Source organism: Caulobacter sp. GW821-FHT10A06 (genome assembly GCF_059415805.1).
Genome location: NZ_JBWKNY010000004.1, coordinates 659367 through 716292 on the forward strand (window position 1 = coordinate 659367; position 56926 = coordinate 716292).

Sequence of the window (56926 nt, forward strand, 5' to 3'; positions counted from 1 at the left end):
TGTCCTTGCCGTGGAACGCCATGTCCCGCAGCAGCATCATGCCGGCGTCCTTGCCGTCGATCTCGCCGGGGTGGATGCCGCACTGGACCAGCAGCAGGGGCTTCTTCGGATCCAGCTTGTCGCCGTCCTTGGAGGCGATGACGGCGAAGATCTCGCGGCCCTGCGGCGAGACGCCGAAGTCCTCGACCCGGATCAGCTTGGACGCCTTGTCCAGCCGGTCGAACCAGGCGCGGGTGTCGACATAGGTCGGCGAGAAGTCGTGGTCGGCGTCGGCCTCGAACGGCGTCACCCACGGATCGGACTTGTCGCGGATCAGGGCCTGGCTGGCGCCCTGCCAGTGCGGGGCGGGCGGCAGGAAGGCTTGGTCCCAGGGAGCCTTGGACGACGGGGTCTGCGACATGGCGGGGGCTCCCAGGGCAAGCAGGGCGGAGGCGATGATCAGCGAGCGGCGCATGCCGCTGTCGTCGCCGTTCCGCGCGTCCCTGGCAAGGGGGCGCCTAGAAGGTCAGCATCACCACCAGGAAGATCGCGTTCAACACCGAGAGCATGACCAGATTGGCAATGCGGTTTCGGACGACCAACAGCGCGACCATCAGCAGGTAGAAGGCCAGGAACAGCGTGACATGCAGGCCCATCCAGCGGGTGTGCAGGGTCTCGGTGAAGCCCTTGACCAGCGCGGTGGTGACCTCGAACCCCAGCAGGCTGCCGGCCAGAAGGCCGCCGATCAGGATGCGCTTGTGCTGGTCGTAATAGGCGTTGAGATCGGGCCATTCGGCGAAATCGTCCGGCGCCGCCAGGGCCGCGATCATGTAGTAGAGCCCGGCGGCCGAGACGCTGACGGCCACCAACTTGAGGCTCAGGTCGGCCAGCCCCATCAGTCGCGAGGCGCTGTTGATGAGGCTGCACAGGTCCAGCAGGATCAGCTGCATCAACAGGGGCGTGAGCAGGCCCACGCGTACGTCCGACCGTTTCCGGACGATCCGCACCGCAGACGACATGAGCTTCGCGATCGCCAGCGCCAGCAGCGCGCCATAGGCGCCGAAGTAGATCTCGATCGCGTCCATCAGGCCCCCGGAACCGACGCTCCCCCGAGCGCCGACTCAGGCGACGCTACTTCCAGATCGGCGTTCCGTCGCCCGGCAAACCCAGCCGCGCCCACTTTTCGGTGACGGCTTCCACCACCGATTGATCCATGCGGATCTCCTCGCCCCATTCGCGCTTGGTCTCGGGCGGCCACTTGTCGGTGGCGTCGAGGCCGATCTTGGAGCCGAGGCCGCTCTCGGGGCTGGCGAAGTCCAGATAGTCGATGGGGGTATGCTCGATCACCGTGATGTCCCGGGCGGGATCCATCTTGGTGCTGATCGCCCACATCACGTCCTTCCAGTCGCGGGCGTTGATGTCGTGGTCCACGACGATCACCCACTTGGTGTACATGAACTGGCGCAGATAGCTCCAGACGCCCAGCATCACGCGCTTGGCGTGGCCGGGATAGGCCTTCTTCATCGACACCACGGCGATGCGGTAGCTGCAGCCCTCGGGCGGCAGCCAGAAGTCGACGATCTCGGGGAACTGCTGACGGATCAGCGGAATGAACACCTCGTTCAGCGCCTCGCCCAGCACCGAGGGCTCGTCCGGCGGCCGGCCGGTGAAGGTGGTGAGATAGATCGGGTCCTTGCGCATGGTGATCGCCGTCACCTGGAAGACCGGGAACTTCTCGACGCTGTTGTAGTAGCCGGTGTGGTCGCCGTACGGACCCTCGTCCTCGAACTCGTCGAGCAGGACGTGGCCCTCGATGACGATCTCGGCATGGGCCGGGACCATCAGCGGCACGGTCTTGGCGGGCACCAGGTCGACCTTGGCCCCGCGCAGCAGGCCGGCGAACTGGTATTCCGACAGGGTGTCGGGCACTGGCGTCACGGCCGCCAGGATGGTGCCGGGATCGGCCCCCAGCACGGCGCAGGCGGGCAGGGGATCCTTGTTGCCGGCCTTCTTGTGGCGGGCGTAGTGCTGGGCCCCGCCGCGGTGGGCCAGCCAGCGCATGATGCACTTGTCCTTACCGAGGACCTGCATGCGGTAGATGCCGAGGTTGAAGTCGTCTTCGCGGTCCTTGCCGGGACCCTTGGTGACGACCAGCGGCCAGGTGATCAGCGGCGCGGGCTCGCCCGGCCAGCAGGTCTGGACCGGCAGCTTGGTGAGGTCGATGTCGTCGCCTGTGAGCACGACTTCTTGCACCGGCGCCTTCTTCACCGTTCCGGGGCGCATGCTCATGACCGTCTTGGCCAGGGGCAGCATGTCGAGGGCGTCTTTCAGGCCCTTGGGCGGCTGGGGTTGGCGCAGGAAGGCCAGCAGCTCGCCGACCTCGCGCAGCTCGCCCGCCGTCTCGCGCGGTTCGCCACCGAGCGTCACGCCCATGGCCACGCGCTTGACCGTGCCGAACAGGTTGGCCAGGGCCGGCATTGACGAGCGCGAGCCGTCGGGCAGCAGCACATGCTCGAACAACACGGCCGGGCCGCCGGTGGCCAGCAGGCGGGTCTGGATCTCGGTCATTTCCAGCACGCTGGAGACCGGCTCGGTGACGCGCACCAGCTCGCCCTTGGCTTCCAGGACGTCGATGAATTCGCGCAAGGAACGGTAGGCCATGGATACTCTCGAACTAGGTCGCGACGGCCAGGTCGTCGGCGTGGATCATCGGGCCTTCGGTGAAGCCCAGCTCGGCCTCGATGGCGTCGGAGCGCAGGCCGGCGATGCGGTGGGCGTCGCCGCTGTCGTAGCGGACGAGGCCTCGAGCGACTTCGCGGCCGGTCTCGTCGCGGACGCGGACGGCGTCGCCCTTCTCGAACGGCCCCTCGATGGCGCGCACACCGGCCGACAGCAGGCTTTTGCCGGACGCGAGCGCCTTGGCGGCGCCGGCGTCGACCGTCACCCAGCCCTGCGGGGCCAGCGAGCCGGCGATCCAGGCCTTGTAGGCGGCGGCGGGCGAGGCGTTGGCCTCGATCAGCGTGGCCTTCTCGCCGTCGGCGATGGCGGCCAGCGGACGCGGGCGCGAGCCCAGGGTGATCAGGGTGGCGCAGCCGGCGGCGCGGGCGATGCGGGCGGCGGCGATCTTGGTGGCCATGCCGCCGGTGCCGACCCCGGCCGCGGCATTGGCGCCTTCGGCCATGCCGGCGATCTCGGCGGTGATTTCGCTGACCAGCGGGATGTGCTGGGCGTTGGGGTTCTTGCGCGGATCGGCGGTATAGAGGCCGTCGATGTCCGATAGCAGCACCAGCAAGTCGGCGCCGGCCATCTGGGCCACGCGGGCGGCCAGGCGGTCGTTGTCGCCGTAGCGGATCTCTTCGGTGACGACCGTGTCGTTCTCGTTGACGACCGGCACCACGCCCAGACCCATCAGGGTCTCGGTGGTGGCGCGGGCGTTCAGCCAGCGGCGGCGCATCTCGGTGTCGTCGCGGGTCAGCAGGATCTGGGCGACGCCGACGCCGTGCGGCTCAAACGCCTCTTCCCAGGCATGCATCAAGAGGCTCTGACCGGCGGCCGCGGCGGCCTGCTTTTCCGGCAGGGTGGTCTTGCGGCCGACCAGGCCCAGGCGACGGCGGCCCAGGGCGACGGCGCCCGACGAGACCACCAGCACCTGCTTGCCGGCGTCACGCAGGGCTGCGGCGTCGGCGCAGAAGGCCTCCAGCCAGGCGCGATTGGCGCGGCCCGTCTCGGCGTCGACCAGCAAGGCCGAACCGACCTTGAAGACGATACGGCGGGCGTTACCAAACGCCCCGGCGGCCTGGCTCACGGCGTCCAGCCCCCGGGGGTCTCGTCGATGTGGTCCTCGTCCTCGGCGATCTCTTCCTCGAGGTCGCCGCGACGGATGCGCACCTGGCGATAGGCCGCGCGCAGCAGTTCGGTGACGCCCTGGCCCGAGACGCCCGACACCAGGCGCGGCTTGACGCCGGCCACGGCTTCCAGCTCGGCGATCTTTTCGGCGAGGGTCTCTTCGTCCAGGGCGTCGATCTTGTTCAGCGCCAGGATCTCGGACTTGTCGGCCAGCTCGTCGCCATAGGCTTCCAGCTCGCCCCGGATCGTGGTCCAGGCGCCGGCGATGTCGTCCTGCGTGGCGTCGACCAGGTGGATCAGCACCGCCGAGCGCTCGACGTGGCCCAGGAAGCGGGTGCCGAGGCCCGCGCCTTCCGACGCGCCCTCGATCAAGCCGGGGATGTCGGCCAGCACGAAACGCTCGCTGCTGGACAGGTCCACGACGCCCAGGTTCGGGGTCAGGGTGGTGAAGGGATAGTCGGCGATCTTGGGCTTGGCGGCGCTGGCGGCGGCCAGGAAGGTCGACTTGCCCGCATTGGGCAGGCCGACCAGGCCGACGTCGGCGATCAGCTTCAGCCGCATCCAGATCCAGCGTTCTTCGCCTTCCTGGCCGGGATTGGCGTATTTCGGCGCCTGGTTCACGGGGCCCTTGAAGTGCAGGTTGCCCCAGCCGCCGTTGCCGCCCTTGGCCAGCAGCAGGCGCGCGCCCGCGTGGTCCAGGTCGGCGATCAGGGTTTCCTTGTCCTCTTCGAGGATCTCGGTGCCCACCGGAACCTTCAGCAGCACGTCGTCGCCGGCGGCGCCGTGACGCGCGCGGCCCATGCCGTGCACGCCCGTGCCGGCCTTGAAGTGCTGCTGGTAGCGGTAGTCGATCAGAGTGTTAAGGCCTTCGACGGCCTCGATCCACACGTCGCCGCCGCGACCGCCGTCGCCGCCGTCCGGGCCGCCGTACTCGATGTACTTCTCGCGGCGGAACGACACCGACCCGCCGCCGCCGTTACCCGAGCGGATGTAGATCTTGCATTGGTCCAAGAATTTCATGGCGCTCTTTAGTCCCAAGGCGTCCCGCGCGTCGAGCCAAAACGGCCTCACATCCTTACGTTACGGCAAGCACACCGATCTTTCGAACTGTGACGCTTGGCCGCGAATAAAAGCGTGACCGCTGTTCGTCGTCGTGACGAAATGTTAAAACACAGAGTGCGACAAAGTGTCTTGGCAGCGTAACCGTCGTTTCTCTCGACGGAGTGGGAGGCTGACCTTGGCTACGGCAGAAGACAGCAAGGCGATACTGGCGGGGGATCTGCGCGATTTGTCGACGCAGGAGCTTCACCGTAAGTATAGCGCCGAGGCCTCGGTCCACCGCAACATGTTGATCGCGCGGGGAACGGGCATCGCGCCGCAGTGGCGCGACTTCAAGACGTTCGTCGCCGAGGTCGGGGTCAAGCCGTCCAGCGAGCACACCCTGGTCCTGCTGAATCGCTACGAGCGCACCTACGGTCCGGGCCGAGCCCGCTGGATGACCGCCGAGGAACAGGCCGCTCACGAGATCGAATTCGACCGCCTGCGCGCGGAAAAGCAGCGTGAAGAACAGCTGCTGATGCACCAGGCCGCCGCCACCAAGCGCGCCAGCGCCCCGAACGCGCCGTCGTTTGGCCAGTTCACGCCGATGGCCGGCAAGCACGTGGCCTTCACCGACGTCGCCAAGAAGCTGGCCATTCCGGTCGCGGCCTTGTCCAAGACCATGCCGGCCGGCACCAGCGCCGATGAACTGGTCAAGCGTTCGGCCGTCGTCAACGAGCTGATCAATGACCAGGCCACCTGGCTGCCGCCGGATCCGGCCCGCAAGGCCGGCTTCTTCGAGGCCTATCGCATCTGGCACCTGCAGGTGCAGCCGCAGTTTGGCCGCGCCGCCACCCCGACCTTCCTGTTCCTCTACATCGCCCTGCCGGTCATGAAGCAGTGCCGCGACGAGCTGATGGACCTGGACCTGTGGAACCCGCTGGGCCAGCGGGCCATGGCCGCCCGTGACGGCCACGTGTCCTGGAAGAAGTACACCGAGTTCATGCCGCGAGCGCAGGTCGCGCTGATGGAGATCCCCATCTACGCCACGTACTCGCTGCTGAGCGATCTGGACGCCCTGTGCGAGCGGATCGTCGTCGCCGAAAAGCGCTTCCGCGAAGGTCCGCAGAAGGTGATCCACACGCACCGGGCGGCTTAAGCCCGGTTCAGGCCAACCACACCATCATTCGCGTCGCCGCCGGTTCGCCGCGGGCGATCGACGGCTTGTGCTCGACGACGCCGGTGTACAGGAAGCCGGCCTTGACCAGCACGCGGCCGGAAGCGTCGTTGTCGGCGAAGTGGCCGGCGGTGACGTAGCGCTTCTTCCAGCGTTCGCGCGCCCAGCTCAGCGCGCCTCGGGTCGCCTCGGTCGCATAGCCTTGGCCCCAGTAGGGCCGGCCGATCCAGTAGCCCAGCTCGACCTGGCCCTCGGCGGTCGTGAACAGCCCGACCACCCCGATCAGGCCTTCGCCCTCCAGCGCGATGGCGAAGGTGTTGTCGCGCGAGCGATCCTGCGTGCCGCAGCGGGCCACGAAATCCTCGGCGTGATCGCGGGTATAGGGCGAGGGCATGCGCGTGGTCATGCGCGCGACGTCACGATCGACGCAGAAGGCCGCCACGCGCTCGACGTCGGCCTTGGCCGGCACGCGCAGCGTCAGCCGCTGGGTGTCGATGACGGGTCTTTCTTCGATGACGCACATCGGCGCCTCCCAGAGTTTCCGGCTCCTCTTGCTCGGGAACCGTGACGCCGCCATGGCAAAGCTCGTTCAGGATGGCGGCGAGACAAAACAAAAGCGGGGAGCCCGGCGTTCCGGACTCCCCGCTAGAGATCGTCTGTCCGGATCGTCTTCTGAGTAAGAAGCACGACCCGAATGAACTCTGGTTCGTGCTTACTCGGCCGGTTGAGCGGCCGGAGTCACCGTCACGTACGTGCGGTCATGCTTCTTGGTCACGAAGCCCACAGCGCCTTGCACGAGGGCAAAGAGGGTGTGGTCCTTGCCGATGCCGACGTTGGCGCCCGGATAGAACTTCGTACCGCGTTGACGCACGAGGATGTTGCCAGCGAGAACCTTCTCGCCGCCGAACTTCTTCACGCCAAGGCGCTTCGACTCTGAGTCGCGACCGTTGCTGGACGAGCCGCCTGATTTCTTGTGAGCCATCTTGCTCTCCTACCTTTAGAAGGCGTCGCCCTTAGGCTTCGCCTTCCTCCGTGGTGGCGGCGGCCTTCTTAGGGGCGGCCTTCTTCTTCGGGGCGGCTTCGGCGGCCGGCTCGACGGCGGCGTCAGCAGCCTTCGGAGCCTTGGCGGCCTTCTTCGGAGCGGCCGGAGCAGCTTCCGAAGCGGTCGGGATCGTCGCCGGAACGGCGGCGTCGCCGAGGCCACGAGCGCGAGCGTTCAGGATCACCTTCGGGGTCAGGTCGATAGCGCCTTCCCACTTGGCTTCCAGGCCAGCGCCGACGACCGACGTGACGCGCACGACGGATTCGAATTGGCGGTGACCGCGGGTGCGGCGATAGCCCTGGCGACGGATCTTCTTGAAGATCTTCACCTTCTCACCCTTGCGGGTTTCGAGCAGGGTCCCGGAGACGACAGCGCCGTCCACGGTAGGGGCGCCGACCGTCACGGCCTCGCCTTCGCCAAGCATCAGGACTTCACCGAAGGCCACGGCAGCGCCGGGTTCACCTTCGAGCTTTTCGACAACCAGCAGGTCGCCGGCTTGAACCCGGTACTGCTTGCCGCCGGTTTTGATCACCGCGTACATAGGTTAGCGCCTTAAAAACGTGCGTTCGCAAAATAGGGATCGCCCGCTCGGAAACCCGGCGGGCGAAGAGGGCGCGACTTATACAGCCGCAGGGCGGAGAGTCAACGCCGTCCCCGAGGATTCACCGGCCGTTGCGAAGGAAACACGACAAGATCGTCGGAACCCCCTGGGTTGTTACTTTATAACGCGCTATATGCCGTGACGTGAACTCGACCTTCTTCACTTCCATCGCCGTCACCGGCTTCGCGGTGGCCTTCCTGCACGCGGCCCTGCCGACGCACTGGCTGCCGTTCGTGCTGGTCGGTCGCGCCCAGAAATGGTCCACGGGCCGCACCCTGGGCGTCACCCTGCTGGCGGGCCTGGGCCATGTGGGCCTGACCATCGCCCTGGGCCTGGCCCTGGTCGTCGCCGGCCTGGCGCTGGAGCCCAAGCTGGGCGGCCTGTTCCACTGGGTGGTCGGCGGTCTGATGGTCGCCGTGGGTCTCTTCTATATAGCGCGAGGGCGCCACAACCACGCGCTGCCGGAAGCCAGCCGACGGACTTATGGTTCGGACCGTGCGGCGATCATCGCCCTGGTCACCCTGCTGACCCTGTCGCCCTGCGAGGCCTTCTTGCCCTACTACCTGGCCGGCATGCAGCACGGCTGGCAGGCCTTCCTGGTGCTGAGCGCGGTGCTGATGGCCGCCACCTCGGCCGGCATGCTGATCTTCACCAGCCTGTCGCTGGCCGGCTTCAAGCGCCTGGGCCTGCAGTGGGTCGAGCGTTACGAGGAGACCATCCTGGGCGGGGCCCTGGTCGTGGTCGGGCTGGCGGTGGCATTCTTCAAGACGTAAGCAGCTTTCACTCTGCGCCCTGGCCTCCTAAATAGCGGCCATGACCCAAGCCTCCTCGAAAATCCCCGTCACCGTGCTGACCGGCTATCTCGGCGCCGGCAAGACCACGCTGCTCAACCGCATCCTCACCGAGGAGCACGGCAAGAAGTACGCCGTGATCGTCAACGAGTTCGGCGAGGTCGGCATCGACAATGACCTGGTGGTCGGCGCGGACGAGGAAGTGTTCGAGATGAACAACGGCTGCGTCTGCTGCACGGTGCGCGGCGACCTGATCCGCGTCCTGCAGGGCCTGATGAAGCGCCATTCTAGCAAGGGGGGGCGCGGCTTCGACGCCATCATCGTCGAGACGACCGGCCTGGCCGACCCGGGCCCGGTGGCCCAGACCTTCTTCGTCGACGATGACGTGAAAGCCCGCACGGCGCTGGATTCGGTCACCGCCGTGGTCGACGCCAAGCACATCATGCTGCGCCTCTCCGACAGCAAGGAAGCCGTCGAGCAGATCGCCTTCGCCGACCAGATCGTGCTGAACAAGACCGACCTGGTCTCGGAAGACGACCTGCGCCACGTCGAGGCCCGTATCCGCCGCATCAATCCGCTGGCCCCGATCCACCGCGCCCAGCGCTCGAACGTTCCGCTGGACGCCATCCTGGGCAAGCACAGCTTCGACCTGGAGCGGATCACCGAGCTGGAGCCGTCGTTCCTGAACCCGGCCCACGGCGAGGCCGGCCATGTGCACGACGAGCACTGTGGCCATGACCACCATCATCACGACCATGACCACGACCACGTGCATGACGAGCACTGCGGTCATGACCATCACCACCATGATCACGGGCATGACCACGGCCACGCCAGCGCGATCCACGACGACGGCGTGAAGGGCATCTCCCTGACCCTGGACAAGCCGGTCGACGGCCAGAAGATCACCGCCTGGCTCAACGAACTGCTGGCCAAGCGCGGCCCCGACATCCTGCGCGCCAAGGGCATCATCGACGTGAAGGGCGAGAACAAGCGTCTCGTCTTCCAGGCCGTGCACATGATCCTGGAAGGCGATTTCCAGCGCGAGTGGACCGACAAGGACAAGCGCTACAGCCGCATGGTCTTCATCGGCCGAGACCTGGACGAAGCCGAACTGAAGGCCGGCTTCGAGGCGACGGCGGCTTAGGGAGGCGTCCATCTCCCTCTCCCCTTGTGGGAGAGGGTGGCCTCCGAAGGAGGTCGGGTGAGGGGTTGAAAACAGAAACCGCCGCGACCGGCCTTTCGGCTAGTCGCGGCGGTTTTCGTTTGTGCGACCCCTCATCCGTCGGCTGCGCCGACACCTTCTCCCGCAAGGGGAGAAGGAAAACTCCGGACAAACAAAAAGCCCCGGAACTTGCGTTCCGGGGCTTTCGTGTTTTTGGCTGTCGCCGAAGCTGCTTAGTGCAGGTCTTCGTTGATCAGGCCGACCTTGAACCAGCCCGCGGTCTGCAGTTGGTTGAGCACGCCCATGAAGTCGGCGTACAGCACGTCGGCGTCGGCGCGGATCATGACGCGTTGATCGTCCTTCGGGCCGGCTTGGCCGGTCGCGGCGAACTTGGCGTTCAGATCGGCTTCCAGGCCGTCGAGGCTGGTCTGCTTGTCGGCGATGAAGATCGCGCCCGACTTTTGGATCGAGATGAAGACCGGTTCCTTCGGCTTCTCGTTCGTCAGGTTCGGAACTGCCGGCGGCAGGTCGATCTTGATCGAAGTCACGGCCATCGGCACGGCGACCATGAAGATGATCAGCAGCACCAGCAGGATGTCCACGAAGGGCGTGACGTTGATTTCGGAATTCTGGCCCAGCGAATAACGGCCACCGCCGCCGCCAGCAAGTTTAGCCGCCATAGCCTGACTGTCTCCCAGAAGGTCGCGCCGCTCGGGGCGCGCCTGAAATGTCGTTACCTAGCCACGTCTGGCGCAGACGGGCGCGGAAGTAAAGCCCGACGACGCGCCGCAATGGCAACCCCTTTTCGAGTCTTTTTTGTCGAACGCCGTTCGAACAGGCGCCTTGCGGGGTTTGGCTTCGCGTGAGGCGCGAAACGCACCGGCAGGGCGGGCTTTCTGAAAGAGTCTGGTCGTCGGGGCCTGCGTGTCTTATCTCGCGCGCATGATCTTTTCTTTCGACGCCTTCGTCACCGACGCCCTGTTCGACCGCTCGGGCCGCGCCATGTTCGCCCTGGGCGACGGCACCGTCCGCCTCCAGACCGAGGACGGATTCGTCACGGTCGAGGCTCACGGCGGCGCTGTTCTGGCCGCCGCTGTGCACCCTAGCGGCGTCGGCATCGTCACCGGCGGCGACGACGGCAAGGTCGTCTGGAGCCGAATCGAAGGTGGCGAGGTCGTCGCCTCGCTGATCGCCGAGGTGAAGAACCGCTGGATCGAGCACGTGGCGACCAGCGCCGCCTCGGGCCTGATCGCTTTCACGGCCGGCAAGGAGGTCCATGTCCGCGACGCCGCCGACCCGGCCTTCACGCGGACCTTCGCGCACGAGAAGACGGTGTCGGGCCTGGCCTTCGAGCCCAAGGGCCGCCGCTTGGCCTCTGCCTCCTATGGCGGGGCCTATCTCTGGTACGCCCGCATCGCCGACCAGAAGCCGACTCTCTTGAAGTGGGCCGGCAGCCACATCGCTGCGACCTTCAGCCCGGACGGCAAGTTCCTGATCTCGTCGATGCAGGAGAACCAGCTGCACGGCTGGCGCCTGTCGGACGGCAAGGACATGCGGATGGGCGGCTACCCGTCCAAGATCAAGAGCGTGGCCTTCTTCGACAAGGGCAACCTCTTGACCACGGCCGGCGCCTCGGGCGCGGTCATCTGGCCGTTCGCCGGCGCCAACGGCCCGATGGGCAAGGAAGCCGCCGAGATCGGCTTCTCGCGCGATTCGATGGTCGTCCGCGTGGCGGGCATCGACCAGCATCCGGTGTGCTTCGCCGCCCAGGACAACGGCAAGATCTGGGCCGCGCACATGCGCAACGGCCGCATCGAGACCGTGAAGGCCGAGAAGGGCGCCTCGATCAGCGCCCTGTCGACCAGCGCCGACGGCAAGCGGCTGGCCTGGGGCGACGAAGACGGCGAGGCCGGCGTCATCGCGATCCCGGACATCAGCGGTCCCCGCGAGTTCGCCGGCTAGCTAGAGCCCCTTTCAGCTCGCCCCACTCCTCGAACGGGGCGCGCTGGGAGCGGAAATTGTTCACCGGCGCGGCCTCGTCGCGATAGCCCAGGGCCATGCCGGAGAACAGCATGTGGCCCTCGGGCAGGCCGACGTGGTCGTCGACGATCTTGTTGTAGTGCGACCAGAACTCCTGCGGGCAGGTGTCCAGGCCGCGCTCTATGGCCAGCAGCATGAAGGTCTGCATCAGCATGCCGACGTCGCTCCACTGCGGCGGGCCGCATCGGCGATCGATCGAGAAGAACAGCTGCACCGGCGCGCCGAAGCCCTGGCCGTTAGTCGAGAACCACTGCAGCCGCTGCAGCTTGTCCTCGCGCGGGATGCCCAGGGCGCCGTACATGTCCTCGCCGACCTGGAAGCGGCGGCTGCGCAGCGGCTCCCACAGGTTGGCCGGATAGACATCGTACTCGGTGGGGTCGGGCGCGGCGACGCGGGCCAGCATGGTGGCCTTCAGCTTTTCCAGCGGCTCGCCGGCCACCACCTGCACCCGCCAGGGCTGGAGATTGCCGCCGGACGGGGCGCGGGCGGCGGCTTCCAGGAGCTCGCGGACCAGCGCGCCGTCGACCGGATCGGGCTTGAAGGCGCGCACCGACATGCGGCGGTTGACGGCGTCGATCACGTCCATCGAAGGCTCCCTTAAACCCGTGTATCTATGCATCGCGACAGCGGCGCTGCGTCTGGTTAGCATCCGTCCGTCGCGTAAAGACAAGTAGGACTCTCGAGGGGCGTTTCGTGCGGCGGCTTCTGCGAAATATCGCGCTGGCTCTGTTCATCGTGCTGGTGGCCGGACCGGTGGTGACGGTGATTCTCTATCGTTTCGTCCCGCCGCCGGTGACGCCGCTGATGGTGATCCGGGCGGTCGAGGGCCGGGGCCTGGACCATCGCTGGCGCGGGATCGACAAGGTCGCCCCGGCCTTGCCGCGCGCCCTGATCGCGGCCGAGGATTCGCGCTTCTGCGAACACCACGGCTTCGACTTCAACGCCTTGCAGAAGGCCTATGCCAACAACGAGGCCGGCAAGAAGATCCGCGGCGGCTCGACCATCAGCCAGCAGACGGCCAAGAACGTCTTCCTCTGGCCGGGGCGCAGCTACATCCGCAAAGGCCTGGAGGCTTGGTTCACGGTGCTGATCGAGGTGCTGTGGGGCAAGGAGCGGATCATGGAGGTCTATCTGAACTCCATCGAGTTCGGCTCGGGCATCTATGGCGCCCAGGCCGCCGCCCAGCGCTATTTCGGCGTCGACGCCGACCAGCTCACCCAGGCCCAGGCCTCGCGCCTGGCGGCCATCCTGCCCAGCCCGCTGAAGTGGAAAGTGATCAAGCCCGGCAAGTACGTGGCCCGGCGGACCCAGAAGATCGGCAAGGCCTCGGGCGCGGTGCGTCGCACGGGCCTGGCCGAGTGCGTGGGCTAGCCGCGCATGCCCAGAAAGGCGAAGTAGCCGCCCTGCGGGTCCTTGGCGTTGACCACGAAAGCGCCGCCGGGGACTTCCATGGGGCCCATCAGGATCTCGCCGCCGTTGGCCTTCACCCGCTCGATTGCCGAGTCCACGCCATCGACGCCGAAGTAATAGAGCCAGTAGGGACCGTTCGGCAGGTCGGGATTGTTGAACAGGCCGGCGAACGCCTGGTCCAGGCCGACGGTCTGGTAGGTCCCCATCTCGCCCATGTCGACGGCGTCGTGCTTCTTCCAGCCGAACAGGCCGGCATAGACGTCGAAGGCCTTCTCCCAGTCGGTCGCGTGCAGCTCGGACCAGGCTAGCGAGCCCGGCGACATCGGCGCTGGGCGCGGCGGCGGCATGGCCGAGGTGTCCTTGAACAGCACGAACATCGCGCCCTGCGGGTCGGCGACCACCGCGAAGCGGCCGACATCGGGAATGTCCTGCGGGGCCTTGTGGACCTGGCCGCCGGCGGCCTCGACCTTCTTGGCGAAGGCGTCGACATCGTCGACGGCGATGTAGCCCAGCCAGCCGGGCGGCACGCCCTGCATCTCCAGCATGCCGCCGACGTGGATGTCGCCCGGGGCCTTGAAGATCGTGTACGGACCGGCCGGCCCAGACGACATCTCGGACGTCCAGCCGATGACCTTTTGATAGAAGTCGCCGGCCGCCTTGGTGTCGGTCGTGACCAGCTCGAACCAGCAGAAGTCGTTGGCCATCGGGAATTCCTTCAGCGTGGGGGAGGGCAGCGCCTCGACGAAGGCGCTCCAGGATCGGATCATCAGGCGGCGCCGCAGCAGCTGGACTTCGGGGCGGTCTCGTACTCGTCGTGGCGACGGATGAAGTCCATGTCGCCCTCCTCGTTGCGGCCCAGCGGCGCGCGATCGAGGATCATCATCGTGCCCAGCAGGTCCTCGGCCCCTCGGGCATAGGTCGAATAGGTGTGGAACACCTGGCCGGCCGCGTCGCGATAGAAGGCCGACAGGCCTGGCAGCTCATCGTTGGCCTGGGCGACGGGGATATCGACATAGCCGTAGTTCACCGTCTCACCGGCCAGTTCGTCCGGCGTGAACGAGACGCGGAAGTCGTGGTTGAAGTCGCTGCCGGCCGCCGACACCCACGGAAAACGCCAGCCCATCCGGCGCTTGTAGGCCGTGATCTTGTCCAGCGGCGCGCGCGAGGCGGCAATTAGGGTGACGTCGTGATTGTTGAGGTGCGGCAAGGTCCCATCCAGGTGATCGGCCAGGAACGAGCAGCCGGGACAGCCCGCTTCCCAGTCCGGCCCGAACATGAAGTGGTAGACCATCAACTGGCTGCGGCCGTCGAACAGCTGGGCCAGGGTCTTCTGCCCAGCGTCGGTGTCGAAGACGTAGTTCTTGGTCAGCTTGACCCAGGGCAGGGCCAGGCGCTCGCGGTTCAGGGCGTCCAGCGCGCGGGTGTGGGCCTTTTCCTTGGCCAGCAGGGCGCGGCGCGCTTGCAGCCACTCTTCCTGAGACACCACGGTGTGCGGCATCGCGTCCTCCGTAAGCTGAACGGTTTTGGCTTGACTGATAACGTTGATATCAACATAAATTTCACATGTCAAAGCCGGCCGTGATTCCCGTCGAAGCCAGCGTCCCGTACGCGACCACGATCCACGTCCGCGACACCTGCCTGTGTTTGCACGTGCAGCGCGCCGCTCGCGCCCTGGCCCGCCGCTTCGACGACGCCCTGCGGCCGGTGGGGCTGACCAATGGCCAGTTCTCGCTCTTGATGTCGCTGAACCGGCCCGAGCCGGCGGGCATGGGCGGGGTCGCCAGCTTGCTGGCCATGGACCGCACCACCCTGACGGCGGCGTTGAAACCGTTGCTACGGCGTGGGCTGCTGATCGTCGAGCCGGATCCAAAGGACCGCCGGGGCCGCGTGCTCAGCCTGACCAACGCCGGGCGGGCGGTGCTGGCCCAGGCCGTGCCGATCTGGACGCGCGAGCACGGCCAGCTCGATGAGGCGCTGACCGGGGGCAGTGACGCCCTGCGCGATGGTCTGAGGAAGCTGGCCTAGAGCCCGACGGTTTTGAAATAGGCCTCGACCTTGACCTCGTCGCCGGCCTGGCCGACCGTCGCGATGTAACCGTCGGGACGCACCAGCACGAAGCCGCCGGGCGGCAGGCCGTAGGCGTCAGCGAGCCAGCCGTCCGTATCCGTCAGATCCGCGAAGACGAGGCCGGGGCGCGGGGCGATCGGGCTTTCGCCCAGCACGGTCCAGTGCGGACCGGCCAGAACCTCGAACACCCGCTGATCGCCGCACGGCGCATCTGGCGCGCGGTCGCCCGGCGCGACCTTGGCCTCGACGCCCAGGTCCAGCGACAGGGTCGAGCCCTCGTAACCGAGATCCAGCTGCCGGGCCTCGCGGCCGCGCTTCATCCCTTGCTTGGTCATCGCCTTGGCCAGGAGCTCCGTGGACAGGCCCAGCACTCCGGCGGCGATCGGGCGGCGCTCGGCTTCGTAGGTGTCGATCAGGGCCTCGGGCGCGCCGGCCATTACGGCGGCCAGCTTCCAACCGAGGTTGTAGGCGTCCTGGATGCTGGTGTTCAGGCCTTGCCCGCCGGTTGGCGGATGGATGTGGGCCGCATCGCCGGCCAGCAGCACGCGGCCTATCCGATAGCGGTCAGCGAGGCGGGCGTTGAGGCCGTAGACCGAGGCCCAGAAGACCTCGTGGACGACGATGTCGTCGTGACCCGTCCGCTCACGGATCAAGGTGTTGAGGCATTCGACGGTCAGGCCCGCCTCGCCCTCGGTGGGAGCATGGCCCTGGATCTGGAAGAGGTCGGTCCCGGCCAGCGGGCAGAACGACACCTGGGCCGTCTCGCGCGTCCCGAACACGTGCCAGGCCTCGCGCGTCAGGCCGGTCAGCTTGGTGTCGGCGACCATGGCGAGGCCCGGCATGGTCTTGCCGGGGAAGCCGATGTCCAGGGCGTGGCGCACGAAGCTGCGGCCGCCATCGGCCCCGACCAACCAGCGGGCGCGGATAGTCCGGCCGTCGGCCAGGGTCGCGGTGACGCCCTCGGCGTCCTGGTCGATGCCGGTCAGCTCGGCGCCGTACTCCGGCGTATGGCCAAGGTCGGCCAGGCGCTGGCGCAGGATGGTCTCGGTCAAGAACTGCGGCAGCATCAGCGGCGCGGCGTAGGGTTCGGCCGGGGTGGGCGTCGCGCCCTCGCCGATGGCCGTCTCCTCGAAGCCGCCATCGGGGGCGTAGTTGCGCACCGGCGGATAGGGGCCGCCCGTCGCCAGCATCGGCGCCAGGACGCCCAGGTCCTCGAACACCTCCAGGCTGCGGGGCTGGAGGCCCTTGCCGCGCGAGCCCTGGAACGCTTGCGGGGCCTTGTCGATCAGGCGGAAGGCGACGCCCCGGCGCGCCAGGTCGATGGCCAGGGTCAGGCCGGCCGGACCGGCGCCGGCGATCAGCACGCCGGTCGTCTCTTGGGGCGTGAAAGCTTGGGTCATCCGGATCTCCTTCGTGTGCGTTATGCACATAAATCGCGTGCAAAAGGCACATAAATCCGAGGCTGGACGACGTCAAGAAAGAATGTGCAAAATGCACGGATGAAATCCGAACTTCGCGACATCCACGCGGCGATGATGGACCTCGCCGGCTTCCTCAATCGGCCCCAGGCCGACGATCTGCTGCTGCGCGAGGCCGGCGTGTCGCTGGACCGGGCGCTGTTTCCCTTGCTGGGGCGGATCGGGAAGAAGGGGCCGATCGGCGTGGTCGAGCTGGCGGATTTGGCCGGCCGCGACCACTCGGTCGTCAGTCGTCAGGTCGCCAAGCTGGAGAGCCTGGGCTTGGTCGAACGCCGCCCCGGCGCGGCCGACAAGCGGGTGCGCGAAGCGGTGGTGACGGAGAAGGGCGCCGAGCTGGTCGACAGGCTGGACGCCGCGCGTCAGCGGCTGGTCGGCCCGATGATGGCCGAGTGGAGCGACCAGGAGCTCAAGGACCTGGCGCGGCTGCTGCGCAAGTTCGTCGACGGCGCGAACGAGGCGTTGAAGGCCTAGTCGACCGCCAGGATCACGTCGGAGGCGGCGATGCGCGCTTCGACCTTCGCGCCGACGGGCAGCGCCCAGGCCGCATCATCCGGCTTCAGGGTCGCTACCAAGCTCTTGCCGGCGGCCAGGGCGATGGTGACCTCAGCCGAAGTCTCGCCGGCCTCGCGATCGACGATCTCGCCGGCCAGGCGGTTGTCGCCGTCGCCCTCGTTGATCCGCACGAAGCTGGACTTGATCAGGGCGATGGCCGGACGGCCGGGCGCGAGGTCCAGGTCCTCGACGCTGCGGCGGGTGATTGAGGAGCGCAGGGATAGGCCTTCGCCCAGCGACAGGGTCACGACCGCCGTGACACCGTCGCCCTCGACCGCCGTGACCACACCGCGCAGAGCGTTGCGGGCGCTGGTGCGCAGGCCCAGGCTCCAGAGCAGCTCGGCGTCGCCCGAGAGATCGGCCTCCAACCGCGCGAAGGCGGCGCCCACCTCGCGCTCAGCTGCGCGGAAGGCGCGGATCACCGCCTGGCCACGCGGGGTGACCTCGGCCATCCCGCCGCTCTTGCCGCCCGGCGCGGCGGCGACCAGTGGCGCGTCGAACAGGTTGTTCAGGGCCTGCACGCCGTCCCAGGCGCCCTTGTACGAAAGGTCGACCTGCTTGGCGGCGGCGCTGATCGAGCCCAGGGCCGCGACGGCCTCCAGCAGGGCGATGCGGTCGAAGCCCACGCGGGCTAGGCCGCCGCGCTTGAGGATCAGGGAGGCGCTGAAATCGTCTTCGCGAGCCACTGTTTCACCGTTATGCATGGGAGCTACATAACCGCAGCGCCCCAATAGGATTACCAGATGATCGCCCGCCGTCCGATGCTGATCGCCGCGCTTCTGTCCCTGACGCTGGGCGGGACCGCCTTCGCGGGCGAGACCAAGGTCGCCGTGGCAGCCAACTTCACCGAAGCGGCCAAGGAGATCGCCGCCAAGTTCAAGGCCAAGACCGGCCATGACGCGACCCTGAGCTTTGGCTCATCGGGCCAGTTCTACACCCAGATCGCCAACGGCGCGCCGTACGAGGTCTTCCTGTCGGCCGACGTCGAGCGCCCGCAGAAGGCCGAGGCCGAGGGGTTGGCGGTTCCGGGGTCGCGCTTCACCTACGCCACCGGCCGCCTGGTGCTCTACAGCAAGACGCCGGGTCTCGTTGACGGCAAGGGCAAGGTGCTGACCACCGGCAAGTTCGAGAAGCTGTCGATCGCCGACCCCAAGGCCGCGCCCTATGGCCAGGCGGCGATCGAGACCCTGACCAAGCTGAAGCTGTACGACACGCTGAAGCCGAAGATCGTGCAGGGCTCGTCGATCACCCAGGCCTTCCAGTACGTCCAGACCGGCGCGGCCGAGCTGGGCTTCGTGGCCCTGTCGCAGGTGATCACCGAGCAGGGCGGTTCGCGCTGGGTCGTGCCGGCGGCCAACCACACCCCGATCGAGCAACAGGCCGTGCTGCTGAAGACCGGCGCCAATAGCGAAGCGGCCAAGGCCTTCGTAGCCTTCCTGAAGAGCAGCGACGCCAAGGCGATCATCAAGCGCTACGGCTACGAGGTCCGCTAAGGATGACGGAGGTCCTGTGGCTGACGGGCAAGCTGGCGGGGATCACCACGATCCTGCTGCTGGTCCTGGCCACGCCGCTGTCCTGGTGGCTGGCGCGAGGCCGCTCGGCCTTGCGGACGCCGGTAACGGCCCTGGTCGCCCTGCCGATCGTGCTGCCGCCGACGGTGCTGGGTTTCTACCTGCTGATCGCCCTGGGACCGAAGAGCCCGCTGATGGTGTTGTTCCAGCCGCTCGGCATCCGGACCCTGGCCTTCACCTTCGAGGGCCTCGTCATCGGCTCGCTGATCTACTCCCTGCCGTTCGCCGTGCAGCCCCTGCGCAACGCCTTCCTGGCCATCGGCGACGAGCCGCTGGAGGCCGCAGCCTGCCTGGGCGCTTCGCCGTGGCAGCGTTTCTGGCGGGTGGTCCTGCCGCTGGCCATTCCCGGCTATGTCGCCGCCGCCATCCTGGTCTTCGCCCATACGGTCGGCGAGTTTGGGGTGGTGATGATGCTGGGCGGCAATATCCCTGGCGAGACCACGGTGCTGTCGACCGAGATCTACCGCCTGGTCGAGGGGCTGGAGTGGGGCGAGGCGCACCGCCTGTCGCTGCTGCTGCTGGCCTTCGCCTTCGTGGTGCTGTTCACCCTGCTGGGGCTTGAGGCTCGGTCGAAGATCCTGCTGCGGACCCGGACCTAAAAGAGCGAGCGCGCGCCAAAAAAGAGGAGCGCGGGAAACCGCGCTCCAGGTAACCGAGATTAGGAAGGTGCTCAGAACTTCCAGGTGAGCGACGCGCCATAGGTCGTGGGCTTGCCGGGGAAGCGGACCACCACGTTGGCGTTGCTGCTGACGGCGCTCCAATAATATTCGTTGGTGATGTTGCGGCCCCAGATGGACAGGTCCCAGCCCTTGTCCGGCGCGCCGATGCCGATGCTGGCGTTCAGCATGCCGTAGCTGTCGATCACGAACAGCGGATTGCCCTCCAGGTCGGCGTAGGACTTGTCCTGCCAGCGGCCGTTCAGGGCCGCGTTCAGCTCCAGCCCGTCGCCGACCGGCTGCTTGAACAGCGCCGTCAGGCCGCCCTGGAACTTGGGGCTGTACAGGAACGGCCGGCCGTCGAAGCTTTGGCTCTGCCCGGCGGCGTTGATGCCGGTGTAGCCCTTGACCTCGGTGTGCAGGAGGGTGGCCGAGGCGATCAGGGTCAGGGCCCGGCTGGCGCGCCAGGTGATGTCGCCGTCGAAGCCGTAGGCCTCGCCATTGGGCACGTTGGCCAGGCGCGACAGGGCCGTATAGATCGGGTCGGCGAAGTACACGGAGAGCTGCTTGTCGGTGTAGTCGTAATAGAAGGCCGACAGGTTGGCCTGCACCCGGCGGTCCAGCAGCCCGGCCTTCACCCCCACCTCATAGGCGGTCAGCAGTTCCTGCGTCGCCGGGGCGTTCTGGGTCGAGATGTTGGCGGCGTTGATCGGCGTCGCGCCGGCCTTGGCCCCGCGTGAGATCGAGCCGTAGACCAGCACGTCTTCGGCGGCCTGCCAGTCCAGCGCTGCGCGCCAGGCTATGTTGTCCTCGTCCAGCTTGGACTTCACGAAGCCGAAGCTCTTGGTCGCGGGATCGAAGGTGTTGCAGCCGCCTTGGGTGATCGGCGCGACCAGGCCGTAGGCGGCGGCGAACAGCGCCCGGTTGACGACATTGACGTTCACCAGCATCGAGCCGCCGACGTCGCGCGAGCAGCCGACATAGTCCTGCTTGTCCTGGCTGTAGCGGATGCCCAGGGTCAGCTTCAGATTATCCGCCAGGCGGTGGTCGGCGTTGGCGAACAGGCTCCAAGTCTTGGTCTCGATATTGCCGACGTCCTCATAGGTACGGAACGCCTGGCTCATCTGCAGGGCGGTGTAGCCGAAGCTGTTGAACGGCGTGGCCAGCAGGGTCGAGCCGACATAGCGGATCGTGCCGACATTGGCGTTCTGGCCTAGCAGGGTGCGGTTGCTGTCATAGATCTTGTCGCGGGCGATGTAGCCGCCGACCAGCCACGAGCCCTTGTCGGTGACGCCCTCCAGGTGCAGCTCCTCGGCGAACGACTTGATGTCGCCGTGGGCCTGCTGGATCAGCACCTCGTAGGGCGCGCCGCTCCAGTCGAAGACGGCCTTGCGCTCCAGGCGGTTGAAGCTGGTCAGCGAAACGAGGCGCGCCTTGTCGGCCACGTCCCACGAGACCTTGAGCTTGCCGGCGTGAAACTGGTCGTTCTCGCGCAAGGGGTCCTTGATGCCCAGGCCGACGCCGATGTCGGCGCCGCGCACGGCCAGCGGCGCCCAGTCGGCCTGGCTGGCCTTGGTCGGTTTGTTGGCGGCGATATAGCTGACGATGCCCGGCGCGTTGAACGGGCTGGCGGCGGTGGCGGGGGTGAAGCCGATGCCCTGGGCGGCGACGGTGTCGGACTTGTTGCGCCAGCCGGAGTAGCTGGCCTCGACCTCGACCTTGTCGGTCGGCTGCATGGCCAGGGACAGGCGCCAGCCGTCGCGGTTGACCTTGCCCAGGCGCTCGCCGCGGCTGTTGCTGACCTGCCAGCCCTTGTCGCTGCGCTCGGACCGGAACGCCGCCCGGCCCTGGACGCGGTCGCCCAGGCCGCCGCTGATATAGCCTTCGAGGTTGTAGGTCTTGTAGTTGCCGGCCTCGGCGGTCAGCGAGCCTTCGAACGCTTCGGTCGGCTTGGCGGTCACGAAGTCGATCAGGCCGGCGGTGGTGTTGCGGCCGTAGAGGGTGCCCTGCGGGCCCTTCAGCACCTCGACCCGCTCCAGGTCGAAGACCGGGCCGGTGTTCATGAACGGATAGGCGTAGGCGACCTCGTCCCAGTAGGTGCCGACGGTCGAGGTGGCCGACAGGTTGATGGTGTTGAAGCCGATGCCGCGCAGCGTATAGGTCGGCACGCCCTGATAGCTCTGGCTGACCGTGAAGCTGGGGGCGACGGTGGTCAGGTCCTTCGGGTCCGTGACCCGCAGCTGCTGCAGGGCCTGCCCGCTGAACGCCTGGATCGGCATGCCGACGCTGTTGGCGGTTTCCTCGCGGCGCTGGGCGGTGACGACCAAGGTGTCGATCGTCAGGCTTTCTTCCTGCTTGGGTGCTTGGGTCTGGGCCATGGCGGGGACCGCCATCAGCAGGGCGAGCGCCGACACGCTCATGGTCAGGCGCGTAGGTCCTGGCATCCGTCTTACCTCCCTCTGGCCATGCCTGCATCGGGCCTGGCTTTGAAAGGAGCGTGCGGTTCGCCAACTCGCGTAACAAGCTATCGGAATCGATAGGTGAGGCGCCGTTACAACCCCAGAACTAGCTTGGCGATAATATCCCGCTGGATCTCGTTAGAGCCGCCATAGATCGAGGCGGCGCGGTTGTTGAGGTAGCGGGCCATGGTCGTCAGGCCGTGCTCGGGGCCGACGGGCGTCTCGTTGGAGCCGGCCTCGCGAGCCTTGGGCTGGTGGGGGGCGGTGTATGCGCCGAGGGCGTCGACGCCCAGTTCGTCCAGGCGCTGAAGCTGCTCGGAGCCCTGGAGCTTCAGGATCGACGAGGCGGGACCGGGTTTGCCGCCGGTGGCCAGGGCGCTGAGCACCCGGCGCTCGGTCATGTCGATGGCCAGGGCGTCGATTTCGGCCACGGCCAAGCGGCGGCGATAGTGGGGATCGTCGAGGACGTCCTCGGCGTCGGCCATGTTCCGCAGTCGCTCGAGGCCGGCGTGCAGCCCGGCCGCGTAGCCGCCGCCGCGTTCGAATTCCAGCAGGTGCTTGGCGACGGTCCAGCCCTGGTTCTCGGCGCCCAGACGGTCTGCCTGGGGCGTACGGACGTCGTCGAAGAACACCTGGTTGACCTCATGCTCGCCGGCCAGGGTGACGATCGGGGCGACGCGGATGCCCGGCCGGTCCATCTCGATCAGCAGGAAGGTGATGCCGGCCTGAGGTTTGCCTTCGGTCGAGGTGCGGACCAGGCAGAACATGTGGCTCGCCCAGTGGGCGTGGGTGGTCCAGATCTTCGAGCCGTTCAGGACGTAGTCGTCGCCGTTCGGAACCGCGCTCATCCGCAGGGACGCCAGATCCGAGCCCGAGCCCGGTTCGGAATAGCCCTGGCACCAGTAGTCCTCGCCCGACAGGATGCGCGGCAGGTAGCGGGCCTTCTGCTCGGGACTGCCGAACGCCATGATCGCCGGAGCCACCATGCGCAGGCCCATCGGCGCCAGGTTAGGGGCGCCGGCGCGGGCGCATTCGGCCTGGAAGACGTGGCGCTGGATCTCGCTCCAGCCGGGACCGCCGTATTCGACGGGCCAGCTGGGCGCGACCCAGCCCTTGGCGTGCAGGATCTTCTGCCAGGCCAGGCTGTGGGCCTTGTCGCAGAAGACGCTGGTCATCCGCCGGCCGGCTTCCCGGAGTTCGGGCGTCAGGTTGGTGTCGAGAAAGGCGCGGACCTCGTCGCGAAAGGCCAGGTCGTCAGGCGACAGCTCCAGATCCACCCGATTTTCCTTCCGCCGACATCGTCGGGGAAACTTGCGAATTAGCGGGGGCGGCGCGCAAGCTATCGGAACCGATAGGGAAGGCGGCTCCATGTTGACCAAGGTCGATGACGGCGAGCGCCTGGCGCGTGTCACGGTCCTGGCCGCGCGCGTGTCGGCCCTGGGTCGCGAGATCGGCCTGCCCTATGTCGCGGCCAGCGCCGACATCTCCAGTCCCGAACCGATGCTGGGCCAGGACGGCAAGCCGCTGGCCGAGACGACCTTCGAATGGCTGGACAACGCCGTGCGCTACTGGCGCGACCGGGCCTTCGCCCTGCGGGCGCCGTTCATCCTGGCGGCGCGCTATTCGGCCGAGCCGTTCTTCTATCACCAGGGCCGGTTTTCCAACTGGCGACCCTTGCCGCGGCTGGAGGCGATCGAGGTGCGCGAGGCGGCTCAGGCCTTCGGCATCGAAGCGGCGATCATCGCGCCGACCTATCTGACCGGCGGGGTGATCGGGGCGGTGGTCTGGGCCTCGTCCGAGCCGGTCGTGGATTTGCCGGCGCTCTACGCGGCGCGGGCGGACGACCTGCACGGCGCGGCCCTGCGCCTGGTCTGCGCCTATCGCGACGGCCAGGACGACGACGCCCCGCCGGTGCGGCTGACCAAGCGCGAGGTCCAGTGCCTGAAGTGGGCCGCGGCCGGCAAGACTGACGCCGACATCGCCCAGATCATCGGCATCTCAGGCCCGACCGTGCGCTTCCACGTCCAGAACGCGGCGCTGAAGCTACGGGTGGCCGGCCGCGCCCAGGCCATCCACCGCGCGGCGGGCCTGGGCTATATAGGGGCTGCGCCTTAGTTACAGCCGTCCAGATGGAACCTGATCAGCGCCTTGGCTGAGCGCGCCACGGCCTTCACCGGACCGCCGGCGCCGAGCGTCACGCGGGCCCCCGAGGCGCCTTCCATCAGCAGCATCAGGGAGTCGGCCAGGTCGTCGTCCTTGGCGCCGGCGGCGCGGGTCAGGGCGTTGATCCGGCGGTACAGCTCTTTCTTGTAGTTGACCGAGACCACCTGGGCCGGGTGGGTCTCCTCGTGCAGCTCGATGGCGGCGTTCGACAGCGGGCAGCCCAGGACGTCGGCGTTGCAGGCCTTGGTCTCGAAGGCGTCGAAGATCGCTTCCAGCTGGGCGCGGGGTTCGGCGCAGCAGCAGGCCGTCACGCTTTCCCACCAGGCCCAGTACTCGCGCTCCTGCTCGCGCAGAACCTCGGCGACCAGCTCGTCCTTGGACGGGAAGTTCCGATACAGCGTCATCTTGGTGGCTTCGGCCTCGGACGCGATGGTCTCGACGCCGACGGCGCGGATGCCGTGCTGATAGAACAGCTCACGGGCGGTCTCGAAGATCCGGTCCCGCGCGGGGCGCTTGGATACGGGCGCTCCAGGGGTCACCCCCTCGGCCGTTTCCGTGTCGCCCCCGACAGCGTCCCCAGAATTTCTTGTCGCCATTTTGGCAGTGCTCTCCTTGACGTGGGAGTTACCGGTCAGTATCTCTCCGCCATGGAGATGATACCGAACGGTCTCGTCACATCCTAAATCGTCCTTCCGGTCGCTCGGGTCAAGTAACAGCCGCTGCGACATTTCCTCTCTTAAACCCCAAAAAAGGAGCGCGCGCCAATGCCACCGCAAACAAACGTTTACGACGACGCTCCCAAGGCCAAGCAGGCCAAGGGTTTCCTGAGCTTTTTCAAGTCCCAGGCCGAGCCCGCCAAGGGCTGGTCCACGGTTCGGACCCTCGGCCACAGCACCCGACGCGCCGCTCGGCGGCCCGTCTGGGAATGACAAGAACCACCGACACCACCTCCCCGCTTCACCGTCCGACAGGGCTTTTCCCCATGCGTATTCAACCCGTCATCACGTCCTTCGCCGGCCTGGCCGCCGTGGCCGTGCTGGCCGCTTGCTCGGCCCAGGCCAAGCAGGAGGCCGCCGCCCCGCCGCCGGTGCAGGTCACCGTCGCCGACGTCGCCTTCAAGTCCCTGCGCCAGTGGGACGACTTCACCGGCCGCCTCGAGCCGGTCGACACCGTCGAGATCCGTCCGCGCGTCAGCGGCTACATCGACGGCGCCCAGTTCGCTGAAGGCGCCCGCGTTTCGAAGGGCCAGGTGCTCTTCCAGATCGACCCGCGCCCGTACCAGGCCGAGGCCAACCGCGCCCAGGCCGAGGTGGCCCGCGCCAAGGCTCAGCTGGACCTGGCCGTCGTCAACCGCGAACGCGGCCGTCGCCTGATCGAGCAGAACGCCCTGGCCCAGAGCGAATTCGATCGTCTCTCGGCCGAGGAGAAGGCCGCTCAAGCCAATCTGGCGGCGTCGCAAGCCGCCTACCAGACCGCCCGCCTGAACCTGGAATGGACCCGCGTGACCTCGCCGATCGACGGCCGGGTCTCCAAGACCATCATCACTCGCGGCAACCTGGTCACCCAGACGAGCCTGCTGACGACCGTGGTGTCCGACACCCCGATCTACGCCGAGTTCAACGCCGACGAGCAGACCTTCCTGAAGTACGCCTCGGCCGAACGCGGCAAGAACGGCCCGGTCTATATGGGCCTGATGACCGAGGACGGTTATCCGCACGTCGGCAAGCTGTCCTTCATCGACAACGCCCTGGACGCCAAGAGCGGCACGATCAACGGCCGGGCGATCTTCGCCAACGCCGACGGTCGTTTCACGCCCGGCCTGTTCGCCCGCATCCGCCTGGTCAGCGCCGAGACGCAAGAGGTCGCTCTTGCGCCTGACCGCGCCATCGCGACGGACCTTGGCAAGCGCTACGTCGTCGTCGTCAACGGCAGCAACAAGGCCGAGTACCGCACGGTCGAGATCGGTCCGCTGGCCGGCGGCCTGCGCATCATCCGCACCGGCCTGAAGCCGGGCGACCGGGTGGTCGTCGGCGGCCTGCAGAAGGTCAAGCCGGGCGACACCGTCGCGCCGGTCAAGGTCAAGACCGACCTGGCCGACCTGGCCGACCTGTCGCAGCTGGAGGTCGGCGGTCGTCCGGTCGTCCAACCGACCCGGTCCGCAGGCCAGAACTAACTGAAGCGTGCGCCCGGCTCGCGTGTCTGAGCCGGGCGTCTTTTTCGGGTTTCGAGAGGTGTCTGTCGCCCGCCGTCTGGTGGGGGAGAGGCCTCTTGCGCCCGAGCGTACGCGTATCCGCTCCTCCCCAAGTTCGCCCGCTGAAGGCGCTCCGCCATGAATTTCTCGAAGTTCTTCGTCAGCCGACCGCGCTTCGCGGCCGTGCTCTCGATCATCATCTTTATCGCCGGCCTGGTTTCGCTCCCGAACCTGCCGATCAGCGAATATCCCGAGGTCGTGCCGCCCACCGTGGTGGTGCGCGCGGCCTATCCGGGCGCCAACCCGTCCGTCATCGGCGAGACGGTGGCTGCTCCCCTGGAACAGGCCATCAACGGCGTCGAGGGGATGATCTACCAGTCGTCCCAGTCGGCCTCCGACGGGGCCATGATCCTGACCGTCACCTTCGCGCTCGGCACCGACCTGGATAAGGCCCAGGTGCAGGTGCAGAACCGGGTGGCCCAGGCCCTGCCCAAGCTGCCGCAGGAGGTCCAGCGCATCGGCGTGACGACCAACAAGGCCTCGCCCGACCTGACCCTGGTCGTGCACATGATCTCGCCCAACAACCGCTACGACATGCTCTATCTGAGCAACTACGCGCAGCTGAACGTCCGTGATCGCCTCAAGCGGATCGACGGCGTCGGCGACGTGCAGATCTTCGGCGCGGGCGCATACTCGATGCGCGTGTGGCTGGATCCTGAAAAGCTGGCCGCCCTGTCGATGACGGCGGGCGATGTGGTCGGGGCCCTGCGCGAGCAGAACGTCCAGGTCGCCGCCGGCCAGCTGGGCGCGCCGCCCAACGCCGGTTCGGGCGCTGAATTCCAGCTGTCGGTCAACGCTCCCGGGCGTCTGACGGACGAAGAGCAGTTCCGCAATGTCATCGTCCGCTCGGGCGCCGACGGCCAGATCACCCGCCTGGGCGACGTGGCCCGCGTGGAGCTGGGCGCCGACAACTACGCCCTGCGCAGCTTGCTCGACAATAAGTCGGCCGTCGCCGTGCCGGTGTTCCAGCGTCCGGGCTCTAACGCCCTGGAGATGGCCGCCAACGTCAAGAAGACCATGCAGGAGCTCAAGAAGGAGTTCCCCGAAGGCGTCGACTACGAGATCATCTACGACACCACGGCCTTCGTGCAGGAAAGCATCGACTCGGTGATCCACACCCTGATCGAGGCCATCATCCTGGTCGTGCTGGTGGTGGTGATCTTCCTGCAGGGCTGGCGCGCCTCGATCATTCCGCTGATCGCCGTGCCCGTCTCGCTGGTGGGCACCTTCGCGCTGCTCCTGATGCTGGGCTTTGGCCTCAACGCCCTGACGCTGTTCGGCCTCGTCCTGGCCATCGGCATCGTCGTCGACGACGCCATCGTCGTGGTCGAGAACGTCGAGCGCAACATCACCGACGGTCTCGAGCCCGCCGCGGCGACGCGCAAGGCCATGACCGAGGTCACGGGTCCGATCATCTCCACGGCCCTGGTGCTGTGCGCGGTGTTCATCCCGACCGCCTTCATCAGCGGCCTGTCGGGCCAGTTCTATCGTCAGTTCGCCCTGACCATCGCCATCTCGACGGTGATCTCGGCCATCAACTCCCTGACCCTGTCGCCGGCCCTGGCCGCGGTGCTCCTGAAGTCGCATGACGCGCCCAAGGACCGCTTCCAGAAGCTGATCGACGCCTCGCTGAGCTGGCTGTTCAACCCGTTCAACCGCTTCTTCGCCAAGGCTTCGAACGGCTATGTCGCCGGCGTCGCCAAGACCCTGGGCCGCTCCTCGGCCGCCCTGGCCCTGTACGGCGGTCTGCTGATCCTGACGATCTTCGCCTTCTCCAAGACCCCCGGCGGTTTCGTGCCTCAGCAGGACAAGGCTTATGTCGTGGCCGTGGTCCAGCTGCCCGACGCGGCCTCGCTGGATCGTACGGAGGCGGTCATCCGCCAGATGGGTGACATCGCCATGAAGACCCCGGGCATCAAGCACTCGGTGGCCTTCCCCGGTCTGTCGGCCAACGGCTTCATCAACAGCCCCAACTCCGGCGCGGTGTTCTTCCCGCTGGACGACTTCAAGAACCGTCGCAGCCACGAGCTCTCGGCCAACGCCATCGTGGGTGAGCTGAACCAGAAGTTCGCCGGTATTCCCGACGCCCAGATCGCGGTGTTCCCGCCGCCGTCCGTACAGGGCCTGGGCACCATCGGCGGCTTCCGGATGCAGATCGTCGACAAGGCGGGCCTGGGCTCGCAGGAGCTGTACAACGCCACCCAGAACATCATCGCCAAGGCCCAGAAGGACCCGGCCCTGGCGGGGATCTTCTCCAGCTACCAGGTCAGCGTGCCCAAGGTGCAGGCCGACATCGATCGTGAAAAGGCCCGGGCTCAGGGCGTGTCCCTGACCGACCTGTTCGAGACGATGCAGATCTATCTGGGCTCGCTGTACGTCAACGACTTCAACCGCTTCGGCCACACCTACCAGGTCAACGTCCAGGCCGATCAGAGCTTCCGCCTGCAACCCGAGCAGATGCTGCGCCTGCAGACCCGCAACGGCCAAGGCCAGATGATCCCGCTGGGCGCCTTCGTCTCCTTCAAGGAAACGACCGGTCCCGACCGCGAGAGCCACTACAACGGCTACCTGACCGCCGAGATCAACGGCGGCCCGGCGCCCGGCTACTCGACCGGCCAGGCCCAGAAGGCCCTGGAGGACATCATCAAGTCCGAGCTGCCCAACGGCATGGGCTCGGAGTGGACCGAGCTGACCTACCAGCAGATCCTGGCGGGCAACACGGCGATCTTCATCTTCCCGCTGTGCGTGCTGCTGGCCTTCCTGGTGCTGGTCGCCCAGTACGAAAGCTGGAGCCTGCCGCTGGTCGTGATCCTGATCGTTCCGATGACCCTGCTGTCGGCCCTGGCCGGCGTGTGGATCAGCAAGGGCGACAACAACATCTTCACCCAGATCGGCCTGATCGTGCTGGTGGGGCTGGCGTGTAAGAACGCCATCCTGATCGTGGAGTTCGCCAAGGAACGCGAGGAGCACGGCGACAGCCCGCTCCAGGCGGTCCTGGAGGCCTGCCGCCTGCGCCTGCGTCCGATCCTGATGACCTCGATCGCCTTCATCATGGGGGTCTACCCCCTGGTGGTGTCGCACGGGGCCGGGGCCGAGATGCGCCGCGCCATGGGCGTGGCGGTGTTCTCGGGGATGCTGGGCGTGACCCTGTTCGGTCTGATCCTGACGCCTGTCTTCTACTACGTCATCCGTCGCTCCACGGCCCGCAAGGCCGCGAAGAAGGCGGCCCTGACCTCGCCCGTGGAGGCGCACTGATGTCCTTCGTTAAACTCACCCTGCGCGCCGCGCTGATCGCCGGCGTCTCCCTGACGGCCGCCGCCTGCGCGGTGGGGCCGAACTACAAGGCGCCGGCGACCCCGCCGGCGGCCTTCCAGAACGCCGACCCGGCCGTCTTCACCGCCGCCAATCCGGAAGCCGACTGGTGGAAGGCCTTTGGCGACCCGGTGCTGGACCAGCTGGTCGGCCAGGCCCTGGGCGCCAACCTCGACCTGAAGATCGCCGTCGCCCGCGTCGGCGAGGCCCGGGCCCTGTTCACCGAACAGAAGCTGGACCTGCTGCCCCACGTCACGGCCGACGGGACCTATACCAAGAGCAAGCAGCAGCAGCCGGGCTTCACGACCGACCGCGTCGAGAACCAGAGCTACCAGGCCGGCTTCGACGCCGGCTGGGAGATCGACCTCTTCGGCCGCGTCCGTCGCGGCGTCGAGGCGGCTGGCGCTGAAGCCGGCGCGGCCCAGGCCGAGCTGCGCGACGCCCAGGTCACGGTCGCGGCCGAGGTGGCCCGCAACTATCTCGAACTGCGCGGCGCCCAGGCCCGTCTGAAGGTGGCCAACCGTAACCTTCAGACCCAGCGCGAGACCGTCCGTCTGACCAAGGTGCGGTTCGACGCCGGGGCCGGCAGCCCGATCGACGTCGCCAGCGCTCAGGCTCGCCTGAACGCTACCGAGGCGGCGATCCCGGGCCTGATCACGGCCGAGAAGCGCGCCAACCATCGCCTGGCCGTGCTGACCGGCCAGCGCCCCGGCGCGCTGGACGCCTTGCTGGTTCCGCAGGCGGAGGACACCCGTCCGCTGGTCGCGGCCCTGCCGATCGGCCAGGCCGGCGACCTGCTGCGTCGTCGTCCGGACGTGCAAGCGGCCGAGCGTCGCCTGGCGGCCTCGACCGCTCGGGTGGGGGTGGCCACGGCCGACCTCTTCCCGCGCGTGTCGGTGACCGGCTTCGTCGGCTTCCTGTCGGGGACCTCGCCGGGCTTTGGCAACAGCGCCAGCCAGGCCTGGTCGGTGGCCCCCAGCGTCAGCTGGCCGGCGCTCGACCTGGGCAGCGCCCATGCTCGCCTGCGGGCGGCCAAGTTCCGCGACGAGGCGGCCCTGGCCAACTACGACCAGACGGTGCTGCGCGCGCTGGAGGACCTGGAGAACGCGCTCGTCTCCTACAGCCAGCAGCAGGCCCAGCTGAAGAGCCTGACCGACCAGGCGGCCGCCTCGCGCCGCGCGGCCGAGCTGGCCCGGATCCAGTACAAGGAAGGCGGCATCGACTTCCTGGTGCTGCTGGACGCCGAGCGGACCCTGCTGGCCGCGGAGGACGCCCTCAGCGTCGCCGAGACCGGGGTGAATACCGACGTCGTGGCGATCTACAAGGCCCTGGGCGGCGGCTGGAAGGCCTAGACCCGAACCACGACCTCCTTCGGGCGTTGATGAAACCCGGCCGTTTTCGCGGCCGGGTTTTATTTTTTCCGCGGCTACGCTTGCGTGTGTACAGCAAATCCAATACCCATGCCGTCGAACATTGCCGGAGGTTGAGTGATGGCCACGCTTCAAGTTTTGGAAACCGCCTATAGCGACGTCGCACGGATCAAGTTCTCGAGTATCTCGACGGCGGATGTGGCCAAGCTTCAGACCCTGGCCTCGCAGGTCGACGCCTCGACGATCACCCTGACCCAGGCGCGCGCTGAGATCGGCAAGATGGTGATCGCATCGACCTCGGTCGCGAACCTGGCCTACGCCTTCTTCACCGGCGCGACGCCCGTGATGGCCGGCCTCGACTATCTGGTCTCGCCGACCGGCGGCAACGCCAACAACCTCAACTCGGCCTACTACACCGCGTTCACGGCCGAGAACCGCTACATCAACTTCGCGGTCAACCTGGGCAAGACGGGCGAGGGCGCGACCAAGTTCACGACCGCCTATGGCGCGCTGGACCTGACCGCGGCGACCACCAAGGCCTATACCGAGATCTTCGGCTTCGCGCCGCCGGACGGCCGGATCTCCGACATCCTCAATGGCCAGGTGCCCAACGGCCAGGGCGGCACCTACAGCCGCGCCGACTACTTCGCCGCCTATGGCCGCGACGGTCTGAACGGGCAGGGGACCAAGGCGGCCATGGTCGGCTGGCTGCTGAGCGAGGCGGCCAAGGCCGACCTCGGCGCCTACGCCAAGGCCAATGACGCCTTCCTGGCCGACCTGGCCAATGATGGCCAGGCGGTGTTCTTCACCGACCTCCTGGGCACGTACGGTCAGCAGCCGACCTATGCCGCCGGCGCGACGATCACGGCGGGGGCCAACCAGGTCGTCGCCCCGGACTCGGCCACGCCGGCCCTGCAGTCGACGGCCAATAACGACACGGTCACGGGGACCGACGGCAACGTCTCGGTCGCCACCGCCGGCGGCCATGACACCGTGACCTTCTCCGGAACGGTCGGCGGCTATATCGACGGCGGCGACGGCAATGACACCATCTCGGTCGGCCAGCTGAACGCGGCGGTCGAGGTCCTGGGCGGCGCGCCGAACGGCAAGATCAGCGGCGGCGCCGGCAACGACCGGATCACCGTGACCAAGATGATCAACGGCGCGATCGTCGATGGCGGCGCGGGCGACGACACCCTGGTGGTGGGCGCCGACGCCGAGGCCTTCGACAAGGCCAAGATCACCAATGTCGAGCATCTGGTGCTCGAGAACTTCAAGCTGTCGTTCACGCTGCCGTCCACCGGCGTCACCACGATCGTGCCCTTCAACGTCAATGGCTATACCGGTCTGCAGGACATCACCCTGCGCTCGGCGATCTCGACGAAGATCGACGACATCGCCGAAGGCGTGGCGTTGAAGCTGGACGGGGTCAGCGGCGGTACGCTGAACGCCAACTACTATGCGCGGCTGGTGTTCACGGGCCCGTCCTCGGTCCGAGACGGCGCCGACGGCGTGCACGCCTACCTGAGCGGCGTCACCAGCAGTAACGCCAACCCGACCAACCTGTACGTCACGGGCAATGACCGCGCCCTGACCCTGCATGTGCAGAGCGACAGCGTGCTGGGGACCATCACCTCGCTGACCGCTGAAGGGGGCTCCAGCCCGATCGTCGTCACCGGGACCGGCCGCCTGACCGCCGGCTTCAACAGCCACGTCGTCGGCGCCATGAGCCAGACGACCAATCTGGACGCTTCGGCCTCGGCCGGGATCGACATCACCGAGATCGGCCACGCCGGCAACTCGGGCTCGGTGACCACCGTCGTGCTGTCGGGCTTCAACGACAGCGTGGCCGCCTATCTGCGCGGTCAGTCGACGTCGACCTATACCCTCGGCGCTGGCTCGGACACCTTCAAGATCTATCAGGACGGCTTCGCGTCGCCGGGCTTCTCGAACCTGGGCGTCGAGAACGGCAAGGTGACGACCTACGCCACCATCACCGACTTCGCCAAGGGCGTGGACCATATCGACCTGGGTGTCGCGATCCCTGCGGTGGTCACGGGTGTCAGCGTCGGTTCGGCCACGACCCTGGAGCAGGCGCTGATCAATGCCTCGACCCTGACGCCGGTCAACGCCACGTCGGTGTTCGAGTACAATGGCGACACCTACATCTATCACCAGGACGGCACGGTCGGGGTCAATGCCGGCGACGGCCTGATCCGGCTGGTGGCCGTGACGAGCCTGACGGTCGGAACCGGCTCGGCCAGCGTCGACATCCACTTTGGCTAAGCCGCGACGTTCTGCCGCATGGTGGGGAGATATCGCCGTTAGGCGGTGATATTTTCCCCGCCAGTGGCGACTGGTCGACAATTCATCACCCGGTCGGCCACGGTCGCGGCCGGTTCATTCCTTAACCCTGCTCAAACTTCAGGCGCCGGCGAAACACGCCCAAAACGCGCAGCCTACGCCCGGTTGCGGCGAAGGTTTTGGTTAACGATCGGAGGCTTTCTTCGCGTCAAAGCGGGGACCTGCGATGACCTGGACCATCAAGACGAGACTGCTGGGCTGCCTGGCCGCGCTGGGCGTGGGCATGGCGGCGATGGGCCTTTCGGGCTTCGTCGCCAACGGCGTCGCCAACCAGCGCATGCAGTCGGTGATCACCGACCGCGTCGAGCCGATGCAGCAGCTCAAGGCCGTCAGCGACATGTACGCGGTCAACATCGTCGACAGCGCCCACAAGGCGCGGTCGGGCGAGCTGTCGATGGCCAAGGCCGCCGAGAACGTCGCCGCCGCCAAGTCGACGATCAGCCAGAACTGGCAGGCCTACGCCGCCACCCAGATGACCGACGAGGAAAAGGCGCTGGCCGACAAGGTCACCGCCGCCCTGCCGGCCGCCGACAGCACGGTCGAGACCCTGCAAGGCCTGCTGAAGTCGGGCGACACTGCCGGCCTCCAGGCCTTCGTCGATGGCAAGCTCTATCCCGCCATCGATCCAGTGACTGCCAATGTCGGCGCCTTGGTCGATCTGCAGACTCGCGTCGCCCATGACGATGGCGCGGCCGCCAAGACGGCGGGCAATATCGCCACCGGCATCATGGCCGTCATCGCCCTGGTCGCGGCGGGCCTGATGGCCTTCGCCACCCATGTCGTGATCGGCAAGGTCAGCAATCCGCTGCAAGCCATGACCGCCGCCATGCGCCGCCTGGCCGACGGCGACCACGGGATCGTGGTGCCGGCCGTGGGCCAGAAGGACGAGCTGGGCCAGATGGCCGGGGCGGTCCAGGTGTTCAAGGAGAACGCCATCGCCAAGCTGCGCGCCGACGCCGAGATCGCGGCCGCCAAGGAACGCTCGGAAGCCGAGCGCCAGGCCGCAGCCGCCAAGGCCATCGCCGAGCAGCAGCAGCTGGTCGTCGAGTCGTTCGGGGTCGGCCTGTCGCACCTGGCCAAGGGCGACCTGACCTATCGTGTCAACGACGCCCTGCCGGTCGAATACGAGAAGCTGCGCGCCGACTTCAACGGCGCGGCGGGCAAGCTGCAGGACGCCATGACGGTGATCGTCGGCAATGCCGACGGCATCCGCGCCGGCAGCCGCGAGATCACCAACGCTTCGGACGACATGGCCCGCCGCACCGAGCAGCAGGCCGCCAGCCTGGAAGAGACCGCCGCGGCGCTGGAAGAGATCACCTCGACCGTCAAGCGCACGGCCGAGGGCGCCAAGGAGGCCCGCCGCGTGGTCGGGGCCGCCAAGTCCGACGCCGAGACCGGCGGTCAGGTCGTGTCCGACGCCGTCGACGCCATGGGCGAGATCGAGAAGTCCTCGGCCCAGATCGGCAACATCATCGGGGTGATCGACGAGATCGCCTTCCAGACCAACCTGCTGGCGCTGAACGCCGGCGTCGAAGCCGCGCGCGCGGGCGAAGCCGGTCGCGGCTTCGCGGTCGTCGCCCAGGAAGTGCGGGCCCTGGCCCAGCGCTCGGCCGATGCGGCCAAGGAGATCAAGGCGCTGATCAACGCCTCGACCGAACAGGTCGACGCCGGCGTCCAGCTGGTCGGCAAGACCGGCGAGGCCCTGCAACGGATCGTCGCCCAGGTGGCCCAGATCAACGGCGTGGTCGCCGAGATCGCCGCCTCGGCCCAGGAGCAGGCCACCGGCCTGGAACAGGTCAACAGCGCCGTCAGCCAGATGGACCAGGCCACCCAGCAGAACGCCGCCATGGTCGAGGAAAGCACCGCCGCCAGCCACGCCCTCTCGCGCGAGGCCGACAACCTGACCCAGTTGATGGGCCAGTTCAGTGTTGGTCAGCAGAGCATGGGCCGCAGCCGTCCGGGTGCGCGAGCCGCCTAGTACCAGCCCGCTTCGCGCAGGGCTTTCGAATAGGCGCGGCTGACGGGGGCAAGGGCGCCGCCCTTCAGCTGCAGGGTCGCCCGGCCGTCGCCGCGCTGGGCGTCCTCGACGGCGGCCTTGGCCACCCACCATGAGCGGTGGGTCTGGGCGCCTTCGATGCCCTCCAGTTCGGCCACGGCATCCGACAGCCGCATCAGGATCAGGTCCTGGCCGCGCGAGGTGTGCAGGCGCAGATAGTGGTCCTGGGCCTCGACGGCCCACAGCTCGCCGCCGCGCAGCTTGGGCGGCAGGCGGTCCAGGAACCGGGCCGGCGGCGCGCCGGCGGGCGCGGCGTGGGTCTCGGGCGGTGTGCGCTGGACCAGGAAGTTCAGGCCCGTCATCGCCACCGTGACGATGAACACCGGCAGCAGGTAGTTCAGGAAACCGCCCGCCTTCAGCTGGCCGTAGAAGGTCAGGTCGCTGACCAGCCAGACCACCAGGGTGAAGGGCAGGGTGACGCCGATCACGGTCAGCGTCGCGTAGAGCCAGGGCTTCTCATCCGCCCGGCCGCCACCGCCGATCAGGTGGCTGACCGTGGTGCCGACGATCGCGCCGGAAAAGCACAGGCCGGACCAGTAGGTCACCCGGATCCCGAACGGGACCTCGTCAGTGCCGAACGCGCCCAGCAGCGCCAGGAACACGCCCGCCGCCGCTGACACCCCGAAACCGCGCAGGCTTTCCTTGGCGGTGATCGCCGTTCGCGAAGCGTGAACGGCGCCGGCCAGCCATTGGCGAAACGAAGCCGGCGACTGGCGCAACGTCGATTGAGACACGGACCCGCCCACTCCACTCAGGTTCCCAACGGCGAGGCGCTTCGGCCCCGCCACGATCCGGAGTGAAGGCAGATGGCGGCGTACGGCAAGTCAATTTCGCAAGCAGCGATGGGCGTGGGCGCGGCTGTCGCCATCGCCGCCGTGGTTTCGCTGAAGCCGCATGCGCCGAACGTATCCCTCATCGTCGCAGCCCCGACGGTCATCCAGGTTCACCTGACCGCCGCCCTGACGGCCCTGGCCATCGGCATCGTGCTGATGATGCGGGTGAAGGGCACGGGGCTGCACAAGATCCTGGGCTGGACCTGGGTGATCGCCATGGGGATCACGGCGGTCAGCTCGCTGTTCATCCGCGGCATGAACCACGGCCACTTCAGCTTCATCCACCTCTTGTCAGGCTGGACGATCGTGGCGCTGCCCGGCGCGGTCTACGCCATCCGGCGCGGCAAGGTCTCGGCTCACCGCCGCGCCATGACCGCCATGTTCGTCGGCGGACTGTTGCTGGCGGGCCTCTTCACCTTCATCCCGGGCCGCCTGATGTGGTCGGTCTTTCTGGGCTGATAGAACGCCGGTCTTGCCAGCGCGGCCGCGTTGCGCCTATCCGAGGACGGAGCGCAATTCAGGGCGGACCCCACTTCATGACCGCAGCCAAGCCCTCATCCAAGGCCGGCGCCCGCGCCGGCGGGCGGGGCCGACCGTCCAAGGCCAAGGGCCTGGACCTGAAGGAAACCATCCTCGACGCGGCCGAGGGCCTGTTCGCGCGCCACGGCTTCCACGGAGTCACCACCCGACAGGTGGCGGCCGAGGCCGGCGTCGACACCGCCCTGATCCACTACTACTTCGGGGCCAAGCGCGAGCTGTTTGACGCGGTGTTCCTGCGCCGGGCCGAGATCCTGAACCAGGCCCGCGAGGCGTCGATGAACGCCTATGTGGAAGCCCACGACGCGGCCACCATGACCGTCGAGGGCGTGATCGAGGCCTTCATCGATCCGCTGCTGCGCATCAGCCAGGACGGCGGCGCGGGCTGGAAGAGCTATTTCGCCCTGGTCGCCCAGGTGAACAACACGCCGGCCTGGGGCGGCGAGACCATGGCCCGGTTCTTCGATCCGGTGGTCCACCAGTTGGTCGAGACCCTGAAGGGCTTGCGTCCCCACGCCGAGTACCGCGACCTCTACTGGTGCTATCAGTTCCTGACCGGATCGATGATGCTGTCCTTGTCCGAGACCGGACGGATCGACAGCCTGTCGGAAGGCGAGTGCCATTCCAGTGACCTGGAAGCGGTCCGCCAGCGGCTGTTCTCGTACTGCGCGGCCGGCTTCGAAGCCGTGATCGCCAAGGCCCAAAAGGCCTAGTCCCAAACCCAGACCATCCGTCCCCGACCCTTTTTCATCACTTGATGAAAAATAGCTGGCGCTTGCCGTCGGTTCGGGTGATGGTGCTTGCAATTCGCTGTTCGATGAATTGGCGAGGGTCCCGCGCACGCGTCCGCACAAGACGGATCCGGTTCGGGAAGGGCGGAACGTAAGGGAGGGGAAACCCATGACTTCGATGTGGAAGGCTGCGCTGCTGGCTGGCGCGGCGTGGAGCACGATCGCGGGCGTCGCGGCGGCTCAAGAAGCTCCGGTCGCCGACAATTCGGCCTCGGTCGAGGAGGTGGTCGTCACCGCCCGTCGTCGCGAGGAAAGCCTCAAGGACGTCCCGGTCGCCGTCTCGGCCTTCTCGGCCGAGAAGCTGGAGCGCTCGGGCGGCACGGACATCACCGTCCTGTCCCAGACCACCCCGAACATCACGGTGCAGACCGCCCGTGGCTCGAACTCGACCCTGATCAGCTACATCCGCGGCGTGGGCCAGCAGGATCCGCTGTGGGGCTACGAGCCCGGCGTCGGCCTGTATGTCGACGACGTCTACATCTACCGCCCGCAAGGCGCGGTGCTGGACATCTTCGACATCGAGCGCATCGAAGTGCTGCGCGGCCCGCAGGGCACGCTGTACGGCCGCAACACCATCGGCGGCGCCATCAAGTACGTGACCAAGAAGCTGGGCGACGAGGCCATGGCCAAGGTCCGCGGCACCTATGGCAGCTATAACCAGACCGACCTGCTGGTCTCGGGCCAGACCCCGGTCGGCGGCGGCTTGTCCGTGGGCGGTTCGTACGCCCTCTACAAGCGCGACGGCTACGGCAAGAACCTGACCACCGGCGCCGAGCACTACGACAAGGATGTCCAGGCCTATCGCCTGAGCGCCGAGTGGAAGCCGACCCAGGACCTGTTCTTCCGCCTGGCCTACGACCACGTCACCGACGACTCGAACCCGCGCCACGGCCACCGAGAGACCCTGCCGACGGCCGGCAACTATCCGATCCAGGACATCTACGACACGCAAGCCGGCCTCGGTGACAAGAACCACGTCACCACCAAGGGCCTGTCGCTGACCGGTGAGTACAACGTCACCGACGCGATCACGCTGAAGTCGATCACCGCCAGCCGCAAGGGTCACACCCAGACCCTGATCGACTTCGACGGCACGCCGCTGCCGACGCTGGACGTGCCGGCCACCTATGACGACAGCTCGTTCTCGCAGGAACTGCAGGCGGTCTATGCGGACGACAACGTCCAGGGCGTCTTTGGCCTGTACTACATGAACAGCCAGGCCTCGGGCGAGTTCGACACCATCGCCGGCAATCTGGGCGTCTCGATCGCCGACGGCGGCAAGGTCAACACCCAGAGCTTCGCGGCGTTCTTCGACTTCAGCGCCAACCTGACCGACCGCTTCAAGGTCTCGCTGGGCGCCCGCGCCACGCGCGACGCCAAGCGCGCCAACGTCTTCCGCTTCTTCTATCTGGGCGCCACGCCGTCGCCGTATCAGGGCGGCGTCAACCGTCCGATCCTGCAGGTGCGCACCAACTACGACGCCCACAAGACCTTCTCGCAGTTCACCCCGCGCATCTCGGCCTCGTACGAGCTGAACGACGACCTGACGACCTATGCCTCGTTCTCGAAGGGCTACAAGTCGGGCGGCTGGGACATGCGCGGTGACGCCTTCATCACCCCGCAGACCACCAACGGCTACAAGCCGGAAGTCGTGAAGACCTATGAAGCCGGCCTGAAGGGCTTCGCCCTGGACCGCAAGGTGTCGTTCTCGTCGGCGATCTTCCTGTCCAAGTACACCGACCAGCAGGTCACGACCCAGGTCGTGGTGCCCTCGGGTATCGCCAGCTCGGTCGACAACGCCGGCTCGTCCACCCTGTACGGCGCCGAGTTCGAGGCCAATGCCCGCCTGAGCCAGAGCCTCTCGGCCAATGTCGCCCTGGGCTACATCCACGCCAAGTACGACACCTTCAGCCGCTTCGTGCCGGCCGGCGCGCCCAACCCGCTGAACCCGTCGACGACCCTGGCCACCGGCCAGGTGATCAACGTCGCCGACCTGTATGGCTTCCAGAACACCCCGGAATGGACGGGCAATGTCAGCCTGACCTGGCGCGGCGACGTGGCCGGCGGCAGCCTGGCCATCACCCCGATGGTCAGCTACCGCGACAGCTACCAGCAGTTCGAGCAGCCGCTGCCGGCCCTGGACCAGAAGGCCTTCACCCTGGTGGACCTGACGGCGATCTGGACCGCCCCGGGCGGCAACTACAAGCTGGCCCTGACCGGCAAGAACCTGACGAACGAGAAGTACCGCACCGGCGGCTACAACTTCGCCGGGGCCACCTACAACAACTCGGTGATCGGCTTCTACGGCCCGCCGCGCACGGTGGCCGCCTCGGTCGAGGTGGCGTTCTAAATTATCTAGGCGAATAGCTAGGGCGGGGCTTGCTGCAACAGGCCCCGCCCTTTCTTTATGTAGCTGTAGCGTAACGGGGGCAGGACATGAGCGACAACGCGAACCAGACGGCGGAGAGGCCGGCAAGCTATCGCTACGTGGTCCTGGCCATGCTGATCCTGGCCTACACCTTCAATTTCCTGGACCGGCAGATCCTCGGCATCCTCAAGGAGCCGATCAAGAACGAGCTGCATCTGACCGACACCCAGTTGGGCCTGATGGGCGGGCTGGCGTTCGCGGCGCTGTACACGACCCTAGGCGTGCCGATCGCCTGGCTGGCCGACCGCTTCAGCCGCACCTGGATCATGACCGCCGCCCTGACCGTGTGGAGCGGCTTCACCATGGCCTGCGGTTTCGCCGGCGGGTTCTGGTCGCTGTTCCTGTTCCGGATGGGCGTGGGCGTCGGCGAGGCCGGCGGCGTGCCGCCCGCCTATTCGCTGATCTCGGACTACTTCCCCAAGAACCAGCGCGCCCGGGCGCTGGCGGCCTATTCGTTCGGCATCCCTCTGGGCTCGGCCCTGGGCGTGCTCTTCGGCGGGCTGATCGCGGCCTATATCGACTGGCGCATGGCTTTCATCGCCGTGGGCCTGGCCGGCGTGCTACTGGCCCCGCTGTTTAAGCTGGTCGTGAAGGACCCGCCACGCGGCGGCTTCGATGTCGTTTCTTCCGACGCTGCAAAGCCTCCGGCTTTCGGGGCCGTGCTGAAGACCGTGCTGCCCAAGCCGTCGTTCTGGCTGCTGGCGTTCGGCGCGGCGTGCTCGTCGGTCTGCGGCTATGGCGTGGCGTTCTGGCTGCCGTCGTTCTTCATCCGCAGCCTGCACCTGACCCTGGTCGAGACCTCGATCTACTACAGCGCCATCGCCTTCTTCGGCGGCGTGGCCGGCATCTGGCTGGGCGGCTGGCTGGGCGACCGGTTCGGCGGCAAGTCCAAGGGCGCCTACGCCCTGGCCCCGGCCATCTGCTTCCTGATCGCCCTGCCGTGCTTCTTCGCGGCCATGAACGCCAAGGCCCTGCCGTTGGCCTTCGTGCTGTTCCTGATCCCGACGGGCCTGAACCTGGCCTGGCTGGGTCCGGTGGTCACCGCCGTGCAGCACCTGGCCCCGGCCGCCATGCGCAGCACCACTTCGGCCTTGTTCCTGCTGATCAACAACCTGCTGGGCATCGCCGTCGGCTATTGGTTCTTCGGCTTCGTCTCCGACAAGCTGGCCCCCGTCTACGGCGCGGAGTCGATGCGCTACGCCATCTATTGGGGCCTGGCCTTCTACATCGGCGCGGCGGCCCTGCTGATCCTGGCCTCGCGTCGTCTCAACCGGGATTGGGTGGACTAACCGGCGACGGAAGGTCGCAGGGATACAACGGCCACGGTTCGGTCAATTTCGGGTATCAAAGGGCGCGCATAACGCGAGCGCTAAGCGATGACCCCAGACGACCGCCACATCTTTCACGATCCCACGGGCAAGCGTGAGCGGCGGGCCAAGCTGGTCCTCGGGATCGTCGCCTCGGCCATCGCCGCGGTGGTGGCCGGCTTCGTCGCCACCCTGGCCTTCGCGCCGCGCCTGCCCGACGCGCCGCTGAAGGATCCGCATATCCTGACGTCCCTGCACCAGGAGACGGCGCACAAGCTCAAGCCTTCGGCCAAGACCTGGCGGCGGGTGCCGCGGCCCAAGGGCGGGGCCGCCAACGACGCCGCGGCGCGGCCGCTGTCGGTCGGCTTCTACGTCTCGTGGGACGAGGACAGCCGCGAGTCCCTGCGCCGCAACATCGACAAGCTGGACGTGGTCTCGCCGCAGTGGGTGGCGATCCGGGGCGCCAAGGGCGACATCGACGTCACCGACGACGCCGAAGGGACCGCCCGCATCGCCGCCGCCGCCAACAAGCCGGCCGTGCTGCCGCTGGTTCACAACTCGGCCAACGCCGCCTTCGACGGCCCGATGGCCGACGCCCTGCTGGCCAATCCGCTGGCGCGCGGCAAGCTGATCAGCAACCTCGTCACCCTGGCCGCCCAGCGCGGCTATGGCGGTTATGTCTTCGACTTCGAAGCGCTGTCGGCCAAGGGGCTCAACGCGTACCCGAAGTTCCTGGACGAGGCCCGCGCGGCCCTGAAGGACGCCGGCCGCGAGGTCTGGGTCACCGCCCCGTTCGACGAGGAGGGCTGGCCGCTCAAGCGCCTGCAAGCCTCGTCCGACACCCTGGTGCTGATGGCCTATGACCAGCACTACGCCTTGGGCGATCCGGGGCCGAACGCCGGCCAGGACTGGTACGAGAGCGAGCTGGAAAAGCGCTTCGCGCACCTGGACCCCAGCCGCACGGTGCTGGCCCTGGGCGCCTATGGCTACGACTGGACGCTGAACAAGGACGGCAGCCGCGCCTCGGGCGCGCCGACCACCTTCCACGAGGCCATGCGCAACGCCCAGGACGCCGGGGCGACCATCCGCATGGACGACGACGCCCTGAACCCGACCTACCAATACACGGACGACAACGGCGACGACCACGTCGTCTGGTTCATGGATGCGGTCACCCTGTTCAACGAGGTCAAGGTCTCCGACCCCTGGAAGCCGCGCGGCTATGGCCTGTGGCGGATGGGCATGGAGGATCCGGGCGTCTGGTCGGTGCTGGGCAAGCCCTATGGCCAGGTCTCGGCGGCCGGGCTGACCACGCTGGCCAATGGCCAGGGCGTCGACTTCGACGGCGGCGGCGAGGTGCTGCGGATCGCGCAGCTGCCCACGCCCGGCAAGCGCTCGCTGGAGTTCGATCCCGACACCGGCCTGGTCTCGGGCCAGACCTATGACGTCATCCCCTCCAGCTACGTGATCGAGCGCTATGGCCAGAAGAAGGGCCTGGTGGCCCTGACCTTCGACGACGGTCCCGACGGCCGCTGGACGCCCAAGATCCTGGACATCCTGAAAGCCAAGAAAGCCTCGGCCACCTTCTTCGTCATCGGCCAGAACATGCAGCGCCGCCCCGACCTGGTGCAGCGTGAGGTCGACGAGGGCCACGATGTCGGCGGCCACAGCTGGACTCACCCCAACATCGCCGAGACGCCGCTGCCGCAGGTGCAGGTCGAGCTGAACGCCACCCAGCGCCTGTTCGAAGTGATCACCGGCCGCTCGATGCGCCTGTTCCGCCCGCCGTTCTTCGGCGACGCCGAGCCGTCGACCCCGCACGAGGTGGCGCCGCTCGTGATCGCCCAGACCCTGGGCTACATGACCGTGGGCCTGCGCATCGATCCCGACGACTGGCAGAAGCCGACCAAGCAGCAGATCATCGACCGGGTCCTGGATCGCCTGGACAACCCCGGGAACAACCCCGGCCAGGTGGTGCTTCTGCACGACGCCGGCGGCGATCGCAGCCGCACCGTGGCGGCCCTGCCCGAGCTTATCGACCAGATCCGCGCGCGTGGCTATCGCCTGGTCACGGTCGGCGAGTTGGCCGGCATGAGCCCGCAGCAGGTGATGCCGCCGACGTCGCGCACCGCCGTCGACCTGGCCATCGACCGGCTGGGCTTCGACTTCTTCCGCTGGACGCAGGCGGCGATGACCTTCCTGTTCCTGTCGGCGATCTTCCTGGGCGTGGCGCGCTTGGTGTTCCTGGCCAGCCTGGCCCTGGTTCACCGCTTCTGGACCCACGAGGAGCCGGCCGACCTGGACAGCGAGAACGGTCCGCTGGTTTCGGTGCTGATCCCCTGCTTCAACGAGGAGAAGGTGATCGCCGCCTCGATCGCGCGGATCCTGGAAAGCGACTGGAAGAACCTGGAGGTGCTGGTCCTGGACGACGGTTCCAAGGACCGCACGGCCGACGAGGTTCGCGACCACTTCGCGGGTGATCCGCGCGTCACACTGCTGAGCTTCGAGAACGGCGGCAAGGCGCGGGCGGTCAATCGCGGCCTGGCCGTGGCGAAGGGCGAGTTCGTTGTGGCCCTGGACGCCGACACCCTGTTCCCGCCCTCGACCATCGGCCGCCTGGCGCGCTGGTTCCAGGATCCGGACGTCGGCGCCGTGGCCGGCAACGCCATCGTCGGCAACCGCCTGAACATCGTCACCCGCTGGCAGGCTCTTGAGTACGTCACGGCCCAGAACCTGGAGCGCCGGGCACTGTCGGCCCTGGGCGCGGTGACTGTGGTGCCGGGCGCCGTCGGGGCCTGGCGCAAGAGCGTGCTGGACGACCTGGGCGGCTATCCGGCCGACACCCTGGCCGAGGACCAGGACCTGACCATCGCCTGCCAGCGCGCCGGCTGGAAGGTCGCCTTCGATCCCGAGGCCCGCGCCTATACCGAGGCGCCCGACACCGTGGGCGGCCTGCTCAAGCAGCGCTTCCGCTGGTCGTTCGGCACGCTGCAGTGCGTGTGGAAGCACCGCAGGGCGATGTTCAACAGCAAGACGCCGGTGCTGGGCTTCGTGGCCCTGCCGCAGATCTGGCTGTTCCAGATCATCCTGGCCGTGGCCGCGCCGCTGGTCGACCTGGCGGTGGTCTGGAGCCTGGTCAGCGGTCTCTACGCCGCCATCGCCCACCCGGTGGAGTGGCGTCCCGACGACATGCTGCTGGGGCTGGCCTACTGGGCGATCTTCATCGCCGTAGACCTGTCGGCCGGCGCTCTGGGGATGGCCCTGGAGAAGCGCGCGCCGTGGGCCGACCTGCCGTTCCTGCCCGTGCAGCGGTTCGGCTATCGCCAGTTGATGTACTATGTCGTGGTCAAGTCGGTGGTCACGGCCATCCGCGGCGGCCGGGTCGGCTGGGGCAAGCTGGAGCGGCGGGCCTCGGCCTCGGTCTCACCGAAAGGTTGAGATAACGCCGATCTGTGGCAAGCTCCGCCGCGTCGTCTAGCCGACGCTCGGGGGAGCTTGCCATGAAGACCGTCGCCGCCATCGCCCTTTCGCTTGCCGTCGCCCTGGCCGCGACCGCGCCCGCGCAGGCCGCCGCGCCCGCCGGAACCGAGAAGGTCAAGCTGTCGGGCAAGAAGGGCCCCAGCCTGTTCCGCCCCGGCTTCCAGTTGGGCGAGTACGACGGCAACGCCACGGTCAAGAGCAGCAAGAGCTCGGTCACCGGCATCTTCGAGGGCGGCAAGGCCAGCGTCGAGATGACGGTCAACGGGCCGGGCCTGGGTCCCGTCGAGATCGCCTGCGGCGGCGGCCAGAGCCGTCTTGGCCTGGGCTGGATCACCTTCGACCGCGACAAGCTGCAGTTCTTCTGCACGCTCACCGGTCCCGGCGCGGGCTCGGACGCCTCGTTCGCCTTGGCGAGCTCCAAGGGTGGTGGCTTGCTGAAGAACTTGCAGCAGCCCCAGCGCGCGGCCGAGCTGCGTTTCGGTGGCCTGAGCATCCGGGCGCGTACCGAGCAGGTCGGCGGCATGCCGATCGGCGGCGGCGCGACCATCGGCTACGTCTTCAGCCGCGACGGCGTCGACGTCGGCGGCGTGGACCTGGCCGCCATGCAGCCGACCGCCTACCTGCCGCCCAAGGGTTCGAAGGATCGGGACGCCGTCGCGGTGCTCTCTTTGATCCTGATCTTCTTCAAGGACCCGGGCAGACAACGCTGACATCCGGGGCGACATCTGGAAAAGCCGCTCTGACACCGGTGGACAGCCGTTCACGGACAAAAATGGTGTGACCGGTAACAGTTCCGCCGGGTCAAGGGTTTCCCTTGCCGGAGCCGCCTAAACCCGTGGCGACCCTGTCCTTTCGGACAAGATAAGCACGCAAGCCTTCACCTTATCGTCGTCACGCGGTTGCGCCTGCGAAATAGCGCTCCTATAACCCGGCCACATTTCAGAAAGCCGTCGTCGAGACCGGGCCCTCATGAACATCCACGAACATCAAGCCAAAGCCGTACTCGCCGAGTTCGGCGCTCCCGTGCCGCGCGGCTTCGCCGCCTTCACGCCTGATGAAGCCGCCGCCGCCGCCGAAAAGCTGGGCACGTCGGTCTTCGTCGTGAAGAGCCAGATCCACGCCGGTGGCCGTGGCAAGGGCAAGTTCGAGGGCCTGGGCCCCGACGCCAAGGGCGGCGTCCGCGTCGTCAAGTCGGTCGAAGAGGTCCGCACCAACGCCGAGGAAATGCTCGGCCGCGTGCTGGTGACCCACCAGACCGGCCCCAAGGGCAAGCAGGTCAACCGCCTCTACATCGAAGAAGGCGCGGCGATCGCCAAGGAATTCTACCTCTCGCTGCTGGTTGACCGCGCTTCGAGCAAGGTCTCGGTGGTCGCTTCGACCGAAGGCGGCATGGACATCGAAGACGTCGCTCACTCGACGCCCGAGAAGATCCACACCTTCACCATCGACCCGGCGACCGGCGTGTGGCCGACCCACGCGCGCGCCCTGGCCAACGCCCTGGGCCTGACCGGCGGTCTGGCCAAGGAAGCCGCCTCGCTGCTGAACCAGCTGTATACGGCGTTCATGGCCAAGGACATGGCCATGCTGGAGATCAACCCGCTGATCGTGACGGCGGATGATCACCTGAAGGTTCTGGACGCCAAGCTGTCGTTCGACGGCAACAGCCTGTTCCGCCACCCGGACATCAAGGCGCTGCGCGACGAGAGCGAAGAAGACCCCAAGGAAATCGAAGCCTCGAAGTACGACCTGGCCTACATCGCCCTGGACGGCGAAATCGGCTGCATGGTCAACGGCGCTGGCCTGGCCATGGCCACCATGGACATCATCAAGCTGTACGGCGCCGAGCCGGCCAACTTCCTGGATGTCGGCGGCGGCGCTTCGAAGGAGAAGGTCACCGCGGCCTTCAAGATCATCACCGCCGATCCGGCCGTGAAGGGCATCCTGGTCAACATCTTCGGCGGCATCATGCGCTGCGACATCATCGCGGAAGGCGTCATCGCCGCCGTGAAGGAAGTCGGTCTCCAGGTTCCGCTGGTCGTCCGCCTGGAAGGCACCAATGTCGAACTCGGCAAGAAAATCATCTCGGAAAGCGGCCTGAACGTCATCGCCGCCAACGATCTGTCTGACGGCGCCGAGAAGATCGTCGCCGCTGTGAAGGGCGCCCGCTAAATGTCGGTTCTGATCGGTTCGCACACCAAGGTCATCTGCCAGGGCATCACCGGCGCTCAAGGCACGTTCCACAGCGAGCAGGCCATCGCCTACGGCACCAAGATGGTCGGCGGCGTCACCCCCGGTAAGGGCGGCCAGACCCACATCGGCCTGCCGGTGTTCAACACCGTCGCCGAAGCCAAGGACCGCACCGGCGCCGACGCCTCGGTGATCTACGTCCCGCCGCCCTTCGCGGCCGACTCGATCCTGGAAGCCATCGACGCCGAGATCCCGCTGATCATCTGCATCACCGAAGGCATCCCGGTGCTGGACATGGTCAAGGTGAAGAAGGCCCTGGCCGGCAGCAAGTCGCGCCTGATTGGCCCGAACTGCCCGGGCGTCCTGACGCCCAATCAGTGCAAGATCGGCATCATGCCGGGCGGCATCTTCTCGGAAGGCTCGGTCGGCGTCGTGTCGCGTTCGGGCACCCTGACCTATGAAGCCGTGTTCCAGACCACCAACGCTGGCCTCGGCCAGACGACGGCTGTCGGCATCGGCGGTGACCCGGTCAAGGGCACCGAGTTCATCGACGTCCTGGAACTGTTCCTGGCCGACGAAGCCACCAAGTCGATCGTCATGATCGGTGAAATCGGCGGCTCGGCCGAAGAAGAAGCGGCTCAGTTCCTGAAGGACGAAGCCAAGCGTGGTCGCAAGAAGCCCATGGTCGGCTTCATCGCCGGCCGCACGGCTCCTCCCGGTCGTCACATGGGCCACGCCGGCGCCATCGTTTCGGGCGGCAAGGGCGGCGCCGAGGACAAGATCGCGGCGATGGAAGAAGCGGGCATCCGCGTCTCGCCTTCGCCGGCCAAGCTGGGCGAGACCCTGCTTGAAGTCCTGAAGGGCTAAAAGAAGATACCGAAACCCCGCTTCGCGCGGGGCCCAGGTTTTTTGCGACCGCCAGTCGACGATCCGAAAAAATCACCTGGGCCCCGCCAAGCGGACGGGCGCTCGGGTGATTGAGAGACTATATTTACGGGCAGTGCGGTAGCGCTCCCGTAGAGCACCGGATCCGAAGGCACAGAACGATGGCGGACGACGCAGGCATCATCAACCAGGTCTTGACCGAGACCAGCTTCCTCTACGGCGCCAATGCGGCGTTCGTGGAAGACCTCTACGCCCAGTGGGCGGAGAGCCCTGGATCGGTCGATCCCTCGTGGAACGCCTTCTTCGCCAGCCTGCAGGAGCAGGCCGACCAGGTTAAGCGCGCCGCGCAGGACCCGGCCTGGACCCCCAAGAAAGTGCCGTCGGTTCGCCCCGACTGGCTGTCGGCCCTGGACGGCCAGTGGGCCAGCGTCGCCCCCGCCGTCGAAGCCAAGATCGCCAAGGCCGTCGAGGGCAAGGCCCCCGGCTCTTCGGCTGAAGCCGTCCGCGCCGCCACGCTGGACAGCCTGCGCGCCATCATGATGATCCGGGCCTACCGGATGCGTGGCCACCTGGCCGCCAACCTCGACCCACTAGGCCTGGAGCCGCCGAAGCCGGCCCCGGAACTGGATCCGGCCACCTACGGCTTCTCGGAAGCCGACTACGACCGTCCGATCTTCCTCGACTTCGTGCTGGGCCTCGAGACCGCCTCGATCCGCGAGATCCTGTCGATCGTCCGCCGCACCTACTGCGACAACGTCGGCGTGCAGTACATGCACATCTCGGATCCGAACGAGAAGGCCTGGCTGCAGGAGCGCATCGAGGGGCGCGACAAGGAGATCGTGTTCTCGAAAGAGGGCAAGGTCGCCATCCTGAAGAAGCTGATCGAGACCGAAGGTTTCGAGAAGTTCCTGCACAAGCGTTTCCCCGGCACCAAGCGCTTCGGCCTGGACGGCGGTGAATCCATGGTCCCGGCCATGGAGCAGATCATCAAGCGCGGCGGCGCGCTGGGCGTGAAGGACATCGTCCTGGGCATGCCGCACCGCGGCCGCCTGAACGTGCTGGCCGCCGTGATGGGCAAGCCCTACCACGTCATCTTCCACGAGTTCCAAGGCGGCTCGTCGGTTCCCTCGGACGTCGAGGGTTCGGGCGACGTGAAGTACCACATGGGCGCTTCGTCGGACCGTGAGTTCGACGACAACAAGGTCCACCTGTCGCTGACCGCCAACCCGTCGCACCTGGAAATCGTCAACCCGGTCGTGATCGGCAAGGCCCGCGCCAAGCAGGCCTTCACCCTGCGCGAACAGCCCGACGCCGGCCGCGGCCACGTGCTGCCGCTGCTGCTGCACGGCGACGCGGCCTTCGCCGGCCAGGGCGTGGTGGCCGAGTGCTTCACCCTGTCGGGCCTGAAGGGCTACCGCACGGGCGGCACCATCCACTTCATCGTCAACAACCAGATCGGCTTCACCACCAGCCCGCGCTACTCGCGCAGCTCGCCGTACCCCAGCGACATGGCGCTGATGGTCGAAGCCCCGATCTTCCACGTGAACGGCGACGACCCGGAAGCCGTCGTCTTCGCCGCCAAGGTCGCGACCGAGTACCGCCAGAAGTTCGGCAAGGACGTGGTTATCGACATGGTCTGCTATCGCCGCTTCGGTCACAACGAAGGCGATGATCCGACCATGACGTCGCCGATCATGTACGCCAAGATCAAGGGTCACCCGCCGACCCGCGAGCTGTACGCCAACCGCCTGATCGGCGAGGGCGTGATCACCCAGGAAGAGTCCGACGCCTGGGTCGGTGAGTTCGAGAAGTTCCTCGACGTCGAGTTCGACGCCGGCAAGAGCTACAAGGCCAACAAGGCCGACTGGCTGGACGGCAAGTGGAAGGGCCTGGCCCTGCCGGGCGACGAAGAGCGTCGCGGCAAGACCGCCTTCCCCAAGACCCGCCTGCTGGAGCTGGGCCGTCAGATCACCACGATCCCGGACCGCATCAACGCCCACAAGACCGTCAAGCGCGCGATCGACAACCGCCGCGAGGCGATCGAAAAGGGCGAGGGCATCGACTGGGGCACCGGCGAGCACCTGGCCTTTGCCACCCTGCTCGACGAGGGCTTCCCGGTCCGCCTGTCGGGCCAGGACTCGGTGCGCGGCACCTTCACCCAGCGCCACTCGGACGTCATCGACCAGACGACCGAAGAGCACTACACGCCGCTGAACAACATCCGCCCCGGCCAGGCCCACTATGAAGTGATCGACTCGGCCCTGTCGGAAGAGGCGGTGCTGGGCTTCGAATACGGCTTCTCGCTGGCCGACCCGAACACCCTGACCCTGTGGGAAGGCCAGTTCGGCGACTTCGTGAACGGCGCCCAGGTGGTCATCGACCAGTTCATCAGCTCGGGCGAGCGCAAGTGGCTGCGGATGAGCGGCCTCGTCATGCTGCTGCCGCACGGCTACGAAGGCCAAGGTCCCGAGCACAGCTCGGCGCGCCTCGAGCGCTTCCTGCAGTCGTGCGCCGAAGACAACATGCAGGTCGTCAACTGCACGACGCCGGCCAACTACTTCCACGCCCTGCGTCGCCAGATGAACCGCGAGTTCCGCAAGCCGTTGATCGTGATGGCGCCCAAGAGCCTGCTGCGCCACAAGCGCGCCGTCTCGAACATCGCCGACTTCGCCGAAGGCTCGACCTTCCACCGCGTGATGGTGGACGGCGCCGAGGCGGGCTGCGACGTGGGCGGGATCACGCTGAAGAGCGACGATCAGATCAAGCGCGTCATCGTCTGCTCGGGCAAGGTCTACTTCGACCTGGTCGACCAGCGCGCCAAGACCGGCCGCGACGACGTCTATCTGCTGCGTCTGGAACAGTTCTATCCGTGGCCGCTGAAGTCGCTGATGGGCGTGCTGGGCCGCTTCAAGAACGCCGACCTGGTCTGGTGCCAGGAAGAGCCCAAGAACATGGGTGGCTGGACCTTCGTCGATCCGTGGCTCGAGCTGACGCTCGACAAGCTGGACATCAAGGCCAAGCGCGCCCGCTATGTGGGTCGTCCGGCCTCGGCGTCCACCGCCGCGGGTCTGATGAGCCGCCACCTGAAAGAACTCGAGACCTTCCTCAACGAGGCGTTCGCGTAAGCGACATCTCGTACGACTAAAAACCCGCCGGACCGAACAAGAGAGACCTGGAAAGCCCCATGGCCGACATCAACACCCCCGCCCTCGGCGAATCCGTCACCGAAGCGACGGTCGCCCGTTGGACCAAGAAGGTCGGGGAGGCCGTGAAGAAGGACGAGATCCTCGTCGAGCTGGAAACCGACAAGGTTTCGCTGGAAGTGGCCTCGCCCGCCGACGGCGTGCTGTCGGCCATCGGCGCCGAAGAAGGCGCGACCGTGGTTCCGGGCACTGTCCTGGGTATCGTGACCGAAGGCGCGACCGCGTCGGCTGCTCCGGCCGCCGCCGCGCCGAAGGCCGCTGCTCCGGCGCCGGCTCCCGCCGCCGCTCCGGCCTCGGCTCCCGCTCCGGTCGCTGCTGTTGCTCCGACCGCCGCGCCGGTCAGCCCGGCTCCGGCCCGCATCGCCGCCGAGAACAACCTCGACCTGTCGAAGGTCGCCGGCACCGGCAAGGACGGTCGCGTGACCAAGGGCGACGCGCTCGCCGCCCTGGAAGCTCGCGCCGCCGCCCCGGCTCCGGCCCCGACGGCTTCGGCGCCGCGCGCCCTGCACGAACGCGAAGAGCGCGTGAAGATGACGCGCCTGCGTCAGACGATCGCCCGCCGCCTGAAGGAAGCCCAGAACACCGCCGCCATGCTGACGACCTTCAACGAGGTCGACATGAGCGCCGTGATGGCTCTGCGCAGCCAGTACAAGGACGTGTTCGAAAAGCGCCACGGCGTGAAGCTGGGCTTCATGTCGTTCTTCACCAAGGCCGTCGTGGCCGCGCTGAAGGCGATCCCGGACGTCAACGCCGAGATCGACGGCACGGACGTGGTCTACAAGAACCACTACGACATCGGCGTCGCCGTCGGCACCGACAAGGGCCTGGTGGTTCCGGTCGTCCGTGACGCCGACGCGCTGAACCTGGCCGAGATCGAAAAGGCCATCGGCGCGCTGGGCAAGAAGGCCCGCGACGGCCAGCTGTCCATCGAGGACATGCAGGGCGGCACCTTCACGATCACCAACGGCGGCATCTACGGCTCGCTGATGTCGACCCCGATCCTGAACGCGCCGCAGTCGGGCATCCTGGGCATGCACGCGATCAAGGAACGCGCCATGGTCGTCAACGGCAAGATCGAGATCCGCCCGATGATGTACCTGGCCCTGTCCTACGACCACCGCGTCGTCGACGGCGCCGGCGCCGTGACCTTCCTGGTCAAGGTCAAGGAAGCCCTGGAAGACCCGCAGCGCCTGCTGCTGGACCTCTAAGACCTACAGAAGCTGAAGCTTCTCGCGGCCCCGGCTTCATCGCCGGGGCCGTTTGCTTTTACGGAGGCCGTCGTGACCAAGCACACGCTCTACCTGCTGCCGATGGGCTTCGACAAAGAAGGCCAGCAGCGCTTCTGCCCCGACTGCGCGATGATGGAAGGCTATCTGGCCGCCTATCCGCAGCTGCGCGACGTCCTCGACATCGTCCGCGTCGACTACGCCCGTCCGCGTTCGGGCCTGGTCGACCGCCTGGGCGAAGACCACCAGAACGCCCCGACCCTGATCCTCAGCCAGGCCGCGCCCGACGCCGGCCCGCACGGCGAGATCCAGGCCGCCAATGGCCTGAGCTTCCTCAGCGACGCCCGCCCGATCACGCGGTGGCTAGCGGCGGCGTACGACCTGCCCGCGCCGCTCTAACGGCTGGCCCGCAGCACCGCCTCACCCAGCGCCGCATAGTCGCCGTTGAAGTGGTGCCCACCCGGCAGGCGGACCTTGGCGACTTCCGCATCGGGCAGGTCGGGGCAGATGTCGGCTTTTTCCTTGTCGCCGTAGACGCAGGTGATCTTCACGTCCTTGATCGCGGCGATGGCCGGGCGGACGGGGAAGGAGTCGCGCGTGGCCAGGTTCAGCCAGCTCACGGGATGGAACTGCAGGTCACCGCTTGGCCCCGTGCCGATCAGCACGATGTGGCTGACCTGGGCGCGCAGTTCGGCGGGCAGCTGGGGCAGGATGGCCGGCAGGGCGTCGGCGCCGAACGAGTAGCCGATCAGCACCACCTTCTGGCGACCCCATTGGCCTTCATAGGCGCGCAGGGCGTCGGCCAGGTCCTGGGCCGCGCCGTCGGGCGAGCGCCGGGTGCGGAAATAGGTCAGCGAGTTGACGCCGATCGTCGGCACGCCGTTGTCGGCCAGGTGGCGGGCGACCTTCTGGTCCAGCGCGCCCCAGCCGCCATCGCCCGAATAGAGCACCGCCAGGGTGTCGCCCGCCTTGTCGCTGGCGATCGGGATCTCGTGGCTCTTGGCCGGGGCGGCGAGCGGGACGCCGATGGTCAGGGCCAGGGCGGCGAAGGCGGCGAAAAGGCGGACACGCGAGGTCATGCTGATATGACGCCACGACCGCGTGGCGCTCTCCAGGCGGACCGGTGTCCGTCTTGTGGCGAAGCTTAGTTTCCTTCGGGGCGTGGCCCCGGCCAGACGCTGCGGAAGGCCTTCAGAGCCGCCGGATGGTAGACGGTGCTGTGGTGCTCCTGGTGCATCGGGTCGTAGACCAGGGTCAGGCCCGCCGGCTTGGCCGCGCCGATCGCGGCGACCACCTTGTCGACGCCCTCCTGCATGGTCGTGCCTTCGTCGCCGATGGTCAGGTACAGCTTGCGCTGACCCAGCGCTGGCCACTTGGCGATGTCGGCCGCCGCGCCGCGCGCCAGGGCCTGGTCGCTCCACCACAGGCTGGGGCTGGCGGCGATGTAGGCGTCGAACAGGGTCGGTTGTTTCAGCAGGGTCTCGACCACGAACAGCCCGGCCAGGCTCTCGCCGATGATGGCGCTCTCGCCGCTAGCCCGATAGCGGGCGGTGACCCAGGGCTTCAGCTCCTCGGCGAGGAACCGGCGATAGGCGTCCGAGCCGCCGGTGGTCGGATAGTCGGCCTTCTCCTTGGCCACGCTGGTCGGGTGGGTCAGGTCGTGGCGGCGGTCGATGCCCTCGATGCCGACCACGATCATCTCGCGATAGGTCCAGGACAGCTCGCCCAGCTGGGCCAGGCCGGCGATGTGCGGGAAGTCCTCCTTCTCGCCGCCGTCCATCAGGTACAGCACCGGATAGGTCTTGCCCGACTTGGCGTAGCTGGCCGGCAGGTGGACGTTGATCCGCCGGGTCTGGCCGAGGATCTTCGACTCCATGGTCAGCGACTGGCCGATGACGATAGGCGTCCCTTCCGGAGCCTGGGCGGACGCGGCGACGGGCGCGCTGGCGAGCGCCAGGGCCAGGACGGCGAACTTCAACACGGCGATATGGTCTCCCCCGGGAACGGCCGGAGGTTAGGCTGCGTCGCGCGCGCGGGGGAAGCCGTTTGAACGAACCAGCCATTCTCCTTGATTTTCAAGGGCCGGTGCGTCGAAAGCGGGTTCCGTTTTGGCCTGCTTCCCTCTAAGGAACTCCCGCCTCCAGAGGTCTGACAATATGGCCGGCGAGGCCCCATATTTTGTCCGGCGCCGCTTCCGGCGCGTCCTGAAGGCGAAGACCCATGGCTCAGTACGACGTCGTCATCATCGGTGGTGGTCCCGGTGGCTACAACGCGGCCACGCGCGCCGGTCAGCTGGGTCTGAAGACCGCGATCGTCGAAGGCCGCGGCAAGCTGGGCGGCACCTGCCTGAACGTCGGCTGCATGCCCTCGAAGGCCCTGCTGCACGCCTCGGAATATTACGAAGCCGCGGCCGGCGGCGAGTTCGCCAAGCTGGGCATCGAGGTCAAGCCGAAGCTGAACCTCGCGCAGATGATGGCCCAGAAGGCCGAGAGCGTCGAAGCCCTGACCAAGGGCGTCGAGTTCCTGATGAAGAAGAATAAGGTCGACTACGTGAAGGGCTGGGGCCGCATCGACGGACCCGGCAAGGTCGTGGTCAAGGCCGAGGACGGTTCGGAAACCGTGCTCGAGACCAAGAACATCGTCATCGCCACGGGCTCGGAGCCGACCCCGCTGCCGGGCGTGACGATCGACAACAACCGCATCGTCGACTCGACCGGCGCCCTGTCGTTGCCGGAAGTGCCCAAGTCGCTGATCGTCGTCGGCGCCGGCGTCATCGGCCTGGAGCTCGGCTCGGTGTGGAAGCGCCTGGGCGCTGAAGTCACCGTCGTCGAATATCTGGACCGCATCGTCCCGGGCACCGACACCGAAGTCGCCACCGCCTTCCAGAAGATCCTGACCAAGCAGGGCTTCAAGTTCTCGCTGGGCGCCAAGGTTACCGGCGCCGTGGCTTCGGCCAAGGGCGTGAAGCTGACCCACGAGCCGGTCGCCGGCGGCGACGCCGTGACGATCGAAGCCGACTACGTGCTGGTCGCCATCGGCCGTCGCCCGTTCACCCAAGGCCTGGGCCTTGAGAGCGTCGGCATCACGCCGGACAAGCGCGGCGTCATCGCCAACGACCACTACAAGACCGGCGTCGACGGCATCTGGGTGATCGGCGACGTGACCTCGGGTCCGATGCTGGCCCACAAGGCCGAGGACGAGGCCGTGGCCTGCATCGAGCTGATCGCGGGCAAGGCCGGCCACATGAACTACGACATCATTCCGGGCGTGATCTACACCAAGCCGGAAGTCGCCACGGTCGGTAAGACCGAGGACGAGCTGAAGGCCGCGGGCGTCGCCTATAAGGTCGGCAAGTTCCCGTTCCTGGCCAACAGCCGCGCCAAGATCAACCACGAGACCGACGGCTTCGTGAAGGTGCTGGCCGACGCCAAGACCGACCGCATCCTGGGCGCCCACGCCGTGGGTCCCAACGTCGGCGACATGATCGCCGAGATCTGCGTGGCCATGGAGTTCGGCGGTTCGTCGGAAGACGTCGCCCGCACCTGCCACCCGCACCCGACCCGCTCGGAAGCCTTCCGTCAGGCGTCGATGGGCGTCGAAGGCTGGACCATGCAGGCGTAAGCGGCTCGTTTCTGTCCGATCGTTAATGTTGGCGTCCGGTCAATCGGACGTAGAGTGGCGGGGTTTCGGAAACGGAGCCCCGCCATGTTTTTGTCTGCTCTCCTGCTGGCCACGACCATCCAGGCTGCTCCAGCCGCTCCGGCCGCGCCAACAGCGCCCCCGGCGGCGCACAAGCCCTCGTTCAATCGTGCGGTCGATGCCCGCTCGCCGCTAGAGTGTCGCCAGCGGGCGATCAAGGCGCGCGAGGACGCCATCGCCCGCGGCGAGCCGCTCAATCGCATGCCCGCCGCGCTGCTGCATCACACGGTCATCCGGATGGTGGACGGCTGTCCTGTCAGCACCCAGGTCCGCCAGAGCGGTCCGGCCCGCTAAGCCAGCGTCCTGAACGTCACCGAATAGCGCCGCGCCTCCAGCGGCGGGATGCTGTGCTCCCAATCGGTCCGCGACGGGCCAGACAGCAGATAGGCCGAGCGGGGCGCGGCCTCGAACGCGCGACGGTCCCAGCCCGGGCCGGCCTGACGGCGAAAGCGGAACTTGCAGGGCGTCAGCAGCGACACGCCCGCCACCGCGCCGAACTCCGGCCGATCGCGATGCCAGCCGATCGCCGCACCGGGCTCGTACAGTGACACCAGCGCCTGAACGAAGGCCTCCGGCGCATGGCCGGTGAAGGCGGCGACCGTCTCCCTCAGCGGCAGCAGGAAGTCCGGGATCTGCGTGGCGGGATCCAGGCTGCGGCGGCCGAAGTCGTAGCGCCAGCCAAACGACACGACCTGGCGATGGCCGGTATAGCCCCGGAACTCGAACGGCTTGAACGGCAAGGTCTCGAACCGGGCGACCAGGTCGCGTTCTTCATCCGCTGTGATCAGGTCAGCCCGGTAGCGCAGGCCTTCAGGCAGGTCGGGCGGTGGCTGCGGCGCGAAGAGGTCCGGCTGCACTCTACTGCGCCGCGCCGACCGTGTCGGCCATCTGGGCGCCGCGCGCGCCCATCGGCAGATCCGCGCCGGTCGTCGTGTCGCGGACGGTCTGGTGCTCCAGCTCGG

50 protein-coding genes and 2 pseudogenes (2 of these 52 only partly in view) are annotated in these 56926 nt (G+C 67.4%); 30 read left to right on the plus strand and 22 right to left on the minus strand.

The genetic code is table 11. The features are described from left to right. The 5 genes in view from AC07NF_RS14720 to obgE are tightly spaced (at most 46 nt apart) and all read right to left on the minus strand, a layout consistent with a single transcriptional unit that may run on beyond the window. Positions 1-454: the beginning of a M14 family metallopeptidase gene (locus tag AC07NF_RS14720; RefSeq protein ID WP_494626990.1), read on the minus strand. Its footprint begins 1376 nt before the window's first position; only the first 454 of its 1830 coding nucleotides appear in the window; the start codon lies at positions 452-454; its stop codon lies off the left edge, out of view. A gap of 43 nt (positions 455-497) precedes the next feature. Continuing rightward, positions 498-1064 (minus strand): hypothetical protein, encoded by a 567-nt coding sequence (locus AC07NF_RS14725; RefSeq protein WP_494626992.1) that lies wholly within the window; start codon positions 1062-1064, stop codon positions 498-500. A 46-nt stretch (positions 1065-1110) separates the two neighbouring features. Further along, a complete protein-coding gene (locus AC07NF_RS14730; RefSeq protein ID WP_494626995.1) occupies positions 1111-2640 on the minus strand; it encodes a UbiD family decarboxylase in 1530 nt (509 codons plus the stop codon). Positions 2641-2653: 13 nt separating this feature from the next. Then, the gene (gene proB / locus AC07NF_RS14735; RefSeq protein WP_494626998.1) at positions 2654-3784 is read right to left on the minus strand and encodes a glutamate 5-kinase; all 1131 of its coding nucleotides are present in this window, start codon (positions 3782-3784) and stop codon (positions 2654-2656) included. Then, positions 3781-4845 carry a GTPase ObgE gene (obgE, locus tag AC07NF_RS14740; protein ID WP_492815641.1) on the minus strand — a complete coding sequence of 355 codons (1065 nt, stop codon included), beginning with the start codon at positions 4843-4845 and terminating at the stop codon, positions 3781-3783. The genes proB and obgE overlap by 4 nt, the downstream gene beginning before the upstream one ends. A gap of 217 nt (positions 4846-5062) precedes the next feature. Between obgE and AC07NF_RS14745 the strand changes: the two genes are divergently transcribed. Continuing rightward, entirely contained in the window at positions 5063-6022 is a 960-nt protein-coding gene (locus AC07NF_RS14745; protein ID WP_492815640.1) for a hypothetical protein, read from the plus strand. A gap of 7 nt (positions 6023-6029) precedes the next feature. Here AC07NF_RS14745 and AC07NF_RS14750 read toward each other — a convergent pair whose 3' ends face one another. The 3 genes from AC07NF_RS14750 to rplU all read right to left on the minus strand — a co-directional run bounded on the left by AC07NF_RS14750 (position 6030) and on the right by rplU (position 7623). Further along, positions 6030-6563: a GNAT family N-acetyltransferase gene (locus AC07NF_RS14750; RefSeq protein ID WP_494627001.1), complete on the minus strand. Its 534-nt coding sequence runs from the start codon at positions 6561-6563 to the stop codon at positions 6030-6032. A gap of 189 nt (positions 6564-6752) precedes the next feature. Then, entirely contained in the window at positions 6753-7022 is a 270-nt protein-coding gene (gene rpmA, locus AC07NF_RS14755) for a 50S ribosomal protein L27 (protein ID WP_099581738.1), read from the minus strand. 31 nt (positions 7023-7053) lie between these two features. Beyond that, complete coding sequence (gene rplU / locus AC07NF_RS14760) at positions 7054-7623, minus strand: 50S ribosomal protein L21 (RefSeq protein WP_492085020.1); 570 nt, start codon at positions 7621-7623, stop codon at positions 7054-7056. A gap of 203 nt (positions 7624-7826) precedes the next feature. On the opposite strand from rplU, the gene AC07NF_RS14765 reads away from it, so the two are divergent. Both AC07NF_RS14765 and AC07NF_RS14770 read left to right on the plus strand, forming a co-directional pair. Next, positions 7827-8456, plus strand: a complete 630-nt coding sequence (locus AC07NF_RS14765) for a hypothetical protein (RefSeq protein ID WP_492815637.1) — start codon at positions 7827-7829, stop codon at positions 8454-8456. Between the two features lie 40 nt (positions 8457-8496). Continuing rightward, on the plus strand, positions 8497-9621 hold the full coding sequence (locus AC07NF_RS14770) for a CobW family GTP-binding protein (RefSeq protein ID WP_494627005.1): 1125 nt from the start codon (positions 8497-8499) through the stop codon (positions 9619-9621). Between the two features lie 251 nt (positions 9622-9872). Here the strand turns inward: AC07NF_RS14770 and AC07NF_RS14775 are convergent, their stop codons facing one another. Further along, positions 9873-10319 (minus strand): biopolymer transporter ExbD, encoded by a 447-nt coding sequence (locus AC07NF_RS14775; protein WP_492815635.1) that lies wholly within the window; start codon positions 10317-10319, stop codon positions 9873-9875. A gap of 262 nt (positions 10320-10581) precedes the next feature. Between AC07NF_RS14775 and AC07NF_RS14780 the strand changes: the two genes are divergently transcribed. Beyond that, positions 10582-11601, plus strand: coding sequence for a WD40 repeat domain-containing protein (locus tag AC07NF_RS14780; protein WP_494627008.1), 1020 nt, complete (start codon positions 10582-10584; stop codon positions 11599-11601). Here the strand turns inward: AC07NF_RS14780 and AC07NF_RS14785 are convergent. After that, positions 11573-12265 (minus strand): nitroreductase, encoded by a 693-nt coding sequence (locus tag AC07NF_RS14785; RefSeq protein WP_494627010.1) that lies wholly within the window; start codon positions 12263-12265, stop codon positions 11573-11575. The genes AC07NF_RS14780 and AC07NF_RS14785 overlap by 29 nt on opposite strands. Positions 12266-12372: 107 nt before the next feature. Here AC07NF_RS14785 and mtgA point away from each other — a divergent pair, with 107 nt between their 5' ends. Beyond that, positions 12373-13050 carry a monofunctional biosynthetic peptidoglycan transglycosylase gene (mtgA, locus tag AC07NF_RS14790; protein WP_492815633.1) on the plus strand — a complete coding sequence of 226 codons (678 nt, stop codon included), beginning with the start codon at positions 12373-12375 and terminating at the stop codon, positions 13048-13050. Here the strand turns inward: mtgA and AC07NF_RS14795 are convergent. Together AC07NF_RS14795 and AC07NF_RS14800 are read right to left on the minus strand one after the other, a co-directional pair. Further along, positions 13047-13856 (minus strand): VOC family protein, encoded by an 810-nt coding sequence (locus AC07NF_RS14795; protein ID WP_494627012.1) that lies wholly within the window; start codon positions 13854-13856, stop codon positions 13047-13049. The genes mtgA and AC07NF_RS14795 overlap by 4 nt on opposite strands. Beyond that, complete coding sequence (locus AC07NF_RS14800) at positions 13856-14587, minus strand: DUF899 domain-containing protein (protein WP_494627014.1); 732 nt, start codon at positions 14585-14587, stop codon at positions 13856-13858. The genes AC07NF_RS14795 and AC07NF_RS14800 overlap by 1 nt, the downstream gene beginning before the upstream one ends. 65 nt (positions 14588-14652) lie before the next feature. Here AC07NF_RS14800 and AC07NF_RS14805 point away from each other — a divergent pair, with 65 nt between their 5' ends. Then, positions 14653-15114: a MarR family winged helix-turn-helix transcriptional regulator gene (locus AC07NF_RS14805; RefSeq protein ID WP_494627016.1), complete on the plus strand. Its 462-nt coding sequence runs from the start codon at positions 14653-14655 to the stop codon at positions 15112-15114. Here AC07NF_RS14805 and AC07NF_RS14810 read toward each other — a convergent pair. Further along, positions 15111-16556, minus strand: coding sequence for an FAD-dependent oxidoreductase (locus AC07NF_RS14810; protein ID WP_494627018.1), 1446 nt, complete (start codon positions 16554-16556; stop codon positions 15111-15113). The genes AC07NF_RS14805 and AC07NF_RS14810 overlap by 4 nt on opposite strands. 99 nt (positions 16557-16655) lie before the next feature. Here AC07NF_RS14810 and AC07NF_RS14815 point away from each other — a divergent pair, with 99 nt between their 5' ends. Further along, positions 16656-17105, plus strand: a complete 450-nt coding sequence (locus AC07NF_RS14815; RefSeq protein WP_494627020.1) for a MarR family winged helix-turn-helix transcriptional regulator — start codon at positions 16656-16658, stop codon at positions 17103-17105. On the opposite strand, the gene AC07NF_RS14820 is transcribed toward AC07NF_RS14815, so the two are convergent. After that, the gene (locus tag AC07NF_RS14820) at positions 17102-17872 is read right to left on the minus strand and encodes a TOBE domain-containing protein (protein WP_494627022.1); all 771 of its coding nucleotides are present in this window, start codon (positions 17870-17872) and stop codon (positions 17102-17104) included. The two genes, AC07NF_RS14815 and AC07NF_RS14820, sit on opposite strands and share 4 nt — an antisense overlap. Before the next feature lie 57 nt (positions 17873-17929). On the opposite strand from AC07NF_RS14820, the gene modA reads away from it, so the two are divergent. After that, positions 17930-18679, plus strand: a complete 750-nt coding sequence (gene modA / locus AC07NF_RS14825; protein ID WP_494627024.1) for a molybdate ABC transporter substrate-binding protein — start codon at positions 17930-17932, stop codon at positions 18677-18679. A 2-nt stretch (positions 18680-18681) separates the two neighbouring features. Beyond that, entirely contained in the window at positions 18682-19356 is a 675-nt protein-coding gene (gene modB, locus AC07NF_RS14830; protein ID WP_494627026.1) for a molybdate ABC transporter permease subunit, read from the plus strand. 71 nt (positions 19357-19427) lie between these two features. Here the strand turns inward: modB and AC07NF_RS14835 are convergent, their stop codons facing one another. After that, a complete protein-coding gene (locus AC07NF_RS14835) occupies positions 19428-21857 on the minus strand; it encodes a TonB-dependent receptor (RefSeq protein WP_494627028.1) in 2430 nt (809 codons plus the stop codon). A 107-nt stretch (positions 21858-21964) separates the two neighbouring features. Next, a complete protein-coding gene (locus AC07NF_RS14840; RefSeq protein ID WP_494627030.1) occupies positions 21965-23149 on the minus strand; it encodes an acyl-CoA dehydrogenase family protein in 1185 nt (394 codons plus the stop codon). Positions 23150-23240: 91 nt separating this feature from the next. Here AC07NF_RS14840 and AC07NF_RS14845 point away from each other — a divergent pair, with 91 nt between their 5' ends. After that, positions 23241-23987 (plus strand): helix-turn-helix transcriptional regulator, encoded by a 747-nt coding sequence (locus AC07NF_RS14845; protein ID WP_494627032.1) that lies wholly within the window; start codon positions 23241-23243, stop codon positions 23985-23987. On the opposite strand, the gene AC07NF_RS14850 is transcribed toward AC07NF_RS14845, so the two are convergent. Then, a complete protein-coding gene (locus AC07NF_RS14850; RefSeq protein ID WP_492815621.1) occupies positions 23984-24631 on the minus strand; it encodes a TetR/AcrR family transcriptional regulator in 648 nt (215 codons plus the stop codon). The two genes, AC07NF_RS14845 and AC07NF_RS14850, sit on opposite strands and share 4 nt — an antisense overlap. Positions 24632-24799: 168 nt before the next feature. On the opposite strand from AC07NF_RS14850, the gene AC07NF_RS14855 reads away from it, so the two are divergent. From AC07NF_RS14855 to AC07NF_RS14885, 7 genes and pseudogenes are all read left to right on the plus strand, one after another. Further along, on the plus strand, positions 24800-24964 hold the full coding sequence (locus AC07NF_RS14855; protein WP_494627035.1) for a hypothetical protein: 165 nt from the start codon (positions 24800-24802) through the stop codon (positions 24962-24964). Positions 24965-25017: 53 nt separating this feature from the next. Further along, entirely contained in the window at positions 25018-26208 is a 1191-nt protein-coding gene (locus AC07NF_RS14860; RefSeq protein WP_494627037.1) for an efflux RND transporter periplasmic adaptor subunit, read from the plus strand. A gap of 156 nt (positions 26209-26364) precedes the next feature. Then, positions 26365-29541, plus strand: coding sequence for an efflux RND transporter permease subunit (locus AC07NF_RS14865; protein ID WP_494627039.1), 3177 nt, complete (start codon positions 26365-26367; stop codon positions 29539-29541). Then, on the plus strand, positions 29541-30950 hold the full coding sequence (locus AC07NF_RS14870) for an efflux transporter outer membrane subunit (RefSeq protein ID WP_494627041.1): 1410 nt from the start codon (positions 29541-29543) through the stop codon (positions 30948-30950). The genes AC07NF_RS14865 and AC07NF_RS14870 overlap by 1 nt, the downstream gene beginning before the upstream one ends. A 138-nt stretch (positions 30951-31088) precedes the next feature. Further along, the gene (locus AC07NF_RS14875) at positions 31089-33254 is read left to right on the plus strand and encodes a hypothetical protein (protein WP_494627043.1); all 2166 of its coding nucleotides are present in this window, start codon (positions 31089-31091) and stop codon (positions 33252-33254) included. Positions 33255-33498: 244 nt separating this feature from the next. Then, a pseudogene (locus AC07NF_RS14880) lies at positions 33499-34251 on the plus strand (Tar ligand binding domain-containing protein); the annotation flags it as partial. A 393-nt stretch (positions 34252-34644) separates the two neighbouring features. Beyond that, positions 34645-35286: pseudogene (locus AC07NF_RS14885) on the plus strand (methyl-accepting chemotaxis protein); the annotation flags it as partial. A 20-nt stretch (positions 35287-35306) separates the two neighbouring features. Here AC07NF_RS14885 and AC07NF_RS14890 read toward each other — a convergent pair. Beyond that, a complete protein-coding gene (locus AC07NF_RS14890) occupies positions 35307-36122 on the minus strand; it encodes a LytTR family DNA-binding domain-containing protein (protein ID WP_494627045.1) in 816 nt (271 codons plus the stop codon). 72 nt (positions 36123-36194) lie between these two features. Here AC07NF_RS14890 and AC07NF_RS14895 point away from each other — a divergent pair, with 72 nt between their 5' ends. The 11 genes from AC07NF_RS14895 (at position 36195) to AC07NF_RS14945 (ending at position 52664) form a co-directional block, all read left to right on the plus strand. After that, positions 36195-36680: a DUF2306 domain-containing protein gene (locus tag AC07NF_RS14895; RefSeq protein WP_494627047.1), complete on the plus strand. Its 486-nt coding sequence runs from the start codon at positions 36195-36197 to the stop codon at positions 36678-36680. A 77-nt stretch (positions 36681-36757) separates the two neighbouring features. Next, a complete protein-coding gene (locus tag AC07NF_RS14900) occupies positions 36758-37471 on the plus strand; it encodes a TetR/AcrR family transcriptional regulator (RefSeq protein WP_494627049.1) in 714 nt (237 codons plus the stop codon). Positions 37472-37658: 187 nt separating this feature from the next. Further along, positions 37659-39899 carry a TonB-dependent receptor gene (locus AC07NF_RS14905; protein ID WP_494627052.1) on the plus strand — a complete coding sequence of 747 codons (2241 nt, stop codon included), beginning with the start codon at positions 37659-37661 and terminating at the stop codon, positions 39897-39899. Between the two features lie 86 nt (positions 39900-39985). Then, positions 39986-41266, plus strand: coding sequence for a spinster family MFS transporter (locus AC07NF_RS14910; RefSeq protein WP_494627054.1), 1281 nt, complete (start codon positions 39986-39988; stop codon positions 41264-41266). Between the two features lie 87 nt (positions 41267-41353). Beyond that, positions 41354-44722, plus strand: a complete 3369-nt coding sequence (locus tag AC07NF_RS14915; RefSeq protein WP_494627056.1) for a glycosyltransferase — start codon at positions 41354-41356, stop codon at positions 44720-44722. Between the two features lie 62 nt (positions 44723-44784). Continuing rightward, positions 44785-45474 (plus strand): hypothetical protein, encoded by a 690-nt coding sequence (locus AC07NF_RS14920; RefSeq protein ID WP_494627058.1) that lies wholly within the window; start codon positions 44785-44787, stop codon positions 45472-45474. A 259-nt stretch (positions 45475-45733) separates the two neighbouring features. Continuing rightward, complete coding sequence (gene sucC, locus AC07NF_RS14925) at positions 45734-46933, plus strand: ADP-forming succinate--CoA ligase subunit beta (protein ID WP_492815609.1); 1200 nt, start codon at positions 45734-45736, stop codon at positions 46931-46933. Continuing rightward, positions 46934-47818, plus strand: coding sequence for a succinate--CoA ligase subunit alpha (sucD, locus tag AC07NF_RS14930; protein WP_492815608.1), 885 nt, complete (start codon positions 46934-46936; stop codon positions 47816-47818). A 179-nt stretch (positions 47819-47997) separates the two neighbouring features. After that, complete coding sequence (locus tag AC07NF_RS14935; RefSeq protein ID WP_494627061.1) at positions 47998-50961, plus strand: 2-oxoglutarate dehydrogenase E1 component; 2964 nt, start codon at positions 47998-48000, stop codon at positions 50959-50961. A gap of 59 nt (positions 50962-51020) precedes the next feature. After that, on the plus strand, positions 51021-52247 hold the full coding sequence (gene odhB, locus AC07NF_RS14940; protein WP_494627063.1) for a 2-oxoglutarate dehydrogenase complex dihydrolipoyllysine-residue succinyltransferase: 1227 nt from the start codon (positions 51021-51023) through the stop codon (positions 52245-52247). Between the two features lie 72 nt (positions 52248-52319). After that, positions 52320-52664 (plus strand): DUF3088 family protein, encoded by a 345-nt coding sequence (locus AC07NF_RS14945; protein WP_494627065.1) that lies wholly within the window; start codon positions 52320-52322, stop codon positions 52662-52664. Here the strand turns inward: AC07NF_RS14945 and AC07NF_RS14950 are convergent. After that, positions 52661-53344, minus strand: a complete 684-nt coding sequence (locus AC07NF_RS14950; RefSeq protein WP_494627067.1) for an AcvB/VirJ family lysyl-phosphatidylglycerol hydrolase — start codon at positions 53342-53344, stop codon at positions 52661-52663. The genes AC07NF_RS14945 and AC07NF_RS14950 overlap by 4 nt on opposite strands. Positions 53345-53409: 65 nt before the next feature. After that, positions 53410-54246 carry an alpha/beta hydrolase gene (locus tag AC07NF_RS14955; RefSeq protein ID WP_494627069.1) on the minus strand — a complete coding sequence of 279 codons (837 nt, stop codon included), beginning with the start codon at positions 54244-54246 and terminating at the stop codon, positions 53410-53412. Positions 54247-54485: 239 nt separating this feature from the next. Between AC07NF_RS14955 and lpdA the strand changes: the two genes are divergently transcribed. Together lpdA and AC07NF_RS14965 are read left to right on the plus strand one after the other, a co-directional pair. Continuing rightward, a complete protein-coding gene (gene lpdA / locus AC07NF_RS14960) occupies positions 54486-55886 on the plus strand; it encodes a dihydrolipoyl dehydrogenase (protein WP_494627071.1) in 1401 nt (466 codons plus the stop codon). Positions 55887-55970: 84 nt separating this feature from the next. Further along, positions 55971-56258, plus strand: a complete 288-nt coding sequence (locus tag AC07NF_RS14965) for a hypothetical protein (RefSeq protein ID WP_494627073.1) — start codon at positions 55971-55973, stop codon at positions 56256-56258. Here AC07NF_RS14965 and AC07NF_RS14970 read toward each other — a convergent pair. Together AC07NF_RS14970 and AC07NF_RS14975 are read right to left on the minus strand one after the other, a co-directional pair. Continuing rightward, positions 56255-56821, minus strand: coding sequence for an alpha-ketoglutarate-dependent dioxygenase AlkB (locus AC07NF_RS14970; protein ID WP_494627075.1), 567 nt, complete (start codon positions 56819-56821; stop codon positions 56255-56257). The genes AC07NF_RS14965 and AC07NF_RS14970 overlap by 4 nt on opposite strands. 1 nt (position 56822) lies before the next feature. After that, positions 56823-56926, minus strand: the end of a protein-coding gene (locus tag AC07NF_RS14975; RefSeq protein WP_494627077.1) for a YihY/virulence factor BrkB family protein. 1006 nt of this gene lie beyond the right edge of the window; only the last 104 of its 1110 coding nucleotides appear in the window; the start codon falls outside the window, past its right edge; the stop codon is at positions 56823-56825.

Bases quoted from the DNA above. Each gene is read 5' to 3' on its own strand.
- AC07NF_RS14725 (WP_494626992.1), bottom strand. From the start codon at position 1,064: ATGGACGCGATCGAGATCTACTTCGGCGCCTATGGCGCGCTGCTGGCG.
- AC07NF_RS14730 (WP_494626995.1), bottom strand. From the start codon at position 2,640: ATGGCCTACCGTTCCTTGCGCGAATTCATCGACGTCCTGGAAGCCAAG.
- obgE (WP_492815641.1), bottom strand. From the start codon at position 4,845: ATGAAATTCTTGGACCAATGCAAGATCTACATCCGCTCGGGTAACGGC.
- AC07NF_RS14750 (WP_494627001.1), bottom strand. From the start codon at position 6,563: ATGTGCGTCATCGAAGAAAGACCCGTCATCGACACCCAGCGGCTGACG.
- rpmA (WP_099581738.1), bottom strand. From the start codon at position 7,022: ATGGCTCACAAGAAATCAGGCGGCTCGTCCAGCAACGGTCGCGACTCA.
- rplU (WP_492085020.1), bottom strand. From the start codon at position 7,623: ATGTACGCGGTGATCAAAACCGGCGGCAAGCAGTACCGGGTTCAAGCC.
- AC07NF_RS14770 (WP_494627005.1), top strand. From the start codon at position 8,497: ATGACCCAAGCCTCCTCGAAAATCCCCGTCACCGTGCTGACCGGCTAT.
- AC07NF_RS14775 (WP_492815635.1), bottom strand. From the start codon at position 10,319: ATGGCGGCTAAACTTGCTGGCGGCGGCGGTGGCCGTTATTCGCTGGGC.
- AC07NF_RS14780 (WP_494627008.1), top strand. From the start codon at position 10,582: ATGATCTTTTCTTTCGACGCCTTCGTCACCGACGCCCTGTTCGACCGC.
- AC07NF_RS14785 (WP_494627010.1), bottom strand. From the start codon at position 12,265: ATGGACGTGATCGACGCCGTCAACCGCCGCATGTCGGTGCGCGCCTTC.
- AC07NF_RS14795 (WP_494627012.1), bottom strand. From the start codon at position 13,856: ATGATCCGATCCTGGAGCGCCTTCGTCGAGGCGCTGCCCTCCCCCACG.
- AC07NF_RS14800 (WP_494627014.1), bottom strand. From the start codon at position 14,587: ATGCCGCACACCGTGGTGTCTCAGGAAGAGTGGCTGCAAGCGCGCCGC.
- AC07NF_RS14805 (WP_494627016.1), top strand. From the start codon at position 14,653: ATGTCAAAGCCGGCCGTGATTCCCGTCGAAGCCAGCGTCCCGTACGCG.
- AC07NF_RS14810 (WP_494627018.1), bottom strand. From the start codon at position 16,556: ATGACCCAAGCTTTCACGCCCCAAGAGACGACCGGCGTGCTGATCGCC.
- AC07NF_RS14815 (WP_494627020.1), top strand. From the start codon at position 16,656: ATGAAATCCGAACTTCGCGACATCCACGCGGCGATGATGGACCTCGCC.
- modA (WP_494627024.1), top strand. From the start codon at position 17,930: ATGATCGCCCGCCGTCCGATGCTGATCGCCGCGCTTCTGTCCCTGACG.
- modB (WP_494627026.1), top strand. From the start codon at position 18,682: ATGACGGAGGTCCTGTGGCTGACGGGCAAGCTGGCGGGGATCACCACG.
- AC07NF_RS14835 (WP_494627028.1), bottom strand. From the start codon at position 21,857: ATGCCAGGACCTACGCGCCTGACCATGAGCGTGTCGGCGCTCGCCCTG.
- AC07NF_RS14845 (WP_494627032.1), top strand. From the start codon at position 23,241: ATGTTGACCAAGGTCGATGACGGCGAGCGCCTGGCGCGTGTCACGGTC.
- AC07NF_RS14850 (WP_492815621.1), bottom strand. From the start codon at position 24,631: ATGGCGACAAGAAATTCTGGGGACGCTGTCGGGGGCGACACGGAAACG.
- AC07NF_RS14855 (WP_494627035.1), top strand. From the start codon at position 24,800: ATGCCACCGCAAACAAACGTTTACGACGACGCTCCCAAGGCCAAGCAG.
- AC07NF_RS14860 (WP_494627037.1), top strand. From the start codon at position 25,018: ATGCGTATTCAACCCGTCATCACGTCCTTCGCCGGCCTGGCCGCCGTG.
- AC07NF_RS14865 (WP_494627039.1), top strand. From the start codon at position 26,365: ATGAATTTCTCGAAGTTCTTCGTCAGCCGACCGCGCTTCGCGGCCGTG.
- AC07NF_RS14870 (WP_494627041.1), top strand. From the start codon at position 29,541: ATGTCCTTCGTTAAACTCACCCTGCGCGCCGCGCTGATCGCCGGCGTC.
- AC07NF_RS14875 (WP_494627043.1), top strand. From the start codon at position 31,089: ATGGCCACGCTTCAAGTTTTGGAAACCGCCTATAGCGACGTCGCACGG.
- AC07NF_RS14895 (WP_494627047.1), top strand. From the start codon at position 36,195: ATGGCGGCGTACGGCAAGTCAATTTCGCAAGCAGCGATGGGCGTGGGC.
- AC07NF_RS14900 (WP_494627049.1), top strand. From the start codon at position 36,758: ATGACCGCAGCCAAGCCCTCATCCAAGGCCGGCGCCCGCGCCGGCGGG.
- AC07NF_RS14905 (WP_494627052.1), top strand. From the start codon at position 37,659: ATGACTTCGATGTGGAAGGCTGCGCTGCTGGCTGGCGCGGCGTGGAGC.
- AC07NF_RS14910 (WP_494627054.1), top strand. From the start codon at position 39,986: ATGAGCGACAACGCGAACCAGACGGCGGAGAGGCCGGCAAGCTATCGC.
- AC07NF_RS14915 (WP_494627056.1), top strand. From the start codon at position 41,354: ATGACCCCAGACGACCGCCACATCTTTCACGATCCCACGGGCAAGCGT.
- AC07NF_RS14920 (WP_494627058.1), top strand. From the start codon at position 44,785: ATGAAGACCGTCGCCGCCATCGCCCTTTCGCTTGCCGTCGCCCTGGCC.
- sucC (WP_492815609.1), top strand. From the start codon at position 45,734: ATGAACATCCACGAACATCAAGCCAAAGCCGTACTCGCCGAGTTCGGC.
- sucD (WP_492815608.1), top strand. From the start codon at position 46,934: ATGTCGGTTCTGATCGGTTCGCACACCAAGGTCATCTGCCAGGGCATC.
- AC07NF_RS14935 (WP_494627061.1), top strand. From the start codon at position 47,998: ATGGCGGACGACGCAGGCATCATCAACCAGGTCTTGACCGAGACCAGC.
- odhB (WP_494627063.1), top strand. From the start codon at position 51,021: ATGGCCGACATCAACACCCCCGCCCTCGGCGAATCCGTCACCGAAGCG.
- AC07NF_RS14950 (WP_494627067.1), bottom strand. From the start codon at position 53,344: ATGACCTCGCGTGTCCGCCTTTTCGCCGCCTTCGCCGCCCTGGCCCTG.
- lpdA (WP_494627071.1), top strand. From the start codon at position 54,486: ATGGCTCAGTACGACGTCGTCATCATCGGTGGTGGTCCCGGTGGCTAC.
- AC07NF_RS14965 (WP_494627073.1), top strand. From the start codon at position 55,971: ATGTTTTTGTCTGCTCTCCTGCTGGCCACGACCATCCAGGCTGCTCCA.